The sequence below is a fragment of the Ruegeria meonggei genome (assembly GCF_900172215.1).
GTDB classification, from domain to species: Bacteria; Pseudomonadota; Alphaproteobacteria; order Rhodobacterales; family Rhodobacteraceae; genus Ruegeria; species Ruegeria meonggei.
Genome location: NZ_FWFP01000004.1, coordinates 287,503 through 345,173 on the forward strand (window position 1 = coordinate 287,503; position 57,671 = coordinate 345,173).

44 protein-coding genes and 3 pseudogenes (2 of these 47 only partly in view) are annotated in these 57,671 nt (G+C 56.3%); 29 read left to right on the forward strand and 18 right to left on the reverse strand.

Annotated features, from left to right (window positions below; all coding sequences use genetic code 11):
* Window positions 1-1,798, reverse strand: the 5' portion of a protein-coding gene (locus RUM8411_RS08545; protein WP_085822271.1) for a cbb3-type cytochrome c oxidase subunit I. The gene continues 293 nt to the left of window position 1, outside the view; the window shows 1,798 of its 2,091 coding nt (coding positions 1-1,798); the start codon lies at window positions 1,796-1,798; its stop codon lies beyond the left edge, outside the window.
* Complete coding sequence (locus RUM8411_RS08550; protein WP_085822272.1) at window positions 1,795-2,757, reverse strand: ubiquinol oxidase subunit II; 963 nt, start codon at window positions 2,755-2,757, stop codon at window positions 1,795-1,797. Before RUM8411_RS08550 ends, RUM8411_RS08545 begins: the two co-directional genes overlap by 4 nt.
* A gap of 186 nt (window positions 2,758-2,943) precedes the next feature.
* Here RUM8411_RS08550 and RUM8411_RS08555 point away from each other — a divergent pair, with 186 nt between their 5' ends.
* From RUM8411_RS08555 to RUM8411_RS22995, 8 genes are all read left to right on the forward strand, one after another.
* A complete protein-coding gene (locus RUM8411_RS08555) occupies window positions 2,944-4,179 on the forward strand; it encodes a lytic murein transglycosylase (protein WP_085822273.1) in 1,236 nt (411 codons plus the stop codon).
* 400 nt (window positions 4,180-4,579) lie between these two features.
* Window positions 4,580-6,208, forward strand: coding sequence for a peptide ABC transporter substrate-binding protein (locus RUM8411_RS08560; protein ID WP_085822370.1), 1,629 nt, complete (start codon window positions 4,580-4,582; stop codon window positions 6,206-6,208).
* Between the two features lie 66 nt (window positions 6,209-6,274).
* On the forward strand, window positions 6,275-7,198 hold the full coding sequence (oppB, locus tag RUM8411_RS08565) for an oligopeptide ABC transporter permease OppB (RefSeq protein WP_085822274.1): 924 nt from the start codon (window positions 6,275-6,277) through the stop codon (window positions 7,196-7,198).
* Between the two features lie 10 nt (window positions 7,199-7,208).
* Window positions 7,209-8,138, forward strand: coding sequence for an ABC transporter permease subunit (locus RUM8411_RS08570; RefSeq protein WP_085822275.1), 930 nt, complete (start codon window positions 7,209-7,211; stop codon window positions 8,136-8,138).
* A gap of 1 nt (window position 8,139) precedes the next feature.
* Window positions 8,140-9,945, forward strand: a complete 1,806-nt coding sequence (locus tag RUM8411_RS08575) for an ABC transporter ATP-binding protein (RefSeq protein WP_085822276.1) — start codon at window positions 8,140-8,142, stop codon at window positions 9,943-9,945.
* Between the two features lie 311 nt (window positions 9,946-10,256).
* On the forward strand, window positions 10,257-11,150 hold the full coding sequence (galU, locus tag RUM8411_RS08580; protein ID WP_085822277.1) for a UTP--glucose-1-phosphate uridylyltransferase GalU: 894 nt from the start codon (window positions 10,257-10,259) through the stop codon (window positions 11,148-11,150).
* Window positions 11,151-11,362: 212 nt separating this feature from the next.
* A complete protein-coding gene (locus tag RUM8411_RS22990; RefSeq protein ID WP_234995175.1) occupies window positions 11,363-12,019 on the forward strand; it encodes a DUF2793 domain-containing protein in 657 nt (218 codons plus the stop codon).
* Between the two features lie 20 nt (window positions 12,020-12,039).
* Complete coding sequence (locus RUM8411_RS22995) at window positions 12,040-12,438, forward strand: hypothetical protein (RefSeq protein WP_234995176.1); 399 nt, start codon at window positions 12,040-12,042, stop codon at window positions 12,436-12,438.
* 32 nt (window positions 12,439-12,470) lie between these two features.
* Here RUM8411_RS22995 and fcl read toward each other — a convergent pair whose 3' ends face one another.
* Together fcl and gmd are read right to left on the reverse strand one after the other, a co-directional pair.
* Window positions 12,471-13,448, reverse strand: a complete 978-nt coding sequence (gene fcl, locus RUM8411_RS08590) for a GDP-L-fucose synthase (protein ID WP_085822278.1) — start codon at window positions 13,446-13,448, stop codon at window positions 12,471-12,473.
* A gap of 10 nt (window positions 13,449-13,458) precedes the next feature.
* Window positions 13,459-14,583, reverse strand: a complete 1,125-nt coding sequence (gene gmd, locus RUM8411_RS08595) for a GDP-mannose 4,6-dehydratase (RefSeq protein ID WP_085822279.1) — start codon at window positions 14,581-14,583, stop codon at window positions 13,459-13,461.
* A 158-nt stretch (window positions 14,584-14,741) separates the two neighbouring features.
* Between gmd and RUM8411_RS08600 the strand changes: the two genes are divergently transcribed.
* A complete protein-coding gene (locus RUM8411_RS08600) occupies window positions 14,742-16,046 on the forward strand; it encodes a UDP-glucose dehydrogenase family protein (protein WP_085822371.1) in 1,305 nt (434 codons plus the stop codon).
* A gap of 13 nt (window positions 16,047-16,059) precedes the next feature.
* Here the strand turns inward: RUM8411_RS08600 and RUM8411_RS08605 are convergent, their stop codons facing one another.
* Complete coding sequence (locus RUM8411_RS08605) at window positions 16,060-16,944, reverse strand: phytanoyl-CoA dioxygenase family protein (protein WP_085822280.1); 885 nt, start codon at window positions 16,942-16,944, stop codon at window positions 16,060-16,062.
* 103 nt (window positions 16,945-17,047) lie between these two features.
* Here RUM8411_RS08605 and RUM8411_RS08610 point away from each other — a divergent pair, with 103 nt between their 5' ends.
* Window positions 17,048-17,938: a LysR family transcriptional regulator gene (locus RUM8411_RS08610; protein WP_085822281.1), complete on the forward strand. Its 891-nt coding sequence runs from the start codon at window positions 17,048-17,050 to the stop codon at window positions 17,936-17,938.
* Here RUM8411_RS08610 and RUM8411_RS08615 read toward each other — a convergent pair.
* The 3 genes from RUM8411_RS08615 to RUM8411_RS08625 are packed head-to-tail and all read right to left on the reverse strand — an operon-like array spanning window position 17,911 to window position 20,365.
* Entirely contained in the window at window positions 17,911-18,990 is a 1,080-nt protein-coding gene (locus RUM8411_RS08615) for a helix-turn-helix domain-containing protein (RefSeq protein WP_085822372.1), read from the reverse strand. The two genes, RUM8411_RS08610 and RUM8411_RS08615, sit on opposite strands and share 28 nt — an antisense overlap.
* 59 nt (window positions 18,991-19,049) lie before the next feature.
* A complete protein-coding gene (locus tag RUM8411_RS08620) occupies window positions 19,050-19,796 on the reverse strand; it encodes a hypothetical protein (RefSeq protein WP_085822282.1) in 747 nt (248 codons plus the stop codon).
* Window positions 19,793-20,365, reverse strand: a complete 573-nt coding sequence (locus tag RUM8411_RS08625; RefSeq protein ID WP_234995177.1) for an RNA polymerase sigma factor — start codon at window positions 20,363-20,365, stop codon at window positions 19,793-19,795. The genes RUM8411_RS08620 and RUM8411_RS08625 overlap by 4 nt, the downstream gene beginning before the upstream one ends.
* 48 nt (window positions 20,366-20,413) lie before the next feature.
* On the opposite strand from RUM8411_RS08625, the gene RUM8411_RS08630 reads away from it, so the two are divergent.
* From RUM8411_RS08630 to RUM8411_RS08640, 3 genes are all read left to right on the forward strand, one after another.
* Window positions 20,414-21,352 carry a c-type cytochrome gene (locus RUM8411_RS08630; RefSeq protein WP_143534858.1) on the forward strand — a complete coding sequence of 313 codons (939 nt, stop codon included), beginning with the start codon at window positions 20,414-20,416 and terminating at the stop codon, window positions 21,350-21,352.
* Window positions 21,353-21,433: 81 nt separating this feature from the next.
* Window positions 21,434-22,456: an Ldh family oxidoreductase gene (locus tag RUM8411_RS08635; RefSeq protein ID WP_085822283.1), complete on the forward strand. Its 1,023-nt coding sequence runs from the start codon at window positions 21,434-21,436 to the stop codon at window positions 22,454-22,456.
* Window positions 22,457-22,518: 62 nt separating this feature from the next.
* On the forward strand, window positions 22,519-24,825 hold the full coding sequence (locus RUM8411_RS08640) for a Tex family protein (RefSeq protein WP_085822284.1): 2,307 nt from the start codon (window positions 22,519-22,521) through the stop codon (window positions 24,823-24,825).
* 47 nt (window positions 24,826-24,872) lie between these two features.
* Here RUM8411_RS08640 and RUM8411_RS08645 read toward each other — a convergent pair whose 3' ends face one another.
* Window positions 24,873-26,132 (reverse strand): replication initiation protein, encoded by a 1,260-nt coding sequence (locus tag RUM8411_RS08645; protein ID WP_085822285.1) that lies wholly within the window; start codon window positions 26,130-26,132, stop codon window positions 24,873-24,875.
* 579 nt (window positions 26,133-26,711) lie between these two features.
* Between RUM8411_RS08645 and RUM8411_RS08650 the strand changes: the two genes are divergently transcribed.
* The 3 genes from RUM8411_RS08650 (at window position 26,712) to RUM8411_RS08660 (ending at window position 30,053) form a co-directional block, all read left to right on the forward strand.
* Window positions 26,712-28,097 (forward strand): AAA family ATPase, encoded by a 1,386-nt coding sequence (locus RUM8411_RS08650; protein WP_085822286.1) that lies wholly within the window; start codon window positions 26,712-26,714, stop codon window positions 28,095-28,097.
* On the forward strand, window positions 28,090-29,157 hold the full coding sequence (locus RUM8411_RS08655; protein ID WP_085822287.1) for a ParB/RepB/Spo0J family partition protein: 1,068 nt from the start codon (window positions 28,090-28,092) through the stop codon (window positions 29,155-29,157). Before RUM8411_RS08650 ends, RUM8411_RS08655 begins: the two co-directional genes overlap by 8 nt.
* Before the next feature lie 308 nt (window positions 29,158-29,465).
* A complete protein-coding gene (locus tag RUM8411_RS08660) occupies window positions 29,466-30,053 on the forward strand; it encodes an IS6 family transposase (RefSeq protein ID WP_085822288.1) in 588 nt (195 codons plus the stop codon).
* A 422-nt stretch (window positions 30,054-30,475) separates the two neighbouring features.
* Here the strand turns inward: RUM8411_RS08660 and RUM8411_RS08670 are convergent, their stop codons facing one another.
* From RUM8411_RS08670 to RUM8411_RS08695, 7 genes and pseudogenes are all read right to left on the reverse strand, one after another.
* Window positions 30,476-31,147: a response regulator transcription factor gene (locus RUM8411_RS08670; protein WP_085822290.1), complete on the reverse strand. Its 672-nt coding sequence runs from the start codon at window positions 31,145-31,147 to the stop codon at window positions 30,476-30,478.
* Between the two features lie 100 nt (window positions 31,148-31,247).
* Complete coding sequence (locus RUM8411_RS08675; protein ID WP_085822291.1) at window positions 31,248-32,831, reverse strand: sensor histidine kinase; 1,584 nt, start codon at window positions 32,829-32,831, stop codon at window positions 31,248-31,250.
* Window positions 32,832-33,642: 811 nt separating this feature from the next.
* Window positions 33,643-34,362, reverse strand: a pseudogene (locus RUM8411_RS23220) (ABC transporter transmembrane domain-containing protein); the annotation flags it as partial.
* Entirely contained in the window at window positions 34,359-35,423 is a 1,065-nt protein-coding gene (locus tag RUM8411_RS08685; RefSeq protein WP_085822293.1) for a hypothetical protein, read from the reverse strand. The gene RUM8411_RS08685 and the pseudogene RUM8411_RS23220, both read right to left, overlap by 4 nt.
* Before the next feature lie 213 nt (window positions 35,424-35,636).
* On the reverse strand, window positions 35,637-35,801 hold the full coding sequence (locus RUM8411_RS22690; protein ID WP_159453873.1) for a hypothetical protein: 165 nt from the start codon (window positions 35,799-35,801) through the stop codon (window positions 35,637-35,639).
* An 877-nt stretch (window positions 35,802-36,678) separates the two neighbouring features.
* Entirely contained in the window at window positions 36,679-37,377 is a 699-nt protein-coding gene (locus tag RUM8411_RS08690; RefSeq protein WP_085822294.1) for a hypothetical protein, read from the reverse strand.
* 437 nt (window positions 37,378-37,814) lie between these two features.
* On the reverse strand, window positions 37,815-38,660 hold the full coding sequence (locus RUM8411_RS08695; protein ID WP_085822295.1) for a LysR family transcriptional regulator: 846 nt from the start codon (window positions 38,658-38,660) through the stop codon (window positions 37,815-37,817).
* A gap of 85 nt (window positions 38,661-38,745) precedes the next feature.
* Here RUM8411_RS08695 and RUM8411_RS08700 point away from each other — a divergent pair, with 85 nt between their 5' ends.
* The 4 genes from RUM8411_RS08700 (at window position 38,746) to RUM8411_RS22695 (ending at window position 41,782) form a co-directional block, all read left to right on the forward strand.
* Complete coding sequence (locus tag RUM8411_RS08700) at window positions 38,746-39,213, forward strand: c-type cytochrome (protein WP_085822296.1); 468 nt, start codon at window positions 38,746-38,748, stop codon at window positions 39,211-39,213.
* Window positions 39,214-39,307: 94 nt separating this feature from the next.
* Window positions 39,308-40,135, forward strand: coding sequence for a cytochrome c (locus tag RUM8411_RS08705; protein WP_085822375.1), 828 nt, complete (start codon window positions 39,308-39,310; stop codon window positions 40,133-40,135).
* Between the two features lie 165 nt (window positions 40,136-40,300).
* Window positions 40,301-41,182, forward strand: coding sequence for a cation diffusion facilitator family transporter (locus tag RUM8411_RS08710; RefSeq protein ID WP_085822297.1), 882 nt, complete (start codon window positions 40,301-40,303; stop codon window positions 41,180-41,182).
* A gap of 159 nt (window positions 41,183-41,341) precedes the next feature.
* On the forward strand, window positions 41,342-41,782 hold the full coding sequence (locus RUM8411_RS22695; RefSeq protein WP_085822298.1) for a hypothetical protein: 441 nt from the start codon (window positions 41,342-41,344) through the stop codon (window positions 41,780-41,782).
* A 330-nt stretch (window positions 41,783-42,112) separates the two neighbouring features.
* Here RUM8411_RS22695 and RUM8411_RS08720 read toward each other — a convergent pair whose 3' ends face one another.
* Entirely contained in the window at window positions 42,113-43,090 is a 978-nt protein-coding gene (locus RUM8411_RS08720) for a LysR family transcriptional regulator (protein WP_085822299.1), read from the reverse strand.
* 129 nt (window positions 43,091-43,219) lie between these two features.
* Here RUM8411_RS08720 and RUM8411_RS08725 point away from each other — a divergent pair, with 129 nt between their 5' ends.
* The 6 genes from RUM8411_RS08725 to RUM8411_RS08750 all read left to right on the forward strand — a co-directional run bounded on the left by RUM8411_RS08725 (window position 43,220) and on the right by RUM8411_RS08750 (window position 50,398).
* Entirely contained in the window at window positions 43,220-44,227 is a 1,008-nt protein-coding gene (locus RUM8411_RS08725; RefSeq protein ID WP_085822376.1) for a TAXI family TRAP transporter solute-binding subunit, read from the forward strand.
* Window positions 44,228-44,307: 80 nt separating this feature from the next.
* A complete protein-coding gene (locus tag RUM8411_RS08730) occupies window positions 44,308-46,521 on the forward strand; it encodes a TRAP transporter permease (protein WP_085822300.1) in 2,214 nt (737 codons plus the stop codon).
* A gap of 4 nt (window positions 46,522-46,525) precedes the next feature.
* Window positions 46,526-47,764 (forward strand): NAD(P)/FAD-dependent oxidoreductase, encoded by a 1,239-nt coding sequence (locus RUM8411_RS08735; RefSeq protein ID WP_085822301.1) that lies wholly within the window; start codon window positions 46,526-46,528, stop codon window positions 47,762-47,764.
* Window positions 47,765-47,792: 28 nt separating this feature from the next.
* Window positions 47,793-48,536, forward strand: coding sequence for an aspartate/glutamate racemase family protein (locus RUM8411_RS08740; RefSeq protein WP_085822302.1), 744 nt, complete (start codon window positions 47,793-47,795; stop codon window positions 48,534-48,536).
* A 100-nt stretch (window positions 48,537-48,636) separates the two neighbouring features.
* Complete coding sequence (locus RUM8411_RS08745; protein WP_085822303.1) at window positions 48,637-49,365, forward strand: TSUP family transporter; 729 nt, start codon at window positions 48,637-48,639, stop codon at window positions 49,363-49,365.
* A gap of 61 nt (window positions 49,366-49,426) precedes the next feature.
* On the forward strand, window positions 49,427-50,398 hold the full coding sequence (locus tag RUM8411_RS08750; protein WP_234995178.1) for a D-cysteine desulfhydrase family protein: 972 nt from the start codon (window positions 49,427-49,429) through the stop codon (window positions 50,396-50,398).
* 292 nt (window positions 50,399-50,690) lie between these two features.
* On the opposite strand, the pseudogene RUM8411_RS08755 reads toward RUM8411_RS08750, so the two are convergent.
* Window positions 50,691-51,020: pseudogene (locus RUM8411_RS08755) on the reverse strand (tyrosine-type recombinase/integrase); the annotation flags it as partial.
* Between RUM8411_RS08755 and RUM8411_RS08760 the strand changes: the two are divergent.
* From RUM8411_RS08760 to RUM8411_RS08770, 3 genes and pseudogenes are all read left to right on the forward strand, one after another.
* Window positions 51,011-51,223: pseudogene (locus RUM8411_RS08760) on the forward strand (DDE-type integrase/transposase/recombinase); the annotation flags it as partial. The pseudogenes RUM8411_RS08755 and RUM8411_RS08760 overlap by 10 nt on opposite strands.
* Window positions 51,224-52,028: 805 nt before the next feature.
* A complete protein-coding gene (locus tag RUM8411_RS08765) occupies window positions 52,029-53,084 on the forward strand; it encodes a hypothetical protein (RefSeq protein WP_085822305.1) in 1,056 nt (351 codons plus the stop codon).
* Window positions 53,081-57,671 carry the 5' portion of a DUF6603 domain-containing protein gene (locus RUM8411_RS08770; RefSeq protein ID WP_085822306.1) on the forward strand. The gene runs 5,177 nt beyond the window's last position, so 4,591 of the gene's 9,768 nt are visible here — the first part of the coding sequence; the start codon lies at window positions 53,081-53,083; its stop codon lies off the right edge, out of view. The genes RUM8411_RS08765 and RUM8411_RS08770 overlap by 4 nt, the downstream gene beginning before the upstream one ends.

Sequence of the window (57,671 nt, forward strand, 5' to 3'; positions counted from 1 at the left end):
GCATCGCAATATCCTCATAGGCATCAGGCGTTGGATAGGCCTCGCCTCGCTCTTTCGCAGCGGCGAAATTGTCCCGGTCCGTAATCTGCGGAATGATGGCAAAGTTGTAGGGCGGCGGCGGTGCCGGGGTTGACCATTCCAAGGTTCGTGCATCCCAGGGATCGCCAACGGGTACGCGGGTGTTGGCGCGGTTGCGGATACTGACCCACAATTGAACGATCACCGACAACAAAGCGGCCAGTATCACAAGCGCACCCAAAACCGCAACGATCATGTAGGGGTGAAAGCTTGGGTCCTCCCAGCTAAACGACCGGCGCGGCATCCCCATAAGCCCAACGAAGTAAAGCGGCAGGAAAGTCAGCATGAACCCAACCGTCCACAGGACAACCGTCACCCGGCCCCAAAACTCGTTCAGGCGAAAGCCAAAGGCCTTGGGAAACCAATAATTGTAGCCCGCCAGCAGGCCAAACAACACACCGGGTAACAGAACGTTGTGGAAATGCGCCACCAGGAACAGCGTGTTATGAACCTGATAGTCGACCGTAGGATTGGCCAGGATCACCCCGGACAACCCGCCGATGACAAACAACATCAAAAAAGACAGCCCGTAAAGCATGGGCACAGAAAACCGGATACGCCCCCGGAACATCGTTGCCATCCAGTCATAGACTTTCACGCCAGTCGGGATCGCGATCAGCATCGTAGCTATGCCAAACACAGCGTTGATCAACGCACTTTGCCCCATAGTAAAGAAATGGTGCAGCCAGACGGTGAACGACATCACCGCAATCGACATTGTGGCGATCACCAGAGAATTATATCCATACAGCCGCTTGGCCGAGAATGTCGCGAAAACCTCTGAGTAAATACCATAGGCGGGCAGCACCAGCAGGTAGACCTCGGGGTGACCGAACAGCCAAAACAGGTTGGCATAGTTCATCATGTTTCCACCCAGGTCATTCGTAAAGAAGTGGAAGTCCAAATATCTGTCCGCGGCCAGCATCAAAGCGGCGACACCCAGAGGCGGCATCGCAAAGACAATCAGGATCGAGCTGCAGATGATCGTCCAGCAATACATCGGCAGCCGCATGAATGTCATCCCCGGTGCCCGCAGCTTATAAATCGTCACGGCAAAATTGATGCCGGTCAGCGTGGTGCCTATCCCTGAGACGACGATGGCCCAGATCCAGTAGTCCGGCCCTACTCCGGGGTTGAAGGCCGCGCCGGTATAAGGTGGGTACGCCGTCCAGCCACCGGTCGAGAACTTACCCACCACCAGTGACACCATCAGCATCATGCCCGCAGACACTGTCAGGCCCAAGCTGATTTGGTTCATCACTGGAAACGCCACATCGCGCGCACCGATCATCAGAGGGACCAGAAAATTCGCCACGCCAAACACAAACGGCACGGCCACAAAGAAGATCATGATCGTCCCGTGCGTGCTGAACAGTTCGGCAAAATGTTCGGCTTCAAGAAAGCCGTCACCCGGCCCGGCCGCCTGTTGGGCGCGCATCACCACACCTTCCAACACGCCACGTGCGAGCATCACGATGGCAAAGACCACGTACATGATGCCGATCTTTTTGTGGTCCGCGCTGGTCAGCCAGTCGCGCCACAATGGCCCCCAAAGCCGGAACCATGTCAGAAGGCCCACAACGGCAACAACTCCGACGATCACGATTCCAGCGGCAGTATTCGCCACGATTTCATTCGCGTTGGGTGTTTGGATCAGCCCGGCAAGGGGGAAGGCATCCCAGCTCAGACGGCCAAAGAAGCCGGATTCGGCAGATGTCATTGGGTGGCCTCCTGCCCAAATTCGGCTGTTCCCGGCTGTTGATCTGCCGGCAGCGGCTGCTCGCCGTGATACCGGTGCAGGATTAAGTGGAACAGATCACCATCCTCCAGCGTGAAATACAGCGCTTTTTCCGGCATTTTTTCTGTTCCCAAGGCAGTCTGAACTTCATCCCGGTCCGTGCGCATGGCCAGTGTTTCATAGGTTGCAGCATCCAGCGGGATTCCGTTCGCGCGCACGGCCTCTACCCAGGCATTGAAATCCGTGGGTTGCATCGCCAGCGTTTCAAACTTTTGTTTGGTAAACCCACGGCCATTGTACTGTGTGTTTTCGCCCTGCATCGTCTCGGGCGTGTCTGCAACAATGTGCAGTTGAGTCGTCATTCCCGGCATGGCGTAAATCTGACCGGCCAGTGCCGGGATCATGAAAGATTGCATTACCGTGTCGGTGGTCAGCGTCATCGCCACTTGTTGTTTCACTGGAATACCCAGCTCTCCCACACTGGCGATGCCCAGATCGGGATAGATGAACAGCCATTTCCAATCCAACCCGACAACCTGCACGTTCAGCGCAGGCGTTTCACCAAATGCGGCGGTGTAGGGATCAAGTCGGTAAGTCGCCTTCCACAGGTAAAACGAAAGGATCGCGACGATAATCACCGGCACGCCCCACATCACGAACTCTAACCGGGCTGAAAAATCCCATTTTGGCTTGTAAGCGGCGGCGCCTCTCTTGCGCCGACGATAGCGCAATGCGATCAGCGGAACCAGAACAAGCACCGGAATCACGGCAAGCAGGATCAAAACGGTTGCCCGCAACAGATGCGTTTTCTGGATGGCCGCGATGGGTCCTTGAGGATCCATGAAACTGTTGCTGGCCCAGGCCATCTGCGCCGAAGTGGCGATGATCGCACAGGCCGCTGGAACTGCCAGTAACTTTGCTGAGGTTTTGAGTGGGGCCACGCCGGATTGTCCTCTTATCCCTTCGCCTCCGGCCAACTATCGGCAGAGTCACAGGATTTCACAAGGCTTTTTCCGAAACCCCCGATTGTCCGGCAAACAGTTCAAACAACCGATCACTTACGAACGCTCAAAAGGCAGAGGCCTTCCGGTTGACTTGAGCGTGAGGGCGGGTGAGACAGGTGACCAATGCGCTGGATCATTCTTGCCCTTTGTACGTGGTGCCTGGCCACTGCTGCCTCTGCGCAGGATCGCGCAGCGGTTGAGCGGCAGTTTCAGACGTGGTTGCAAAACACGATCTGGCCCGCGGCCAAAGCCAAAGGTGTTTCACGCCGTACCATGCAGCAAGCCTTTGACGGTGTGACCTTGAATTGGAAACTGCCTGATCTGGTACCGCCAGGCACCGCGGCTCAGACTCCGAAGCGACAGAAACAGGCCGAATTTGGCTCACCTGGCAAATACTTCAATGCCAACTCAGTACAGGGCGCAACTTCAGTGGGCCGCCAGATGGCACGGCGCCATGCGGCTACCCTGGCCCGCGTCGAAGCCGAAACCGGGGTGCCAGGGCGCATCATCCTGGCCATCTGGGGACGCGAAAGCGGATATGGCCAAGTTCCCATACGCCACGACGCGTTTCAGGTACTGGGAACCAAAGGCTTCATGAGCACCCGCGCGAACTATTTCACCGAAGAGCTGATCGCGGCGCTGCAAATTGCCGAGGCGGGGCACGCCCCATCCGACAGTTTGAAAAGCAGTTGGGCCGGGGCGCTTGGGCAACCACAATTCATGCCGTCGAACTTTTTGGCCTATGCGGCAGATGGAAATGGGGATGGGAAGGCCGATATCTGGACCTCGCCCGAGGATACGATCGCCTCTATCGGCACTTTTCTGGCCCAACATGGCTGGGTCGTCGGGCGCGATTGGGGGTTCGAAGTATCGGTGCCCAAATCCGTCTCCTGCGCGTTGGAGGGGCCGGACCAGGGCAGACCTATCCACGACTGGTCCGCAATGGGGATCACCCGCGTGTCGGGCAAGGCTTTTCCGAAACATGAGATGTCAGGCGAGGGGTATTTGATGATGCCCGCAGGCCGAAACGGGCCTGCCTTTGTGGTCACGCCAAATTTCTACGTTCTCAAGGACTACAACAAAAGTGACCTCTATGCCCTGTTTGTGGGCCATGTCGGCGACCGCATCCAATACGGTGTTGGCGATTTCAACGGCCGGTGGGGTAATGTCGGCAACCTATACCGATCCGACGTTGCGACCATGCAGCGCGCGCTGGAACAGCTGGGCCATGATGTCGGCGGCGCCGACGGGTTGCCCGGATACAAAACGCGTCGTTCAATCGGACGCTGGCAACAGGCGTCCGGTCGCGCGCCTACCTGCTTTCCCGAGGTCGGCATGAAAAGCGCTCTGAAACCCTAGCGATTCGCGCTGAACTTTGCGGAAAACGCCAGATCAAACCCTCCATTCAAAAAAACCAATGCGGCACCCTTCACAAAAGTGTCAAGAAGACCCCAAGTTTCATTATTAAATTTCCGATACTCCCCCGGTTTCGTTCACAATCCACCTCTAGTTGCTCAATTTGCAGGCAAAGGCTTTAACCCGTTTTCAAATAATGCCACCTTCACCGGCAGTGAAAGGCGACTTTTGCAAACACGTTCCCGACTGCAAACCGAAAGACTGCGACGCGGTGTTCATTGCGATCTGAAAAAGCAAAATCTGAACCAGTCCCGGTCTCTTTCAGGGTCGGACAAACATGGTGGCCAGCAGCCATCCTGACAGGATGCGCGTGCCGTGCCCCCAAAAATGGGAGTATAAAAACATGAACAAGTATATTCGGACATCTTTGGCGGGGCTAATGACCTCGACCATGATCACCAGTGCTGCATTTGCGGCCGGAACCCATCCGGACACCGGCGAGGCGCTGGCGGATGACCAGACCTTTATCTACCGTCTGTTGGATGAGCACAGTTCAGTCGATCCACAGGTTGTCGAAGACACGTATGGTGCCGAAATTGCGCGGGACCTGTTTGAAGGCCTGATGAATCAGGACGAAGAGGGCAATCTGATCCCTGGCGTGGCCACTGGGTTCACCACCAACGACACCAAAGACGTTTATACCTTTACACTGCGCGACGAAGCCAAATGGTCTAACGGAGAACCGGTTACAGCAGGTGATTTTGTTTACGCCTGGAAACGTGCTGTCGATCCCGCCCTGTCGTCACCTTATGCGTGGTTTATGGAACTGATGTCGATCGAGAACGCGTCTGAAATCATAGCTGGCGACAAGCCGATTGATGATCTGGGCGTTAAAGCCATTGACGACAAGACACTGGAAGTCACGCTGACCGCGCCCCTGCCCTATTTCGCGCAGATGACAACACATTCCACCACTTTCCCTGCTCCGCAAAAGGTGATTGAGGAATTCGGCGACGCATGGACCAAACCAGAAAACATCGTCTCGAACGGCGCCTATATCTGGACTGAACATTTGCCGCAGGAACGGTCTGTTCGTGAACGCAACGAGATGTACTGGGACAATGAAAATACAATTCTCGACAAGGTTGTCGCCCTGGTCATCAACGACGAAAACGTCGCCCTGACCCGTTATCTTGCCGGCGAACTGGACCGCACCGAAGTGCCCGCGGGTCAGTTCCCACGTCTAAAGCAAGAGCACCCGGATGAGGCCATCAGCTTCCCGCGTCTGTGCAACTATTATTACACCTTTAACGTATCCGACAGCGGTCCCGAAGAATTCAAGGACCCCAAGGTGCGTCAAGCCCTGTCCCTGGCTGTTGACCGGGACATCATTACCCAAAAAGTAAAAGCAGGTGGCGAACCCCCAGCCTATACATTTGTTCCAGAAGCAACCGCTGGGTTCACCGTTCCCGCCGTTGAAATGGCGTCTATGGATCAGGCCGAGCGCGATGAGCTGGCCAAAGAACTGCTGGCCGAGGCCGGGTATGGCCCGGACAATCCGCTGAGCTTTGAGATGGTCTACAACACTGATGAGGCACATAAAAAGGTCGCAGTGGCGCTAAGCCAGATGTGGAAACAGAAGCTGGGCGTACAAGTCGAACTGGCCAACATGGAATGGAAAGTTTTCCTGGAAGAGCGGGGCAACCAGAACTTTGATCTGGCGCGCGGCGCATGGTGTGGCGACTATAACGAAGCATCCACCTTCCTGGATCTGCTGCAGTCGGACTCCGGCTATAACGACGGCAAGTACAACAACGCCCGCGTTGATGAACTGCTGGCAGAAGCCAAAACTTCTGACGATCCAGCCCCCCTTTACACCGAGGTCGAGCGCATCATCGCACAGGAAACCCCAGTTATTCCGATCTACCACTATGCTGGCGTCTACATGATGGACAGCGATGTCGGGAACTGGCCGGTGAATAACGTCGAGCAGAACTGGTATTCGAGAAACCTCTACAAGCTCGCCGAATAATCATCCTTTGATCACGCACTGCCCCGGAAGGTCTTCCGGGGCAGCGCCAATAAATGGGGGCATGGAATGCTTGCCTATTGTATCCGGCGATTGCTGATCGCCATTCCGACGATCCTGTTGCTGATCGTTGCCTGTTTCTTTCTGATGCACTTCGCGCCCGGCGGGCCATTCACCTCGGAACGGCCATTGCCACCGGCGGTACTGGCCAATATCGAGGCGCGGTACGGGCTAGACCAACCGCTGTGGAAGCAGCTGTGGGATTACCTGTACAACATCGTCGTGCATTTCGATTTCGGCCCGTCCTTCAAGTTCAAGGACCGCGATGTGAATGACATCATCGCACAGGGTTTCCCAATCTCTCTGACCTATGGCTCGCTGTCGTTTCTGGTTGCGACCGCTGTGGGCGTCAGCCTGGGTATCGCGGCGGCGATCCGGCACAACAGCTGGATCGACTATTTCGCGGTCGGTCTGGGCATCGCGGCACAAGCCCTGCCGAACTTTATCATGGGCCCGATCCTGATCCTGACCTTTACCCTATGGCTGGGCTGGTTGCCCGGCGGTGGCTGGAACGGCGGGCAGTGGCAATACCTCATCATGCCGGTCATTGCGCTGGCGACGTCTTACATGGGGTCCATCGCGCGGATCACGCGATCGTCCATGCTTGAGGTTCTGAACTCGAACTTCATCCGCACCGCGCGGGCCAAGGGTCTGCCGACCCGCACCGTGATCTGGAGACATGCGTTGAAACCCACGCTGCTGCCGGTTGTGTCCTATCTGGGACCGGTCTTTGTCTATGTGCTGACCGGTTCGGTTTTCGTCGACATCTACTTTTCGACCGGCGGTTTGGGGCAGGCTTATGTTGGCTCGGCCCTATCGCGAGACTATGCGGTGTTGCTGGGGGTCACGATCCTGTACGGCGCGCTAACGGTAATCGTGAACCTACTGACCGACCTGGCCTATGCCTGGTTCGATCCGAAAATCCGGTACTGAGGGGCTGGCAATGCTTGGAAAATCACAAAAAGCCGCCCATCTGGCCGAAGACATCACCGATTTCACGGTCGTTCAGGGGCGCTCGCTTTGGCAAGATGCGCGGATGCGTTTTGTTCGCAACAAAGCCGCTATGGCAAGTGTCTTCATTCTGGCGCTAATCATACTGTTCACCATTATTGGCCCGTACTTTGCCGTCTGGAGCAATGAAGAGATCGACTGGAATGTCATGGGCGACGTCCGCGGAATGGGGATGCCGTCGATCGAGACCGGCCACTATTTCGGCGTCGACGATCTGGGGCGTGACCTTTACAGCCGGGTCATTCAGGCAACGACCACGTCGCTGCTGGTGGGTCTGATCGGGGCTGCAACGGCCCTCATCGTGGGCACATGCTACGGTATAGCCGCCGGCTATATCGGTGGCAGGACCGACGGCATCATGATGCGTTTTGTCGACATCCTGCTGGCGATCCCGGCGACGCTGGTGATTATCCTGCTGCTGGTCGTCGCAGGCCGGTCGTTCTTTATGCTGTTCATCGCCCTTGGCGCAGTTGGGTGGCTGACTATGGCGCGCATCGTTCGGGGGCAGACCCTGACCCTGAAAAACCGAGAGTTCATCGAGGCAGCGCGCGCCGCTGGTGTCAGCGAATTTACCATAATGTACCGCCACATTCTGCCAAATCTGTTGGGGGTGGTTATCGTATATGCCTCACTTCTGGTGCCTGAAATGATCCTGATGGAAAGCTTTATCTCTTTCCTCGGGCTTGGGATTTCGGAACCCTATACCTCGCTGGGCCGTCTGATCGCCGAAGGTGCCGGTACGATGGGTTATGGCACCCTGTGGCAACTGATGTTTCCCCTGACACTCTACGTCGCGATCATCATCACCATGTTCTTCATCGGTGATGGCCTGCGCGATGCTCTGGACCCGAAGGATCGCTGATATGAGCCTGTTTTCCATTAAGGACCTGAGCGTCCGGTTCAACACTCCCGATGGTGTGGTCGAGGCCGTCAAGGGCATCAGCTTTGACATCAACCCGGGCGAATGCCTTGGCATCGTGGGTGAAAGCGGGTCGGGCAAAAGCCAGACCTTCATGGCCGCGATGGGGCTTTTGCCGCCAGCGGGCCACGCCAGCGGGTCGGCCATGCTGAACGGCAAGGAAATCCTGAACCTGCCGGTCAACAAGCTGAACAAAATCCGTGGCGACGATGTCGGCATGATTTTTCAGGATCCGCTAACCGCACTGACACCACATCTGCGGATTGGTCAGCAAATGCGCGAGGTTCTGCAAGTTCATGAAGGACTGCAGGGATCTGCGGCACGGGGGCGCTGTCTGGACTGGCTGAACCGGGTGCGCATCCCAGAGGCGGCGCGCCGTCTGGACCAATACCCGCACGAGCTGTCCGGCGGAATGCGCCAGCGTGTCATGATCGCGATGTCGATGCTGTGTAATCCCAAGCTATTGATCGCGGATGAACCAACGACGGCGCTGGATGTCACCGTACAAGCCGACATCCTGGATCTGATGGTGCGCTTGCAAAAAGACGAAGGCACCGCGATTGCCCTGATCACCCATGACATGGGTGTCGTTGCGCGGATGTGCGATCGCATTCAGGTCATGCGCATGGGCCAGTTTGTCGAGGCGGGCGAAACGCGCGACATCTTCCGCGCGCCGCAGCACGAATATACACGCACGCTGCTAGACGCGATGCCCCGTATCGATGCAGGTGACGCCCCAAAGGCCCTTGAAAAAGACGACGAACCGCTGCTGAAGGTCGACAATGTCCAGGTGCACTTCCCGATCCACGTCTCGGGCGGGTTGTTTGGGCGAAAGGTTCCTTTGAAGGCGGTGGATGGGGTCAGTTTTGACATCCGGAAAGGTGAAACGCTGGGGGTCGTGGGCGAGTCTGGCTGTGGCAAGTCCACATTGGCGCGGGCCGTCTTGCAACTGATCGAGCCCAGCGGTGGCAATGTCAGCTGGCTGGGCCATCCGATTGTCGGGCTGAAGCGGGCCGAACTGAACAAGTACCGCAAAGACCTGCAGATCGTGTTCCAGGATCCGCTGGCAAGCCTTGATCCGCGGATGACGATCTCGGCCTCGATTGCTGAGCCGCTGAAAACCTATCGCCCTGACCTGACCGAACGGGAACGCAAGGATATGGTCGCCGCGATGATGGAACGCGTGGGTCTGAACGCCAACATGATCAACCGCTACCCGCATGAGCTGTCAGGCGGCCAGAACCAGAGGGTTGGCATTGCGCGCGCGATGATCAACAAGCCCAAGCTGATCATTTGTGACGAGGCGGTCTCGGCGCTGGACGTCTCGATTCAGGCGCAGATCGTTGAATTGCTACGTGAGTTACAGCAAGAATTCGGCCTGTCGATGATTTTCATCAGCCATGACCTGTCCGTGGTGCGCGCCGTCTCGAACCGCATCATGGTTCTGTATCTGGGTCGGATTGTTGAATTGGGTGATGGCGAGGTGATCTGCTCGGACCCGATCCATCCCTATACCAAGTCCCTGATCTCGGCGGTTCCGATCCCCGACCCCGATGTGGAGCGCAGCCGGCAGCGGCTCAAACTGCCGGGCGAGCTTCCATCACCCATGGACCCCAAAGCCGCGTTGCGGTTTTTGCCCAGCCGGTTGTCTACCGGTGAGCACGATTACGTTCCACAGCTGAGCGAAGTGAAGCCGGACCATTTTGTCGCCGAACATGATCCGTTGGAAACGCTCATGGCCGGAACCTGATACCCGCGCCCCAAAGCCACCTTATGGTTTTGGGGCTATTTCCACCAAACTCCCACATCGGTCAAACTCCGCTCATAACGCAGGACCAATAAGGGTGGTTTCGGCATCATTGCGCCTTAACCGAGGACAATGATACAGGGCTAAGCGGTGTATATCCCTTGTTCGTTTTGACTTCCCCACCCCCTGGTGGCACCATCCTTGCGGATTGAATCCGCACATCCCTTGGCGTTGATTGTTTGCGGCACAGGGCCTAATAGAAAGCCCATCAAACACGATAAACGACCAGGTATTGTTTTAACTTGAGAGGTAACATGGCACGCAAGGTCACAAAGGCGATCTTCCCCGTTGCAGGGTTGGGTACCCGATTTCTGCCCGCCACCAAGTCGGTCCCCAAGGAAATCATGACCCTGGTTGATCGCCCGTTGGTGCAATATGCCATCGACGAAGCCCGCGCAGCCGGCATCACCGAGTTCATTTTTGTAACATCCCGTGGCAAGTCCGCGCTTGAAGATTATTTCGATCATAACCTCGTGCTGGAACAAGAGTTGAAATCCAAAGGCAAGGACGATCTTTTGGAAACTCTGAATGCAACCAATATGGAAAGCGGGGCGATTGCCTATATTCGCCAGCACAAAGCGCTGGGTTTGGGACACGCGGTTTGGTGCGCCCGCCGTTTGATCGGAGATGAACCTTTTGCCGTGATGCTGCCCGATGACGTGATTGCCGCCGACAAACCATGCCTGCAGCAGATGATCGAAGCCTATGAAGAAACCGGCGGCAATATGGTTGCGACCATGGAAGTTCCCTCAAACAAAACCAGTTCCTACGGCGTTTTGGACGTGGGTGAAAACGTCGGCACGGTGGTTCGTGCCAAGGGTATGGTCGAAAAGCCGAAACCCGATGAAGCGCCATCCAACCTTGCCGTCATTGGACGATACGTGCTTGGACCCTCTGTTCTGTACAATCTCAACCAAGCGAAGACGGGCAGTGGCGGTGAAATTCAACTGACCGACGCAATCGCCGAGGATATTTGCAACGGTGTGCCTGTTTTTGGTTACAAATTCGATGGTCAACGTTTCGACTGCGGCTCTAAATCCGGCTTCCTTCAAGCCACGGTTGCTTTTGCACTGGCACGGGATGACCTGCGCGACGATCTGAATCAGTATCTGCAGGATTTGTACGCCACCGGTCAGGCAGCCCAATAACCGCTCGGTCTTTCTATTGAAAACTACCCGCTCCGACCCTGGCATACAGGGTCGGTTTTTTTGCTCTAAGCTTTTGCCCAATGCTGAGGGTTAGGTCAAAGGGTTAGCAAATCATTGTGTGGGCGTTCGGCCCGGTCAGACAGGATTCATGCACGTCACGGCACTGTGGCGCGCAATGAAATTGTCGGATCGACAGCCACAGGAGGACGCCCGTGTCACAAATCTCACCCCGATTGAACCTGCCGTTTCTGCAACCCTCACAGGCGCAGAAGCACGTCACCCATAACGAAGCTCTGCGCCAGCTGGACATGATTGTCCAACTAAGTGTCGCATCTGTGAATGCATCGAACCCACCCGTCGCGCCTGATCAGGGAGAGACCCACGCGCTTGGCGCGGCCCCTATTGGGGATTGGGTGGGTCAGGCAGGTATGTTGGCAGCGTGGCTGGACAATGCCTGGCATTTCGCCTCTCCCGACACAGGTTGGCGTGCCTGGGATGAAAGCGCGGGACAGATGAAGATCTGGGATGGCAGTGGCTGGATCGAACTCCCGATGGCCACGCAGAATCTGAACGGCGTCGGCGTAGCGACAGGGTATGATGCCACAAACCGTCTATCTGTTCGGTCCCCGGCAACTTTGCTCAGTCATGACGGCACCGGGCATCAGGTTAAGATCAACAAGGCCGGCGCGAGCGACACGGCCTCTTTGCTGTTTCAGTCCAACTGGACTGGTCATGCCGAGATGGGGCTGTCCGGCAGTACGGCATTCTCAATCAAGGTCTCGCCGGATGGCGGGTCCTGGACCGAGGCGTTGGCCTTTGATCCTACGGACGGGACTGCAAGTGGCGCAGCTGTTCAAGCCAGCGCGTAGACACGACTGCCGGTCGGTTGATGCGAGCTGATTTTGGCTATGGTCCGGGCAATCTGGTGGGGCCCGTATCCGAAAATTCAGGCGTTCCGACCGGCGCGGTGATTGAATCTGGAACCACGCCGAATGGTGATTACGTACGGTTCGCGGACGGGACCCAAATCTGTACCACGACCCTTGCGGCCACCGACTGCACCAATACCGAAGGCGCGCTGTTTGCAAGCAGCAGCTCGTCCTGGGACTATCCGATCGCATTTGCGTCGGGCACCTCGGTTACGGTCAGCGGTAGTGGCGGTGTGACTGGTCGGTTCGCCAGTTTCGACGCTCCGACCAATAGCCAGGTGACCTACAAAGTTCTGTCCACAGTCAATGACGCTGCGTTGCAGTCACCAACGGCCGCTGCGATCGGCCGCTGGTTCTGAACCTGATACCGCCCGGGCCATTGCACGGGCGGTTACTTTGCGCGAATGTCCGTGTCGGCCTGGTCCAGAAACCAAGCATAAGTCTCGCGAACACCGTCTTCTAGGCTGACCCCCGCGCGCCATCCCATATCGGCTAAACGAGACACATCCATCAACTTGCGCAGAGTGCCGTCCGGCTTGCTGGCATCTTGGGTAATGCGGCCTGTGAAACCAATTGTCTTGGCGACCAAAGCGGCAAGTTCCGCGATTGAGACATCCTCTCCACATCCTACATTGATATGGCTTAGCATCGGTTGGGTGTTCGCCTCATAAACGTCGCGCGGCAGGTCCAGTAGGAACAAGGACGCTTCGGCCATGTCTTCGACATGCAGGAATTCACGGCGCGGTTTGCCTGTGCCCCAGATCACCACCTCGTCCACACCATCGCGCTGAGCTTCGTGGAACCTACGGATCAATGCGGGCAGGACGTGGCTGTTTTCGGGGTGGAAATTGTCGCCCGGCCCATACAGGTTGGTTGGCATCACCGAGCGGTAATCAACCCCGTGCTGACGATTGTAGCTTTCACAAAGTTTGATACCTGCAATCTTGGCTACGGCATAGGGTTCGTTGGTGGGCTCCAATATACCGGTTAGCAAGGCATCCTCGCGCATGGGTTGCGGAACCGCGCGCGGATAAATGCACGAACTGCCCAATTGCAGCAGGTGTTTGACGCCCGCGTCAAATGCCTGATGGATAACATTGCATTCGATCATCAGGTTTTTGTAAATGAAATCTGCTGGGTAGGTGTTATTCGCGTGAATACCACCCACTTTAGCAGCGGCCAGAATGACCACATCGGGACGCTCGACCTGCATGAATGCGCGGACAGCTGCCTGATCGGTAAGGTCCAACTCAGAGTGCGTGCGAGTTAACAGTTCAAGCGCTTCGCCCGCAGCTTGTCGATCTTTCAGGCGGCGCAGGATAGCACCGCCAACCATGCCACGATGCCCGGCAACGTAGATCTTACGCATGTCGCTCTCCTCAGCCGTTTTCAAGGCTCACCGGCAAATCAAAACCATGCTCTTTAAGCAGCGCATGACGTTTTGCCGTTTTCAGGTCATCCTGCACCATCTCGGCGCACATTTCCTGTACGGTCAACTCCGGCTCCCAGCCCAGTTTGTTTTTGGCATTCGAAGGATCACCAAGCAGTGTTTCTACCTCGGCCGGGCGGAAGTATTGCGGGTCGATGCGCATAACGACATCGCCGGGCTTCAACGCTGGCGCATTGTCACCTTCGATGGATTTAACTGTTGCGACCTCGTCTACACCTTCACCGGAAAACTCTACGGTTACACCCAGCTCAGCTGCCGACCATTCGATGAACTGGCGCACCGAATACTGTACCCCTGTTGCAATCACAAAGTCTTCGGGAGTGTCCTGCTGCAACATAAGCCACTGCATGCGTACGTAGTCTTTCGCATGACCCCAGTCCCGCAGGCTGTCGATATTGCCCATATACAGACAATCTTCGAGGCCCTGCGCAATGTTGGCTAGTCCGCGGGTGATCTTGCGAGTCACAAAGGTTTCGCCGCGGCGCGGGCTTTCGTGATTAAACAGGATGCCGTTGCAGGCATACATGCCATAAGCCTCACGGTAGTTTACTGTGATCCAGTACGAATACAGCTTGGCAACCGCATAAGGTGAACGCGGGTAAAACGGTGTGGTTTCGCGCTGAGGGATCTCCTGGACCAACCCATACAGCTCGGACGTGGAGGCCTGATAGAAGCGTGTCTTTTTCTCCAACCCTAGGAAACGGATAGCTTCCAACAGCCGCAAAGAACCAAGCGCATCCACATCGGCCGTATACTCGGGGGATTCGAAGCTGACGGCCACATGTGACTGCGCCCCGAGGTTATAGACTTCGTCCGGCTGCACTTCCTGAATGATTCGAGTCAGGTTCGATGTATCGCTAAGGTCGCCGTAATGCAGATGCAGTTTCGGATTGGGCTCATGCGGATCTTGGTAAATATGGTCAATCCGCTGCGTGTTGAAAGAGGACGCACGTCGCTTAATGCCGTGCACTTCGTAGCCTTTTTCAAGTAAAAACTCGGCCAGGTAAGATCCGTCCTGTCCGGTAATCCCAGTAATAATTGCCTTTTTTGTCATCGCTTTTGTCCCACGCAACCCAATTTGCTCTATCGTCGCCCAAAAACAGCAAGAAGTTCCGAATTGCAACCCAAGGCACGGCACAACCATTGAAACCGGCGGAAGTTTCCTGAATGTATGCCTGTTAAGAACGGTAATTGGTCGAAAAGGATTTGAGTATGCGTATTGCGATGATTGGCACCGGCTATGTGGGTCTGGTGTCAGGCGTGTGTTTTTCCGATTTTGGCCATGACGTAATCTGCGTCGACAAAGCCGAAGAGAAAATCCGGACTTTGCAGGCTGGCCAGATCCCGATCTACGAACCCGGGCTTGATGTTCTAATGGCCAAGAACGTGGCTGCGGGCCGCCTGAGCTTTACCACCGATCTCGCAACGGCTGTCGACGGCGCGGATGCTGTATTTATTGCAGTCGGCACGCCCACCCGGCGCGGTGACGGGCACGCGGACCTGACCTATGTGATGGCCGCCGCGGAAGAAATCGCACAGGCGGTCACCGCCTATACGGTGATCGTAACAAAATCGACCGTGCCGGTTGGAACCAATCGCAAAGTGCACGCGGTCGTTTCAGCCACCAACCCAAGCGCTGCGTTCGACGTAGCCTCAAACCCCGAGTTTCTGCGCGAAGGCGCGGCGATAGATGATTTCATGCGCCCTGATCGGGTTGTGGTCGGAGTGGAAAACGACCGCGCAGCTGATGTCATGGCCGAGATTTATCGCCCTCTCTATTTGCGGGACTTTCCAATCCTGACTACCGATCTGGAAAGTGCCGAGATGATCAAATACGCGGCGAATGCGTTTCTGGCGACCAAGATCACCTTTATCAACGAGATTGCAGGGCTGTGCGAACGTGCAGGCGGCGACGTTAAAGAAGTGGCACGCGGGATTGGTCTGGATGGTCGGATCGGCAACAAGTTCCTGCATGCCGGCCCCGGCTATGGTGGGTCATGCTTTCCCAAGGACACCGCAGCGCTGGCGCGGATCGGGCAGGAACATGCGCATCCGATGCAAATCACTGAAACCGTCATTCGCGTCAATGACGGAGTCAAAAAGCGCATGATCGAGAAGATCCGCGAGGCCTGTGATGACAGTTTCAACGGCAAGACCATCGCGATCCTCGGCGTGACGTTCAAACCCAATACCGACGACATACGTGACGCGCCCTCTCTGACCATCGTCCCAGCGTTGATCGGCAGCGGTGCCAAGGTGCGCGTCGTGGATCCGCAGGGCAGGACCGAGGGCGAAGCGCTTTTGCCCGGCGTCGACTGGGTGTCTGATCCGTATGAGGCCGTAAAAGACGCGGACGCGGTTGTCCTGCTGACCGAATGGAATGAGTTCCGCGCGTTAAACCTGGCTGATCTGGCCAATGCGATGGCCCATCCACGCATGGTAGATCTGCGCAACATCTATTCTGCGAGGGCCGTGTTGAAATCAGGGTTTGACTCTTATGTCGGGGTGGGACGCTGACTTCGACGACCGCTCAGGTCGCCGCGTACAAGGGTACTGAATCCTGTGCGCCGTCGGCCAGCGCCTTGCTTTGATCTCGACGGACCTGTTCGTAAAGGGCCAGAGCCTGCTCTGAGAATAGCGCACGCGGCGGTTCGACATGCACAAAGTTTGATTGCCCATCCTGCCCCCGGGCCAACAGCGCATAGTCGCGATCTGCAACCAGCTGTTTGGCATTGGGGTTCAGATATCGGATCGCCAGTCCGATCCTGCGGGCATCCGACCGGTTCGGACCCGAGCCGTGAATCGTCAGCCCGTGATGCAGCGACATTTGCCCCGGCGCCAGTTCGATGTGGGTCTTGTCCTGTTCCGCCACTTCTACGGCGATCTCTTGCCCGCGCGACAGCAGATTGGTCTCGGAATATGTATCGGTATGCGGCAGGATCGGGTTTTTGTGGCTGGCCTGTACAAAATCCATGCACCCGCTTTCGACCGTGGCCGGGGATAGGGCGATCCAGGCTGTGACTTGATCCGGCGTCTCTCCCATTCCCCAATAGGTTAGGTCCTGATGCATCCCGACGGTGTGGGTCGTGCGGGCCTCTTTGATGAAAAACTCGGCCGACCAGACCATGATATCTGGCCCCAGGATGCCTTGGACCACGTCCAGCACCCGCGGATCCAAGGAAATCCGCGCCGCCAGAGGAATCACCAGATGCGCATTTACACGTTTGTATGTGTTCAGTGGCAGGGGCAGGTCGGCAGCCAGCCAATCCCGTTCAATCTGTTCCAACTCAGACCGGAACCCTGCGGCTTCGTCTTGAGAAAACACGGACAACGGCGTGAGAAACCCGTCCACCCAATATCGGTCTCTCTGGTCGGTTGTCAGAACCGAGCCGGGCATAGTATCTGCTTGCGACATTGGACACTCCGGTGATGCTTGCCCTGTCAGGGTAATGCAGGCTGTCTATTCGTCAGAACACAACCTCTTGCCCGTTAGACTAAGTTAAGCTTAGCCTGTTCTCATGTCGTCCCGTATCCCATCACTCAACTGGCTACGCGTGTTCGAGGCTGCCGCTCGAACCGAAAGCTTCGCCCGGGCTGCCACGCAACTGAACATGTCCGCCGCCGCTGTCAGCCAGCAGGTCAGGGCGCTGGAAACTCGGTTGGGTACACCGTTGTTTCACCGTCACGCCCATGCGGTAACCCTGACCGAAACCGGCCGCGCCTATCTTCCTTCAGTCCAACAATCGCTTTTGATGCTGGAAACCGCCACCACCGGGCTGTTTGGTGAGACGCGGGAACAGCGGCTTTACGTGCAATCGGTGTTGTTGTTTGCACATGGGGTACTTGCGGGTGGGCTGCCGGCGTTTCAGCAGGCCCATCCGCAGGTCAACCTGTCTATGTCCACCGGCAATCTGGTTTCAGATTTCGCCAACCGGTTTACGGATCTGCAAATTGTGTTTGGCAACCCTACGCTTTACGGCACCGAAGGGGATGAGTTGCTGACAGAGCGATTGTACCCCGTGGCCCCATCGGAAATCGCCGCACAAATACGCCAGCCACAGGATCTGTTCAACTTTCCACTGATCGAGGTTTCAACCCATCGCGCAAGCTGGCCGCATCTGTTCGAAACCCTGCGCCTTCCACCAGGACGGGCGCGCTATTTCTTCGCCGACAATTCCCTGATGGCGGCTGAACTGTCCGCCAGTGGAGGCGGCGTCGTGCTGGCCCGGGCTCCGGCGTCAGACCGTATCATGACCCTGTCTGGCCTTGTCCCCTGTTTGCCGGGGATAGAGGTCGCGGGGCAAGAAGCCTATCACCTGATCTACCCGTCCCGCGCGGCACTGCGTCCGCCTGCCCGGGCCTTTCGCGACTGGCTGTTGGATTACAGTGCCGCGGTCCAGACCCGGTAACGCCCCTGCCCTGTCACTTCGCGGATCAGTCCGCGCCTGGTGAATCGGTCGATGTTGCGTTGCACCGCCGCACGCGATGCCTGAGTCAATTCTTCCGCCAATGGAGCTGACACCATCGGCCATGCGGTCAGAGCATCGATCAGCTGGGGTGGTGTCCTGCCACTTAGCCCGCTGGTCGCCTCGCGGGCACGTTTGTCCCAGGTTTTGACTCGATCCAGGTGCAGCAATGCTGCCAGCGCTGCCTGCCCTGCCCCTTTGATCCAGGCCGAGAGTTTTTCGTCAACATCTCCCATCCCGCGCAGCGCACCCGGACCGGACAGGGCCAGCGGCATAAACAATGCCCCGCCCCGTCCCATCGTTGCCGCATGCCGGGCCGCGATGATCGCAGCCTCAGTATCCTGACCGATGCCCTGTGACAGCGCACGCCAGGCGTGAAACCCAATCGCGGCCTGAGTGACCGGATGCAACCCGTCGGCGTTGCCCATCACTTCGGCCAGATCAGCCACCGCTTCGGGCACGGTCTCAATCCCTTGCGCCATCCGGTCCAGGAAAGCAGTTAGACCGACGGCCCAGCCTCCTTCCGACGGGCCCGGCCCCGAAGTCAGGCGCCGCACAGCCCAACCTGCGCGAAACAAGGCCTGGACATCGTCGCTGGTGGCGCCAATCCGCAGGCCAGTCCACAAAGCCAGACGATCCACACTGATCCGGTCGCCGGTCCACCAGCCCAGATCCGATACATCCATCAGGGCCAGTCGGTGAGTCCACCCCTGTGGCCCGGCCCGCAAACGTTCATCCAGCGCGCCAAAGGTGGCGGCCAGATCTGCCAACTCATAAGACAGCTCTGATTGCGCAGCCCGCCAATCCCGCGGATCAAACAGCTGCCGTTGGTTCGCTTTGGGACCGGACAAGAAGAAATCATCACCCGCGTCTTCGTCCTCGGGCGGCAGAAACCAAAGATCGTCCTCGTCAGGCGGGTCCGTGTCATAGATACTGGGAGGACCAACCGCATCGGCGTCCTCATCCGGATCAGGTTTGACAGGCTTCGTCGTCATGCACGGCATATTTCGGGCATTTGCTCTGGTTCACAAGGCGATTCTGCTCCCCTGCGCTGTCAGCCTGCGAAAGTTGTGGTCAGGATGTCCAGCTGCCCATCCAGATCAGTCTGGTCACTGCTGCCGATCAACATGTACCCAAAGCCGTCTTGCGCCCAAGTCGCGGTGGCGAGGCCGCTCAGCACAGCCTCGTTCACGTCCTTGTTCGGCGCGCCTTCACCCTGTCGGATTACACAGAAGGCAAAAGGCTGTCCCTGCGCGTCTGCAAAAACGACCTGAACCAGCGGCTTACCTTTGAATGACAAGGTTTGCGCGCGTTTCAGCTCCATTCCCGGCAGCGCCTCCAGTGCTTCGCGGTTCAGAGACCGCCCAAGACGCTCTTCGGCATGCGCGAACTGAACGTCCAAAGCCTCGGGCGAGGTGTCCAGCACTGCGATCGTGTCAGGCGCATAAAGCGACTGGTAAATCGCGGCCTGCTGCGCCCACCCCATCGGGGCCGGGCGCGTGGCCCAGAATGTCGCCGATACCGCCACAACCGCGACCGAGGCCGCGACAGCCAGCAACCGCAACGCGCTACCTGCGGGTGGAACCGGGGCAGCGGTTAGCGGATCAGGCAAATCTATCTGTGGCGCTGCAGCAGGCAATTGATCGAACACGCCGTGCACCACTGGTGCAAACGGGTCCAGCGCCATCAGGCGCTGTTCCAGTTCGGGGTCAGCCTCAACCGCGCTTTCGATTGCGCCAGCCTCGACCTCCTCCAGATTTCCTACCAGATACGCCATCAGCGTCTCATCGGAAAACGTCATTTGCCACTCCGTCGACCGGCGTCTGCCGCGTCATGCTGCATCACGGTTTTTAGTTTCTGCCGGGCGTTGGATAGCCGGCTCATGATAGTTCCTATCGGCACTTCCAGCAACGCGGCGGCTTCGCGGTAACTATAGCCCTCGACGAACACAAGCATAACCGTTTCTCGTTGCGCTTCTGGCAGTTGCATTACTTCTGTAAACACCTCAGCGGCGTAAATATTCGTTTCTGAATCAGGCCCGGACGCAATTAATTCCGCCTCGGGCGTTACAGACAGCGCCTGCGCCCTGCGGACCGAGCGTGAGCGCACTTCATTCAGCCAGATCGACCGGCAGATCGTCATCAGCCAGCTGTCCAGCCGATCATAAGAAGTAACTTGATGGTGACGCTCCAGCGCGCGCACGCAGGTGGATTGCAACAGATCGTCTGCCACGTCCGAAGCCCCGGACAGCGCAAGCCCAAACCGCCAGACGCGTCTTGAATGCGTCTGAATCGCGCCGCGCACGGCCTGTTCTGAACTAATTTCGCCGCCCATCGAATAATTCACGACCTGTGTGTGTTTGTTTTTCACGGACCGGGCCCGCGGGGTCAGGACTGACATAACCCGCGGAGGAAAGAAATGAAACTTCTGTTGAAAGCGCTCACGATTGCGTCGGCGATTGTTGCAACTCCGGTACTTGCCACGGGCTGGACGCTGTCCCCCGAAGGATCGCATCTGGCCTACGGCACGATCAAAAAAAACACTGTGGGTGAAGTCAATTCTTTCACCGGACTCAGCGGGCATGTCACCCCGGACGGCAAGGTCGAGATTGAGATCGACCTCTCTTCGATTGAAACAAATATCGACATCCGCAACGATCGGATGATCGAATATGTGTTCCGCAAGGCTGGTTCGGCGTCATTGACCGCCGAGTTTGACATGGCCGAGGTTTCGGGTCTTGGGGTTGGCGAAACCACCAATGTTGACGCCGAGACCACGCTAAGGCTGGCCGGCACAGCCGTCGCCTTCGACGCCGAGATGTTCGTGGCCCGCCTGTCCGAGACCACGGTTATGGTGACCACCAACGATATGGTTTTTCTCAGCACCGAAGATGCCGGGGTAAATGCCGGCGTTGATAAGTTGATGGAGCTGGCCAACCTGCCCGGTATCACCCGGACCGTGCCCGTGACCGCGCGACTGATCTTTAACATCGGTGAGAAAAAAGCTGAGGCCGCAACAGCCGACCCCGTTGCCGTGGCCGCGGTCGAAGGAGACATCAAGGCAGGTAAAAAGGTCTTTCGCAAATGCAAGGCCTGCCATCAGGTGAAGGAGGGTCGAAATGGTGTGGGACCTTCGTTGCATGGCATCATCGGTGCGTCAGTTGGTCAGGCCGAAGGTTTCAAATACTCTGCCCCCATGGCAGGCTCAGGCATTGTCTGGACACCCGAAAGCCTGACCGCGTTTCTGGTTGACCCCAAAGGCACCATCCCTGGCAACAAGATGCAATTCCCCGGCCTGAAGAAAGACGACGACATTACCAACGTCATCGCCTATCTGCAGGATGTAGGGCAGGAATGACCCCTGCCCGTTGAAATGCGGTTTCCCTGCCCTCTCTGCCGCGCTATCCCTTGTCTCACCTCAGAAAAGGGAGAGCGGGGCATGAGCGAGACGGTCAAACTGACATTGGATGAGATTCAGGAGCTGAGCCTGACCATCCTGACCAAATCCGGCTTTGGTCCCGATCACGCCCAGGCCATTGCCGATTTGCTGACCACCTGTCAGATCGACGACTGCCAGTCCCACGGCCTGTTTCGCCTGTTCATGTGTGCCCAGACCATGCGCACTGGCAAGGTGGACGGGAATGCCAAACCGATCGTTGCGCCGTCCGACGACGCCGTTGTGCGGGTGGACGCACAGGGCGGCATGTCATTGTTGGCGTTTGATCTGGCTCTGCCCATTCTGATCGAAAAGACCCGAACACATGGAATCGCCGCGATGGCCATCAACCGGTGTTTTCATTTCTCGGCGCTCTGGCCCGAAGTAGAAAGCCTGTCTGCGGCCGGTCTGGCCGCGATGGCGATGGTGCCTAGCCACGCCTGGGTTGCACCCGCCGGGGGCACACGGGGCAGCCTTGGCACCAACCCGCTGGCCTTCAGTTGGCCGCGCCAAGGCAAGGATCCGTTCACCTTCGACTTTGCTACCAGCGCAGTTGCTCGGGGCGAGATCGAGCTTTACCGCCGCGCAGGCAAGCCTTTGCCCGACGGTATCGCCCTCGACAAAGATGGCAACCCGACAACCGACCCGACCGCGGCCATGGACGGCGCAATGCTGACCTTTGGCAGCTACAAAGGGTCCGCGCTGTCGATCATGATCGAACTTTTGGCTGGGCCGTTGATTGACGATCTGACCAGTTTGGAAAGCCTGGAGTTCGATGGCGGCACAGCCGGTGCACCCTATCACGGCGAAATCATCCTCGCCTTTGACCCTTCCCGGTTCAGCGGCGGACGGGTGGCGGAAAACGACGCCCGTGCCGAGCGTTTATTTGCCGACATCACCGAACAGGGGGCCCGCCTACCTTCGCAACGCCGTTTTGCGGCGCGTGCGCAAAACACCGCCCGCGGATATGTCGAGATCGCCAAAACTCTGCACGACGACTTGATGGCCCTGAAGGATCAGGCCTAACCCCTTCCCCTTGGCGAATTGGCTGGTTATGAAGTCCCTCCGGACATTTTCAGGAGGCCCCATTGGACCGCATCGCCCGCACCATCGCCACCGAGATTAAAGCCCGCCCTGAACAGGTCGGCGCCGCGGTCAAACTGCTGGACGAAGGGGCCACCGTACCCTTTGTCGCGCGCTACCGCAAAGAGGCGACCGGCGGATTGGACGACACGCAACTACGCACCCTGTCCGACCGGCTGACCTATATGCGGGAACTGGACGCGCGGCGCAGCACTATTTTGGGGTCAATCAAAGACCAGGGCAAGCTGACCGACGATCTGGCGAAGTCCATCGCACAGGCGGATACCAAGGCGCAGCTGGAAGACATCTACCTGCCCTACAAACCCAAGCGCCGCACCAAGGCGATGATCGCACGGGAAAACGGGTTGGAGCCTTTGGCCGATGCAATCCTTGCAGACCGGTCCGCCGAGCCGGAAACTCTGGCGCAGGGCTATGTGACCGAATTGGTCCCTACAACCAAGGACGCCCTAAACGGCGCGCGCGATATCATCACCGAACAGCTGACTGAGAACGCCGGCCTCTTGGGTGAGCTGCGCCGCTTCATGCAGCGCGAGGCGATGCTGACATCGAAAGTGATCGACGGCAAAGAACAGGAAGGCGCGAAATTCAGCGACTATTTCAGCCATTCCGAGCTGTGGTCCAAGACCCCATCGCATCGTGCTTTGGCCATGCTGCGGGCATCGAAAGAGGGGATCGTAACGCTGGACATCGCGCCCGAGCCCGATTCTGGTGCAGCCCGCGCCGAATCCATCGTGGCCGCCCATCTCCACACACGCAGCGAGGCCCCCGGCGACAAGTGGCTGCGCAAGGTGGCGGGATGGACTTGGCGGGTGAAACTGTCTCTGTCGATGATGGTCGAGCTGATGGCCGACCTGCGTAGTCGGGCGCAGGATGAGGCAATTCAAGTATTTTCTCGCAATCTCAAGGACTTATTGTTTTCTGCCCCGGCCGGAGCCCGGGCGACACTGGGCTTAGATCCAGGAATTCGGACCGGTGTCAAAGCTGCTGTGGTCGATGCTACGGGCAAAGTACTCGCGACCGAGACGGTGTACCCATTTCAGCCCAAGAACGATTTGCGTGGCGCCCAGGCAAGCCTTCTGAACCTGATCGCCCGCCACAGCATCGAACTCATCGCTATTGGCAACGGTACTGCCAGCCGTGAGACTGAAAAGCTGGTCGGTGACACTCTGAAACTGCTGCCCAAATCCGTCACCAGCCCCACCAAGGTTATCGTATCTGAGGCTGGTGCTTCGGTCTATTCCGCCTCGGAACTGGCTGCGCGTGAATTTCCTGATTTGGACGTTTCACTGCGCGGAGCGGTCTCGATCGCCCGGCGGTTGCAGGACCCGTTGGCCGAGTTGGTCAAGATCGAACCTAAGTCCATCGGCGTCGGCCAATATCAGCACGATGTCGACCAACATCGGTTGTCTCAATCTTTGGCATCCGTGATTGAGGATGTGGTGAATGCCGTCGGCGTCGATCTGAATACGGCCTCGGCCCCCCTCCTCTCTCATGTGTCGGGTCTGGGGCCTGGATTGGCCGATTCCATTGTTGCCCATCGCGACCTGAACGGCGCGTTTCATTCCCGCAAGGATTTGCTGAAAGTCGCCCGCCTAGGGCCCCGGGCTTATGAGCAATCTGCCGGGTTTTTGCGCATTCGCAACGGGTCAGAGCCACTCGACGCATCTTCGGTGCACCCCGAAGCGTACGGCGTCGCAAGTCGTATTGTGGCTGCCTGCGGCCGCGACATTCGGCAGATCATGGGACATGACGGAGTTCTGAAAGGTCTGCGGGCCGAGCAGTTTGTCAACGAAACCTTTGGCCTACCTACGGTGCGTGATATCTTTGCTGAGTTGGAAAAACCTGGCCGTGATCCGCGCCCAAGTTTTGTGACCGCGAGCTTCACAGACGGCATTGAAACCATCACCGACTTGAAACCCGGTATGGTGCTGGAAGGCACCGTTACCAACGTTGCAGCGTTTGGCGCATTTGTAGATGTCGGCGTCCATCAGGACGGATTGGTACATGTCAGTCAATTGGCCGACCGCTTTGTCAAAGACCCACATGAGGTGGTCAAGACGGGACAAGTGGTCAAAGTCACTGTGGTCGAGGTGGACGTGCCGCGCAAGCGGATCGGTCTAACCATGCGCAAGGACGGAGGTACATCCGCTCGCGACGACCGTACCAGTCAAGGACCCGGGAAGACGTCAGGACATACAAAACCCAAAGAATCGCAACGCGCAAAAAATAGCAATAATGCGCAGCACAGCGCGCTTGGTGATGCCCTCAGATCTGCGATGAAAAACCGCTAGCCTGATCGACTGGTAACGGGCTTCCTGCCAAGTACGATCAACTCCAATCAGGTGAAGGCATCCGGCTCCAACTCTTGCCAGAATTTGAAGATGGCGGTTGCGTTCAAACCAGATCGCCATCCATGCTTTCGGAAGTGTTCGCGATCCAGGTCGTTGTCCAGCCCTGCCAAAAACAGCTGTTTGTCGGCATCGCGCTGCGTAGGGTTTCGTCGCGAAACCAGCTCCTCTACAACCGAGAGCTTACGAGACCTCTCTGTCCGTTCCGCCGCGCGGTCCGCAAAAGCGCGGTCTTCCTGCGCCTTTTCAACCTCCCTCTGCCGGGCGGCTTCAACCGCCTCAGGGCTGGGTTCAGGCGGAGTTTCCACCTCTGGCACCTGGTAGTCATTGCGCAAGGCTGCTGACAGATACCCAAGAGTGGATTTGACATCCCCCTGCCCGCTCACGTAATCGAGTTTTTGCTGTACATACTCCTGACCATGCTCGGCAATCCATTGACGCGCCAACCGGTCTGAGACACCACGATCGCGCAGTGTCTTGTAAACCCGCAGGTTCCGCACACCATCATTGTCGTCGATTTCGAACATCGCCTTTTGCGGATTGCCTTTGATGAGGAACCGAATGTCGGTCACCGTGCGCCCTTTTTTTTGAAACTCCGGCTCTATCAGAATGTCCGAGCTTTTGTTGACCTCAGCCACGGCAGGTTTGATGATCTTTGCGTTGAGGTGCTTGAAGCTGCTGTAGTAGTCGCTGCCATCAACGCCCATGAGCTTGCGGAAAACGTCCAGAGGCCACCACCCAGTCGACCCGGTCCGGACGAACCGATAGCAATTTTCATACAGTGCCAGCCCGTGCCCGGAACTGAAATTCCTTTGAATCTGCACATTGATCAGGGCATAAATTTTGGGATCATAGAGCTTTTGCGCCAAAGCCGGGGAATAAGCGTATTCACAAACGCCGCTTTTCAGCTTGGCAAAACTGAGCAATGACGACACCCCCCATTCCTGGCGGCCCTGCTCGTCCAGCATGTCCCACTCTGCCACGGTTTCAGCTAAGGCCCGAAGACTGGCGCGCAATGTGTCAAAGTCGTTGGAGTTATACCCCACCATCATCGCCAAAGTGCGCGCGTCGATCGTGTGCGTCGATGCTGAGGTCAAGGCATCGTAAGCATTCAGCAACAGGACGTTCGACAGCTTCCGCTGCAACAGCGAAAGCTTGCCGCTGATATGAATAGCGGCGACGTTTTTCTTAACCGTCTCCCGGCGCAACGCTCCGGAAAGGTGATCCATGTCCAATTGTGTATCCGGCATGATTCTGCCTGGCTGCTCGTTTTCATGTTTGTGGCATGAAAAGCACCTTTGGATCAATTTGTTTTGGGTACCCAAATACAGGAGGCGTTGAATCCCGTGGACGGGTACCTTAGCGAAAAGGGGCCCGACTTATCCCCAGAACCATAAGCATATGTCACAATCCGGAGGCGTCGGAGCCGGACAAAGCCGAGAAAAACAAGCTGAGTAGGGTCTAATAAGTGCGAGTATCCAAGCCCCTGCGAATCGGGCCCCTTCTTCCCGGAGTCTGGCACTTAACCACCCGTATATGGGTACCATCCATCCTGTATTTGGGTGCCCGTTCCCCTGTATTCAGGCACCGAATCCCTTTTTACCGTTTGTTTTTAAACGTTTTTTACCGCGCAAAGATTCTAAAGTAACTAAAAGTAATAAACTCTTTGTTGCCCTGTGTTCTTCATTTTTTGGCGGTTTCGTGACGAAACCAGCAGCTTCCCCCAAATCCTGTGGAAAACGCCCCTTAGAAGGATAGCTTCGGAAACCAATGTTCGCTATGTTGGGGAATATACGCCGACAAGGCGAACATTATCTGAGGCATCGACAGTGAATAAATCTAACCAACCTCCTCTGCCGCCCTATTTCAATCTGGATCCACAACAGGCCGCAGGAAAGTTACCTGATCCTATAGGAACCTCTCGATTCGCCAAGGCTGCCGCGTTTTGTGCCAAAGGACGAGAGGATCTTGCCCGACGTGGATACGCGCCTGACGGAGAAAAGCGTCTTCGCCGGTTCTCAGTATGGGAAATTACCAAGTATCTAATTCCGGTGGCCCCGGCACATTTGCGGCGTGTGCTCAAGGCCAATCCCGAGCTCCCCCAGGGTGAAGGAGAGGCCCGATCCAAGTGGTTTACATTGGACGAAGTGTTGCTGCTGAGAAAGCACTTCGCCGCGGAAGGCGTAAGCACTAAGGAATATCTTCCTTACCGTCCTGAAGGTTTGCCAGCCAAGGTCGTGGCGGTCGCCAATTTCAAAGGGGGGGTCGGGAAAACCTCGACAGCGGCACATCTGGCAATGTCGGCCGCGTTGGATGGGTACAAGGTTCTTGTTATCGATCTGGACAGTCAGGGATCAATGACATCTATCCTGGGTGGTAAGGTTGCGGATGAATGGCAGACAGTGTTTCCCTTGATAGCCAAGGATTACGCCCGCGCCGTGCAGGAGGAAAACCATGTGCGGACAGCCGCGGGACAGCCTGAAATTCCTTTGGATGAAACGCTGAGCGAAGCCCTGAACACCCTTCCCCGCGACGTTATTCAAAAAACCCACTGGCCCAATATCGACCTGATCGGCGCTCAGTTGAACTTGTACTGGGCCGAATTTCAGATTCCAGTCTGGCGTATGGGGCTTCGCAGTTGGCCGTTATGGGATGGGCTTACCAACTTCCTGCAAGACGAAGGCGTGTTGAATGATTACGATATCGTTTTCCTCGATACGCCTCCTGCACTTGGGTACCTAACGATCAACGCACTGGCTGCGGCGGACATTCTTCTGGTGCCGTTGGGGGCGTCGTTTCTGGAGTTTGATTCCACTGGCCGATTTTTTGACATGCTCTACACCACCTTTGCCAGTATCGAGGACGGTGAAAACACAGCCCAACGCGCGGCGGGCTTGCCCGAGCTAAAGTTCGAATGGGACGTTGTGCGCGCCATCATCACCCGATTTGACACCAATCAGCAAACCGATATGGCAAACGTGATTCAGGCCTATTTCGGCGATTTCATGAATGCATATCGACAGGACTACACCGCGCTGGTCGGGCAGGCCGGCGAGCAGGTCAACGGCATCTACGAGGCCGATTACCGTGACTTTAACCGAGACACTTATGTCCGTGGACGAGAGACCTTTGACCGCACTTACGCTGAATTCAAAGAGGTTTTGATCGGTTGCTGGTGGCGCGACGCCGAAATGGGAGGAGAAGCAGATGGCTAAACGCAGAAGACTGACAGCCCCGGATACTTCGGAACTTGAGCAATTGGAGGCGGGTTTCGCGGCGAAACCCTCGATCAGCCCGTTTGAAACAAAATCATCACCGCCGCCGATCGCTCAGGTTGCCGGAGAAGCGGCCGCTTTAAACGGAATGGCGGGGGTCACGGATCGGCTGGCTTTAGCCCAGGATCAGGGCGACGCCGCACGATGGCGCGATGCACAGGACGCTGGTCTGGTTGCGGAAATGCTGTCGCTGGATCAGATTGATGCTGATTTCATTCGCCGGGACCGCATGGTCGAAGATGTCGAGGCAATGGATGAACTGCTGGAGTCTTTGCGCGTTCACGGGTTGCGAACACCCATTGAGGTCACGCGCGAGGGCGAAGGATTTGGGTTGATCTCCGGATTCCGTAGGCTAGAGGCGTTCCGCAAGCTTGCTGAAACTGATCCGCGCTTTGCAGAGATTCCTGCGTTCATTCGTGAGGCGGGGTCTGGGCAGGACGCTTATGTCTCAATGGTTGAAGAAAACGAGCTGCGCGCCAATCTGAGCCCCTATGAGCGTGGACGGATTGCAGTGCTGGCAGCAGGGCAGGGTGTGTTCGCATCGACCGAAGCTGCAGTTGACGTTCTGTTTGCTGCCGCGTCCAAAGCAAAGCGATCAAAGGTGCGCAGTTTTGCCGTGGTTCATGAAGCCCTGGGGGATTTACTGCAGCATCCGGTCGCGTTGTCGGAAAAGGCGGGTTTGAAAATAGCGTCGGCCTTGCGCGAGGGCGCTCAGGCAGAGTTGCGCCAGGCTTTGGCTGGGGCAGGGGCGTTGGACGCTAAAACCGAGTGGGGCTTGCTTGAGGCCGCTCTCAAAACAAACTCCGCGCCAGGAAAAGACAAAGCACGGGGCGGACGCCCCCAGCAAGTTCAGCGTTTGACGCCTGTCCCTTTGCCTGGCGGCGGGGATGTTTTGGGTGAAGTTTCTGCCAGCGAATTACGCCTGCGTATCCGCAGGAAAGACTTGTCTAAGGATGAGGCAAAAATCATCGTTGAACAGATTGCTCGGTACTTCACTTAAATTCGCGGCAAACCCGGAGATGGATTTCTCTCCATCTCCGGTCCTAAGTTACATGGGCAGGTACAAGGACAGTGTCCAGGCGCAGAAATACGCAGAAGACAGCACGCCGCGGGATCTGACGAGTAGTGCGCATAAGGCAAAATTTATGAGTATTATTATATGAAGCCAAAGAAAAACATACTGTTCACCGGGTTCTGTTGGAAACTTTTGGGGTTCTCTGTTTGGGCTCTGTTGCAAACTTTTGACATTGACGATTGTTGGGTTAGCGCGCGAGTGATCAGCAGCAATAATCAGTCGAAAGCCAGCTCATGATCTCCTTCAAAGGCACGCAATATCCGAAGGATGTGATCCTGTTCGCGGTCTTCTTCTACGTTCGATACGGCGTCTCCTATCGCGACTTAGAAGAAATCATGGGAGAGCGAGGTGTTTTCGTGGATCACACCACGCTGAACCGATGGGTAACGCGATATTCTGGCGCCATTGCCGAAGCAGCGCGTAGACGCAAAGTACCATGCGACTGCTCCTGGAGAATGGACGAGACATACATCAAGGTTAAGGGCGCGTGGGTCTATCTATACCGCGCCGTCGACAAACACGGAAAGACACTTGATTTCATGTTATCTGAGCGGCGCAACAAGCCAGCTGCCACTAAATTCTTTGCCCGGATGCTGGAAGTTAATGGGTTACCACGGAAGATTGTCATCGACAAAAGCGGCGCCAATACTGCGGGCCTGAAGGCCATCAACAAAAGGCGAACCCGTCCGATGCTAGGTTTCAAATCCTTCAATTCAGCATCAGCAACTCTAGCTGGAATCGAAACTGCGCACATGATCAGGAAAGGTCAACTCACGCCAGGAGTCTGTCCATTCAAACAATTCGCCGAACTAGCCGGTTAACACCGATGCGATCGCTCAATCAGCTCACCATGCTCAAAAGTTTGCAACAGAGCCCACACGCCGAGACATACGGGAGCTTTCAGTGCCGCGAACCCCATTCACGCTGATCTATCGTGTAATGCCCACCCAGATAGAAATTCTGCGTCTCTGGGATACCCGCCAGGGCGCGGATTACTGAAACCAGGGTTTGAATACTGGTGGTATATAGCGAGCGGGGTAGGGGGCAAGCAACCGAACCTGTTTTGTATTCGACCTCTAGCTTCTGCACAGAGGGCGGAAAGCGGTCTTTCGCTGCTCCTGCAAAAAACCATTCACAGTCTCGGTAAGCGGCCATTCAACAGCGCTTGCCATAAATTGACTTTTGGTGTGAAGGAAGCTTTTGCTTGGATCTATGTTTGCGACACATCCCCCAATAGTAATGTTCAGGTCATACGGTAACCGACGTTCCTGAGTGTCACGATCCGCTGACCTTCCGCACCGATTTTGCGCCTGAGACGCCCGACATAGACATCAACAACATTGGTCAATGGATCTTCATTCATGCCCCAAACCGAGTTTAAAATCCGCTCTCTGGATAACACGCGCCCAACATTGGTCAGAAACAGAAGAAGCAGGTCGCGCTCCTTCTTGGATAACTGGATTTCTTGACCTTCAACGGCAACCTGAAGCGAACGCCGGTCAAAGGTAAGCGCCCCACAGGTAATCACAGTTTCGCTAAGATCGTTCGCATAGCTGTTGGCACGGCGATGCAGCGCTTCAACCCGCGCTATCAGTTCGTCAAAGTCGAACGGCTTGGGAAGATAATCGTCTGCGCCAATTTTTAGCCCTTCCACTCTTTCCTCTGGGCTGTCCAATGCGGTCAGCATCAAAATCGGGATCTTTGATTTCCTGGCGCGCAGTTTGCGACAGACATCTTGCCCCTGAATCCCTGGTAACATCAGATCTAACAAGATGATGTCATAGTTGCTGGCAGCTACGTGCTCCAAAGCATCTTCGCCACTTGGTACGTGATCTACAGACCAGCCTTCAGCGGACAATCCGCGACGTATAAAATCAGCTACACGGGCTTCGTCCTCGACAAGCAAAATATTCATAGTACGCCTCAATTATCTCTATGCTCACAACCGCGACGATGCGCAGTGGTGTGCGACCTAACCGATTGCCCAACTTGCTTTTGAAGCAGACTGGCACGCATTAGCCGGTTTCTGGTAGGGCATCGGTCTGAACAACTTTCATCCGAGGTGACTTGGGCAGAGTTATGGTGATCATTAACCCGCCTTCCTGGCGATCTTGAAGGTCAACTGTCCCACCATGAGCCTCGACAATCGACTTCACGACCGGTAGCCCGAGGCCGCTGCCTTCGATCCCCTGCCCCGATGCGTTCGATCCCCGAAAGAACCGGTCGAATGCTTGGGATTTTTCCACCGCGCTCAGGCCGGGACCGTCATCTTCGATTGTGATCTTGCAAGACGCGAGCCCTTCTTCCAACATCGCGCTTATTGTTGGGCCTCCATATCGTCGTGCATTTTGCAGCAATGCCAGTACGGACTGTCGAAGTCGAACTTCGTCAACCGAAGCGATCACCTTGCTTTCTGGGCATTCGACCTGAACCGGATCGGGGAACATCGCCACTGCATCGTGCAGTATTTTTCGTAGATCCGTTTCCTTACGATCCAGTCTGAGCTGGCCAGCCTCAAACCGGGCGACGGTCAACATGTCATCCACGATTTGGTTTGTGTGCTTTGCGGAATCTCGAATACGGGCAAGTGAATCTGAAGCGTCTTCTGACAGCGTTTCTGATGTCCGTAGAGTGACATCAGCCTCGCCGAGGATGATTGCCAAAGGCGTTCGTAACTCATGGCTGATATCGGCCATCAAACGTTTGCGGTTCTCTTCGCCTGTCTCAAGCTTATCGATGAGTTGCTGAAGCTCGAACGTTCTGGCGGCAACGGTGTCTTCTAGTTGCCTCTTTTGCTCGGCGCGGCTGACTTCGCGAGCAGCCAATCCTTCGGCCATACTATTCAGAACGGTTTCCAACTCTCTGAACTCTTGGCTGCCACCGAGACTTACCGGCTTGGAATAATCGGCCCCACGCAGGTGCCCAATGCCGTCTGCAAGTCGCGTAAGTGGCTTTCTGATCTGGCGGTTGAACGACACGAGCGCCACAAGCAAAACGCCAATTGCGGCAAGAACGATCAAGTAAACCAATCGTTCATTCCATTTTCTGAAGGCCGCTGCCTCGCTCAATACCTCGTCGACCTCCTCGGCCTCTTCATCAAGGGCAGCCTGAATTTTTTGATCGAGTTCATCATCAATGTCGCCATCCAGCAGCGCGGCCAAGCGTTCAATCCGAACAAATGTCTCGATACGGCTTCCATTGGTTGAAAGGTTCGCGATTGCTGCATTGACGGATTCGATATCGTCCTCGATCTCATCGAGAAGTTCGAGCTCTTCGATTTCCTCATCACCCACCATCTGGATTTCACGCGCGATAGTCATTCGGATCGAATCTAATGTCTGGTCGATTTTCGCCTGCAGCTCTTCTTCGCTTACGCCATCGTCTCGGTCTCCGATAAGCAACGCGTCGCCGTGTTGCTTGAACAGACGGTATAGATCCGCCTCAAGCCGCAGATGCAGCCCATAGGATTCTTGGGCCAGTGATATCCGTGCGCCCCACCATCGCGTTTTTTCGAGGCTGTACAGGGTGAGTCCCGCAAGACCGCCCAAGAAAGCTACCAGAACAGCAGCGTAAATCCCAAATAGAGTAGATGAACGCATTTCAGACGACCTTTGAATTCTGTTTCACCTTAGGCGAGGCGGCATCTTCAGCCAATATGATGGTGGCCGACGACAACTTCTGCAGATTTTCAAGCAATTTGGCCTGGCGATCCCTGCATGAACCCCACCTGACGGAAGCGATTACGACGACGTCAGCTTTGCCAAGAACTGCGCGCACGAGATCAATACTCAATGTTTGGAAGGGTGACAGCCCGTTACCATTTTCCGCCACCCGCTGATCCAGGCCACCAGGTGCCCGAAGCAGGTCGGATAATCCAAAGGTCTGCATGACCTTTGTTATATTCTGATCATTTGGTCTTTTCGAACACATCAGTGTTGCCGAACGACGCAAACTGCCTTGGAGCCCGACATGATCGTCCCCGACAAAGGCGACTTTTGAGGCTCTATCTTGCCCATCATAGCGAACCGCGATGCCCTCATTCTTATCAAGGCCCGCGATACACCTCGCGATACAGTTTGTGTGCTTCCCCGCTAATGTCGAAGTTGAACCGGAAGGGGCTGCGAAAAAGATAGAGTTTCCCTCCAATTCCCCGGTGACTTCGATTTCAGGGCGCGCGCCATGATTTGCACCAGTTCGCATCAACACCGGTTCCGAAAGCAGCCTCGCTGCCTTTTCGCGTGCAACGCTCCAGGCGCAATAATAGTCCCACGCCCCGGCTAGGTTCTGCAACGGCAGGGCAAGTAGCGCCAACACAGAAAGGCTCGCAGCGACTGTCGCCGGAGCTGTTTCGTTTTGGCTTGCCAACAAAAGCATCAAAAGACCGGTAAGCGCCACACCCAGTTGCAATACTGCCTGAAGGCTGGCGGTTCTGCCTCGACGTGCCAATGCGTCGCGTCGCAACGATGCGCCTTGTTTGTCAAGTTTGCGCAATTCGCGATTGGTTCGACCCATCATGTCCAGTTCAGGCGCAATCGCTATGCGCTCAATCATGGAAATCGCGATATTGGCACGTTTGCGACGCAGCTTTTTATGCCGACGAGCCAGATGCCAGGCCAGCATTCCCATGATAAGCAGCGCGAAACTGAGTGAGGCAATGCCATAGACCGCAAGGGCAGGATCAAGAAAGTAGAGAACGGATACGGCACCCGGAATAACAAAGGTTGCTGACAAAACGTCTGGTAAACCACGGCCAAACCATAGGCGCGCCGCAGATAGGTCCCCGACAAAACGCAAGGACAGTGCACCAACCCGGCGTTTTTCGTGCCGAGATTTGGGAAGTCGGGCTATCTGCTTATACAACGCTCGGCGCAAAGAAATCGCGTAACTTTGGCCGAGAGCTTCTGCGCGGTATCTTGAAAAAAACAAGCACGCAGCTGCGATAATTCCGGAGATCGCCAGTTGCAGGACCGTACTCATTGCAAGAGCGTGGCCTGCATGAAGCGCGGTAAAGGCATCACGCGTCGCAAACGCTGCGAACGCCAGTGCAACAGCCTGCACAATACCGCAGATTGTAAGGAGGACCGCATCAACGATGCGGTCCTTTGTGGCCAGTTCCGTGAGGGGGGTCATGCGGCCACGTTGACAGTTTCACGTCGCATCAGCGGTGCAACATGTTGGGTTATGGTCGCGGGCGACCAAAGATCTTCGCGTGATAAAATCGGGCGACCGGTTACCTCAGCAGCTTCGGCTGCGGCCAATGGCGAACAACTGACCATCCCGGATATCGCAAATGGGCTGAGACCCACCTTGTTCAGAACGGTCACACCGCCCAGAGCACTTAGTGCGTCAGGTGCAGCAAACAGGATGCCGTCCAACCGATCCCGAATCCGCGAAGACTGCAAGATAGCCCGTGTTTCCTGCTGGAACACACCGTCAGCGATCTCAACCACCACAACCTCGGCGCCACGCTCAGCTGCGGTTGCAACCAGCGTATCAAAACCGGCTTCAATCGTTTCTAGCGGCATCCGATATGTCGTGGCCATACCGACGTCCGTGAAGTCGAGCGCCGGAGCGCCTCCGTCTTCGAAACTGTTGAAGTCACCAAAGGCTCCGGTCCCAGTCGCTTTCACACCGGCAACGGAGTAACCCGAACGCGTTAGACCATGACCAAGGCTTGACGCAGCCGTTGTCTTTCCGGAATTCATCGAGGCCCCGAAGACACCAATGACCGTAACGTGTTCGTTGTTCGGCAGCGAGGGCAACGCGTAGTCTGATACGTTAATCACATGACCTGAGGCATTGGTCAGAAGGCCGATGGGCTTTAGTCGCGTCGGATCATCCATACGTATGTGCGCGGCGTCCACTCGGCCAGCGACACCACCGCCTGCGACCAGATCGATAAGATCGTCATCAATCACCGCGCTGGCAAGAAACTGATCTGGTGCGTATCGGTCGCCCAAACAAAGGACAACATAGTCACCAGGGTAGCTGACCGAGGCGCGGCGCTCCGCCAACTGAATTTTCTTGTGATGTCCAATTTCGGCAATCTCACAAAGAATAAGATCTCCTGCCTTTGCGCGGCCCATCTGCGTGGTAAGCCCGTGTACATCGGACCGATCAACTCTGCGGGTTGTAAATGCCCATTTTGCAATTTCGCAAGCGGCAGGGGAGGTTTGAAGAAACTGTGTCATGCTTTGCTCCGTGACTGGCTGTTCAATGAAATCATTTTGCCAGTGCGACGTGAGAAGAATTGCAAAGTGGGATGAAAGGTCAGCATGCGGTCAAATGAACGGCAAATGAACACGTGCTGTTGGAGCTACGTTTTTAAGCTGCTTATTTTCATGCAGTATGAATTCCGGTTTGCTCTCACAAACGGTCAGAGGAACATACATAGCAGTGGGCCTTCATTTAGTCGTCATCGTCTCTATCGTCGTCTCCGCCATCACCACGATCGTCTCCATCATCATCGCGATCATCACTACGATCATCTCCATCCTGTTCGCCTGACCTGCCACTCTTGTTTTCTCGACCTTCACGTTCGCCGCGCTCATTTTTTTCGCCTTGTCCATTATCTACACCACGGCGCAACTCAATGATCGTGATACGATCGTCTCCATTACGATCAATGTCCTCAAGAAGCCTCCGCGCGCCGGATTCTCCAAATGCTGTGGTAAGCTCATTCAAGCTCAAAACTCCGTCCGAATTCGTATCAACAGACCGGAAACTAGCTGTTTGTGCTATGGCTCCATTGAGCAGGCTGAGGTCAACTAAAAATGTGAAGGCCAAGAAAAGGGCGCACTTGACGCAGGCGGTTGCCCTTGACCCACGTTGCGCTGCTCCACTGCCAGTCTTTGACACATTTGATCCTTTGCCCGTCGAATGCTTCGGTGAAAAAGCGCTCCTTACTTCCAGTAGGACAATATGGCCGGCTGAGATGAACCTGACTTAATTTGAAAGTGAACGTCAGATGAATGTTGCCAGCTACCCGGAAACACGGTTTGGCTAAAGACATCGAAACCGCCCAAGACCAAACTCTGGTTTCCAAGGCAAAGGCCAGAAGTTACAGTGATCACAGCTTTCTGCCGGCGACAACGTACAACTGACATTGCGGCCCTAACCGGCCATTCACCGTACCATGCCTTTGCTACGGCGCGGCCCGTCATTCCGGACTTTCGCTGCGCCCGCGATATCGTGCGACATGTGAACTCACACAGCGCGGGACAGAGCCGCCTTATGAAACCGCTGCTACTGCTGATGCAGCATCGGTTCGCAGCTGCTGCACGCACATCGCTGCGGTGCAACTTATTTCGTCAAACCGGCCATTCAAGGCAAGGACATAGTCCGAATTTCGAACGGAGCTTTCGGTGCATCCAGTTTGCGCCCCGAAAAATTGACCTGGTGAATACTAGCGGCAATGCGGGTGGCACACGCACCAGCGCTGTCTGATCAGTCCGTTGAAAAGCAATAAAACAGACCCGCCCCGCCAGAACGTGGCAGATGTTCTTCTCCACAACCACGCGAGCCGTGCGACGAGTTCCAGGACACCATGTTTCGCGCATCATTGAGACCCACACGGTCATGGTGTCCGACAATCGCGGACCCGTCTTCACTATTCGAAGTCCAGTTGCTGCATGTCGTATCGCCACCTGCCGTCGAGAAATGTCCGGCAGAATCGGAGCCGGTCAAAATGTCATGTTTGTTCGGCTGACTACCACGCCCATTTACAGGGTTACCGTTTTCATCAAGTGCGGTCTGTAGACTAATGTTCACGTTGTCGCTGTGCAGATCGGCAACATTGTTGGCGATGAGCTCCCCCTTGGCATTATACCATGGACCCGATCCAATCCGGTCGCGTGCAGAAATACCATTGGTGATTGTCATCGGGTCGGTGCTGCGATCAATGGACATTGAGGTGCTCAGATAGGCTGCGAAAGTTTTGGAAGTACCGGCCGCTGAAGCAAGTTCATTGCAATGAGCATCGGCGCCTTCAAGGCCGCCTAGATTGGCACCGTCCCCCTTGCCCACACTAGTGATGAAAAACGACATCTCCTCACCCGCCGATTGCGCCTGTGCGGCCGTTGCGAAACAGCAGATTACGAGTGCAGCAACCCCATGGGCAGCTGTTCTTTTGGTCAACTTCGACATGTGTTTCTCCCTTCTTGTTGTGTGATCTCCGATGCTAGTCGTATGCAATGCTCGGGTCCACGATTAGCGGACACGGATTAGAGAACATGACAGTTCAGCCTACGAAACATATCCTGACGGCATATAGGTCGGCACAGACGTTGTGGCCGACTTTTGTCACCATTGCGGCAATCCCAAAATGGGGTTCGTACGAAACTTTCACCGCGAAAATTACGAGCGCCCGGTCTGACATACGGACCTCCACCGCCGCGCTCTGATCAATTACGTCAGATGCTGGACAAAGAAGCTTTCCGACTTGACCGCGGCAGTATCCGTAGTCAGCCTAAAGCCGCTATTTCACTGAATGCCCTGCATCGGAATGTCGGCCTTTGAAACACTGAACTCGTAATGCTGCTCTGCAAATAATGCGACTGCTTACAACTGTTCTTTGGGTGATTTCAGTTGGCTAGAGCTTTGGCTATGCGTTCAACCAAGGCCCGTTGCACGACAGCAAATCTTGGTGTCTGCGCGATTTCCTCTAATGTCGCGACCCAGAGCGGAACTTCGATTTGGGGATTCATGCCGGGCGATCTATGAAGGCGGGGGTCAGCGTCGCCGATGAATTCAGGTAAAAATGTCTTGCCCGCTCCGGAAGCGGCCATCTGCTGAAGCACCAAAAAACTGTCTGCTCCGTTGGTAGTTTGTTCGGTATTCACGTTTTCTGCTAGCCACTTGGCAGGCAGAGAGCGGCTCAACGCGCCGTCAAGCCTCATCCATTTACGATTTGGGGAACCATCATCATAGACCCCAAACGACAATGTACCTGATCGTTCTCCGACCAGGCCGTCCTCAAGTTTAATCGATGGGCGCACAGCGATATCCGCAGTCAGCCGGGATAGATCACGGTGGCTGTTGCTACTCAACAAAGTCAGTTCCAACCCTGGGTACTCTTTGGAAATTTCATTCAAAATCTGAGGCAATACCATCTGGCAAAGACTGTCAGTGGATGTGATGCGAACGTGACCAACAGGAGAGCGGTTCGCGCCTACGATTGCCCTCTCTACTGAAAGCACCGCATCTTCAACGTTTTCCATAGCCGAGAGAATTGTTCTGGCCTCAGGCAGCGCGGAATATCCAGAAGGGCTCTTCCGAAAAATCGCACAGCCACTTCTCTGTTCAAAGGCAACCACTCTGCGCAGGACTGTCGCATGTGTTACCCCCAAAGCTTCCGCTGCCGCGTTCAGCGAACCGTATCTATCAACGGCAAGCATATATCGAAAGTCATCCCAATTATCGTTGTTCATAAATTAACAAGAGGCGGCGAATAACAAACAATTACAAGTAAATTCGTTCAAGTTAACATTCGAAGTATTGAACAGGGAGAGACTCATGATGAAGAAGTTCTCAATTTTGGCGGCAGGCATTTTGTCTGTAGCGGCCATTGGCGCAGCCATCGCCCACGAAAGCGAAAACCCGGCTGTGAAAGCTCGGACCTCAGTCATGCAGCTCTATTCCTTCAATCTTGGAACTCTGGGCGGTATGGCCAAGGGCGAGGTGGAATATGACGCCGAAGCAGCAACACGGGCCGCGAACAACCTGGTGGTTCTGACGCAGATCGATCAATCCGCGATGTGGCCCGCAGGATCAGACAACGTATCCGATCCATCCACCCGAGCCCTGCCCGCGATCTGGGAAAACTTCCCGGACGTTGGCACCAAAGGGCAGGCAATGGCCGACGCCGCTGTTGCGATGCAGGCTGCGGCTGGCCAAGATGTTGAAGCCCTGAAAGCGGCTATGGGCGATCTGGGTGGAAGCTGTTCGGCATGTCACAAAGCGTACAGAGCACCGAAAGACTAATTGGTAGATAGCTGTGAAGCGGTTTTTCCTTTTCACCGCTTTCGTTGCACTTTTGGTTGGGTTGGCCGGTTTGGTGCTGACCCGACCACAAAGAATGGATCAATCACACCTCGACGGTTTGAACCCAGATCTCGCCAGAGGTGAATACGTGTTCCACGCCGCCGGATGCGCATCCTGTCATTCAGCGCCGGATGCGGTTGGCGGGGACAAGCTCATGCTCTCCGGTGGTCGCCGGTTTGAGACGGAATTCGGCACATTCATTGCTCCCAACATTTCCAGTCACCCAGAAGTTGGCATTGGGTCCTGGTCTGCCATTGATCTGGCCAATGCTCTGATCCATGGGACCGGACCCGAAGGACAGCACTATTTTCCAGCGTTTCCCTATACATCTTACGCCAACATTACGGCCGAAGACGTTGTTTCGCTCCATGCATTCCTCAGCACCCTGCCAGTGTCCGAAGCCGAAAGCGTCTCGCATGAGGTAGGTTTTCCCTTCAACGTTCGGCGCGGATTGGGTGGATGGAAGCTCTTGTTCATGTCGTCAGGTTGGGTGGTCGAAGGTGATCTGACCGACCAACAACGACATGGCCGGTACTTGGTGGAGGCACTTGGCCACTGCGCCGAATGCCATACGCCACGCAACGGCTTAGGGGGTATGCAACGCGATCTCTGGTTGACGGGAGCGCCAAACCCCAGCGGAAAGGGACGTATCCCCGGCCTAACCCCAGACCAGCTTGATTGGTCCGAGGCCGACATTGCCGAGTATCTGAAATCCGGTTTCACGCCGGATTATGACAGCGCAGGTGGTGAGATGGTGGACGTCATCGAGAACACATCACGCCTCACGGATGACGACCGTTTGGCGATTGCCGCCTATCTCAAAGCTGTTCCTGTTTCGTCGACGGGGCTTCCATCCAAGTAACAGTCGTTTGGCGCCATGTTGCGAGGACCAGATGATGTTGCCGGTCGCCAGTAGGAAGCTGTGAGGCCTATTCCCTTTTCACCGAACACCTGTTTTACGTTTTGAACATCGGAGCTCACCAATCACCCGAGTTTCTGTTCATGATTGACCGAGGGTCGAGGCCAAATGACACAAAAAATCGCTCTTTGGTCCATTCCGATATCCATTGCGGTACTCGCCCTAAAACTGTTGGCTTGGTGGCTGACAGGCTCGGTGGCGTTGTTGTCGGACGCAATGGAATCTACCGTGAATGTCGTTGCGGCGTTGCTGGCATACTTCGCAGTTCGGGTTGCCAATAAGCCCCCTGATGAAAACCACCCCTTTGGTCACAAAAAAGCCGAGTACCTTTCCGCTGTCGTCGAGGGCGTACTGATTGTGCTGGCGGCGTTCTTGATCATCAGAGAAGCTGTACTGGCACTCCCAAACCCGCATCTTGAGGATGCGCCGCTTCTTGGAATCGTCGTCAATGTCATTGCAACGGGTGTGAATGGCGCATGGGCCTACCTATTGCTCAAAATTGGCAGGCGCGAGGGTTCGCCTGCATTGGAGGCAAGCTCCCGGCACATTTTCACAGATGTCATGACCTCAGTTGGTGTCATCGCAGGTCTGATACTTGCACTTGTCACCGGCTGGCTGATCCTCGATCCGATCCTGGCAATTCTCGTTGCACTGAACATCTTGTGGGAGGGCTGGAAAATTATTCGGTCGTCCGTCGATGGCCTGATGGATGTGACACTTTCGGACCATGAGTTGCAGACTGTTTCCAACGCAATCGAAGCAAATCTCGGCGCAGCCTTAGAGTATCACGACCTCAAAGGGCGTAGATCCGCAAATGTCATCTTCGTGGAGTTTCACCTTGTTGTGGACGGCACAATGCCAGTCAGCGCAGCGCATGATATATGCAATGACATCGAGGAAGAATTGGATCGTTTGTATCCGGGTTCAGTCTTTGTCATTCACCTCGAACCTGATGAGGAGTTGAAGGGAGACGGGGTCAGTTCCCACTAAACTTGTCATTTAACTCTGCAAAAACACTATCGGTTTGGCTGATCTGACTAAGACGTTCGGCTTGAAATTCGTCAGACCTAAGCCCGATGTGGAAAAGCCGAACCAGAAGTAACCTGTCTCCAACGTCACGAAGCGTGATGCTCAAAATTGGAGGCGAAAATGAAAATTCAAAGAAAGCTGGGTCAACTTCTTAGTACAGCGGCGTTGGCTTCGTTGATTGCGGCTACGCCTTATGTGCCAGCGTTTGATGCCGACGGTCGCCTGCATTTTGAACCGTCCTATGCCTTTGCCAAGAGCGGCAAGGGGAAAGACGGCGATGGTCGCGACGATGATCGGGATGATGATCGTGACGACGACAGAGATGATGACCGCGACGACGACCGAGATGATGATCGTGACGACAATTCGGGATCAGGAAAAAGTGGTCGCGACGACGATGACGATGACGATGACGATGATGATGATGACTCCAAACGCTCCAACAAAGACAGCGGAAAGAAGGATCGGTCTCAAACAGGGGCAAGCCGTCGGGTTCAGATTGGGTGGACTCGGCGCCCGTTAACGACCGGTTTGACGAAATTGACTGCGCCGAAGCGATGATCGTACTGCATGCGCGAACAAATGCTGCATCAGCAATAGCCGCGCGAACAAAAGGCGGGTTTGTCCTGCAGGCAGTGAATTCAGGAGTCCGCCGAATTTGCGCTCGCAGCGAAGGTCCGCATAGCGGGCTGCAAACGCAGCATCGGGCTGGTGTGCCGAATGTCTCTTATGGGCCGACTGCGATCGGGAACTGAAGCGATCCTGAGCAGATGCTGCACTGCCTCCGATGTCCACAACGAGCCCAGAGTAACGGATGCCGCAACATGCATGAATGCCGGCTTTTGGTCACTCAATAGCCAAACACAAAAACTGGTTTTCAGATCGTAAGGTCTATAGTGATCTATTATGTTCTGTCCCTTCTTCATCTATCCAAAAGGAAAGGGGGTTTGCCTTCACGCCATCCAACATCCTCAACACTTCTGCCTTCCATCCCGCTTTGGTCTGTAATGCCAATTGGGACGGTGATCGGTGGTTTGGTTCGAGGATGGCATACTCATATCTGAGCGGTTTCGTGAAGGGTAAGAAAACCACTTTGCCATTCGAGAAGTTAAGCTCACGCTCAGTCGCAACTGTCAGCGGATCAACGATGCTGCAACACTGTCCTGAACTCACAAATGGGATTAATGGCAGAAAGTACTGGCAAGTTACCGTTGGGTTGTATTCAGCGGCAACGTTTTCAAACTCCTGCCGGATTTTTCGTTGAAACGGGTGTGAAGGATGCAGGCCGCCCATTGGCGTTCCATCCAGATCCGATAAGGTCAAGCTCTGGCGCGATGAAAGCGGATGATCGCGATCAAGGGCACAGAAACAATCTGCCCGAATTAGCTCGGCGGAATACTGGGGTTTTTTACCGGTTGAATGCTCGAAGTCAGCAAAGCCGAAGTCGATGTTTTGTGATCCCGCAAGCTCCATAATCTGAGGTGAGCTGCGAGCGGAAAGTGTTATGCGAATTTCGGGGTTTTCGCCAACTGACTGGCTTATGAAACGCGGGAACAAAAAGGCAGATGGACCAGGCATCGTTGCAATATTCAAGCTTCCGGCATGCCCTTTGATGAGACCTTCCATGGTGTTGGAGATCGACGCGAGGCGGTCAAGAATGCCTGTCGTTTCTGCCAATAGATAATGCGCTTCGGGAACCGGCACCAAACGCCGTCCTTTACGTTCGAACAGCATCAGGCCCAGAGATTTTTCAAGGTTTTTCAACGCAAGACTGATTGCAGGCTGCGTTCGATTCAGTTTCTTGGCTGTTTGAGAGATGGAGCCGGTCTCCATCACTTCACGAAATACAGTTAGCTGGGTCAGGTTCATATGTTTAAGTATAAGTAAAAGTTTAGTTTAGTGAAATATAACAAATTTGTATTTATGCAATTTGTCTCTACGCTTGCAGGATCGAAGTTTGGGAAAACCGAAACCGAAATTCCAACAAGGGAGATGACAATGAAAATTGTAAAATGCTTGACTGGTCTAGCATTGGCGGGCGCGCTGGCCGCACCTGCGCTGGCGCAGGATCCGACCTTTTTCCGTATCGGCACCGGTGGTGCTGGCGGCACCTACTTCCCCATCGGTGGCACCATCGCCAATGGTATCTCAGCGCCTCCGGGCTCACGCCCGTGTGAAGAAGGTGGCCAGTGCGGTGTTCCGGGGCTGATCGCAATTGCGCAATCCACCACCGCATCGGTCTTTAACAACGCGGCCGTTGAAAACGGTGAGCTTGAGGCGGGTCTTGCTGCAGCGGACGTCACGCGTTCGATGTATCTGGGAGAAGGAAAATTCGAAGGCAAACCGCATCCCAAGCTGCGCATCGTGGCCAACCTGTTCCCCGAAGACCTGCACCTTGTTCTGCCGGCCGGGTCGACGATCAACGATCTGAGCGATCTGGAAGGTAAACGCGTTGGTATCGCGCAAGCTGGTTCTGGCACTCAGGTAGCCGTTTTGCAGATGCTCGATGCCTGGGGTGTCAATCGTGACAACATGGACGAAGCCGAGCTTAACAACAGCCAGAGCGCCGAGCGGCTGGCCGATGGTCAGCTAGACGCCTATTTCTACGCTGCGGGCTGGCCGGTTGCTGCGATGGTGCAACTATCGTCGACCAAAGGCATGAACCTGCACTCGTTCAGCGATGAGGATCTGGCCAAAATCAATGAGATCATTCCGGCCTATATCCCTTCGGCCATCCCTGGCGGTGTCTATGAAGGTATTGATGCGGATACGAAGACCCCCGCGGTAAGCGCGATGCTGGTTGTATCTTCGGACCTATCCGATGATCTGGTCTATCAGATGACCAAAGCTCTTTGGAATGACAACACTCGCAAGCTGCTGGATAACGGTCATGCCAAGGGCAAGCAGATCACACCAGATACGGCGTTGGACGGTGTGGTGGCGCTGGGTGTTCCGCTGCATCCGGGCGCCGAGAAGTTCTACAAAGAAGCCGGGCTTCTTCAGTAATTCTGTCTCACGAAACTAAAATGTCCGGTGCTCAGATCTGAGCACCGGGTACTCAAAATACGCGCAATCAGGGGGCCATCATGTCCGAGACACAAAAGCTTGATGACCACGAGCTGACAGCCGAGGAACTGGCTGCAATCGAAGAACAATTCGACGAAGGCGCCGCCGTCCGGCAGGTAACTCCGACAACTGGAAATGTTCTGCGCGTCGTGGCCCTGATCTTTGCATTCTACGAATTTTTCACAGCCGGGTTTGGCCTGCCTGCCGATCACTGGCACATGGGCATTTATCTGGCTCTGCTGTTCATTCTGGTCTACGCGACAATCCCGATTATCGGGGCCAAAAGCCTTTATGCGCTTAAAATAAGTCGGTTTCGCATAGGCAACATCCCACTATACGACTTGGTCTTCATGGTGCTGGGGATCATCGCAGCGCTGTATGTTGGCGTCGCCTGGCGCGGCATTCCGTTTCTGGGTATCGAGGAACAGACGTTCCGCATGGGTAACCCCAACACATTTGATGTGGTATTGGGCGTGATCATCATCCTGCTGGTTCTGGACATCGCGCGCCGCACTTTGGGTTGGGTGTTGCCGCTGATCATCTGCGTCTTTATTTCATACGCACTGCTTGGGCCGTACTTCCCCGGATTGCTGCAACATCCCGGCGTGAATTTTAAAACCTTCGTGTCGTCGATGTATTTCCCGCAGGAAGGCATCTACGGCGTCACCCTTTGGGTTGTTTCGACCATCGTGTTCCACTTCGTACTGTTTGGCGTGATCGCGCAACGCACGGGGTTGGGGCAGCTATTCATCGATAACGCAACTATTTTGGCGGGCCGTTATACCGGCGGTCCGGCAAAAGTGTCGGTGGTATCCTCGGCCTTCTTCGGCACGATCTCAGGTTCTTCGGTGGCCAACACCGTATCAACCGGCGCGCTGACAATTCCCAACATGAAGCGCCTTGGATACCCCGGCCATTTTGCCGGTGGGGTCGAAGCCGCTTCCTCGGCCGGTGGTCAAATCACTCCGCCGATCATGGGGGCCGCTGCCTTTATTATGGCCGAGTTCCTCGAGGTTCCCTACACCACCATTGTGATTGCTGCGATCTTCCCGGCCCTTCTGCACTATGTTGGCGTCTTTGCCGTGGTGCACCTGATGGCGCGCAAGCTGAACCTGAAAGGTCTGACCAAAGAGCAGCTGCCTCAGTTCAAGGCGGTTTGGGCCGAAGGCTGGGCCAACATAGTGCCCCTGATCGGCCTTCTAGTGGTTCTGTTCACGGGTTACACGCCCTTCATGTCGGCCTTCTGCGGCATATCACTTGCGGTAATCGCGGGCATGTCGCGCTTGAGGCAACCGCCGACATTGATCTACGCGGCAGCGTTCCTCAGCTTTGTACTGTGGAAGTTCTCAGACGGCGGTTTTGACCTGACCATGACAACAATCCTGTGCGGATTGACGGTGGTCGCAACTATGAACCCTCAGAAACGCATCGAAGTGCCCGAGATGCTACAGGCGGTAGAATTGGGTGTGAAATACTCGCTGGCCGTGGGCGCCGCCGCTGCTGCGGTCGGTATTGTCGTGGGCGTGATCAACACTACTGGCATCGGGTTCCGCATCGGTTTCATGGTTACGCAAGGCGCAGGCAACCTGGCATCTGATCTGTACAACATGATCTCGTTTGGCAGCTTCCAGTTCTTTGCGATGGAAGACTTACAATTGTTCATCTCATTGGTGTTCATCGCTGTCGTCTGTATCCTGATGGGCGCGGGCATTCCGACCACCGCGCTGTATATCATGTTGGTGTCAGTGGCGCAGCCTGCGCTGGCGCAACTGGGTGTTCCACCCATCGCCAGTCACCTGTTCGTGCTTTACTATGGTGTTGTGTCAGAGATTACGCCACCGGTCTGTACCTCGGCCTACGCCGCTGCGGCGATTGCCAATTCAAACCCTTTCCGAACAGGATTGTCTGCCTTTACCCTTGGCTTAGGGAAGGTTATCGCGCCCATGGCCTTTGTCTATGCGCCGGTGCTGCTGTTCGTGTCCTCAACCGGGTTTAACCTGTGGGAATTCACATATACCGCGACCAGTTGCATCGCCGGGGTCATTGCCCTGTCGGCGGCTGTGGTAGGGTATTGGTTGAGCCCGCTGAATATCGCATCACGCATTCTAATGGCCATCGCGGGCATCATCTTTGTAGCCCCATCGTTGACCGCCGACCTGATCGCGCTGGCCGTGGCGTCACCGGTGATCATCACCCAACTGATCGCGCGCAACCGCAGTCATACTACGGCCTGAAAAGATGACCGAACAAGTCACCATCATCGGCGCAGGGATCGTCGGCATTTGTTGCGCGTTGTCGTTACAGGAACGCGGCATTCCGGTTCGACTGATCGATCGAGGTAAGCCAGGGCAAGAAACCTCATTCGGGAATGCGGGCGTAGTTTCACCGTGGTCGATCATTCCGCAGGCGATGCCAGGCATTTGGAAATCACTGCCACAGATGCTGCTGAACCCCAAAGGCGCGCTTTCGGTCAGAGCCAGTTTCTGGCCGAAAATGATACCCTGGGGGCTGCGGTTTTTGGGCAACTCCAGCGAGAAGTCGGTGCGCGAAATCTCGGACGCGATGGAGCTTTTGTGCCGCCCGTCTATCGACCTGTATCGTCGTCACCTTCAAGGCACCGGGCACGAAGACCTTATTACAGACAGCTACTATATTCACGCCTTTCGCAACCGGGAGCAGGCTGATCTGAATGGGCTTGGGTATCTGATCCGCCAGGAAAAAGGAGGTGACCTGGTGCTTGTCGATGGTGCCGAGTTGCGCCGCCTGGAACCTGCACTGTCAGAAAAATTCAAAGCCGCGATTGTGATCAAAGGTCAGGCACGCGTAACCTCTCCAGGACGTTTGGGGGCAATCCTGGCGGAAAAAGCGCGCCTGCAAGGGGCCGAGATCGTACAAACCGAAGTCTCCAAGTTGATCCAGACCCAAGATGGAAGTTGGCAGATTACAACGTCACAGGACACGCTGCACGCCCCCAGGCTTATACTTGCGGCTGGGGTGTGGTCCGCCGACCTGCTGAAACCGTTTGGGCTGCCAGTGCCCCTTGTTGCCGAGCGCGGCTACCACGTTGAATTCCCGAACCCTTTAGTCCAATTGAGCAACTCGGTCATGGATGTGGATGCAAAGGTCGTCGCAAGCTCGATGCTGGGGGGCCTGAGAGTCGCCGGCACGGCCGAATTTGGCAGCGTCGATGCGCCCGCTGATCCGCGCAAGAAAGAAATCCTGACCGAACAGGCAAAGGCGATGTTGCCAGACCTCGAAACAAGCGAGGCACGATTTTGGATGGGTCGGCGGCCATCATTTCCGGACAGTTTGCCCGCAATCGGGCCGATCAACGGCTCAGAAGGGCTGTATGCCGCGTTCGGACATTCACATTACGGGCTGATGATGGCCCCGAAAACCGGTGAGCTTGTGGCGGATCTTGTGTCCGGTCGCAGCCCGAACGTCGATATGGCGCCGTTTTCGTTGGCCAGGTTTTGAACACTCAAGTTAGAAGGGTCTGATAACAATGCCAATTTACCAAGGCGGTCAGAATATATGCGGCGCGTCGATCGGTGTTCTGTGCCTTGAAAGCTATTTTCCGAAGCCGCCGGGCCATATCAAAAACCCATCCAGCCTGCCATTTCCAGTCCTGTATGAGATGATCGACGGCGTGACCGTCCCGACCTTGCTGAACAACCCTACGCCCGAATTACTGACCCCCTTCATTGAAGGCGCCAAACGGCTTGAGGCTGAAGGCGTCCGTGCAATCACCGGCAGCTGTGGCTTCCTCGCCCTGTTTCAAAGGGAACTGGCAGCAGCGGTTTCCGTTCCTGTTTTTGCGTCCAGCCTGATCCAGGTGCCGCTGGCCTATCACATGACCGGGGCCAGTGCGCCAGTGGGTGTGCTGACTGCGGATGCATCGGCACTGACGCCCCAGCATTTTGAAGGTGTCGGTGCAGCCGGTGTTCCTGTGGCAGTGAAGGGCTTGGAAGGTACATCAGAATTCGCCGAGGTGATCTTGCGGAACGCACGAACGAGGATGGATACTGATCTGATCGAGGCCGAGGTCTTGGATGCCGCTCGCAGCCTGATGCTTGAAGCTCCGGATATTCGGTCATTGGTATTGGAGTGTACAGATCTGCCGCCATATGCCGCGTGCCTTCAGGAAGAACTGCAGCTTCCCGTTTTTGACCTTACAACACTGGCGCATATGGCGCATTCTGTGGCGGCCCGAGTACAATACTCTGGAATGATGCCGTGGCAGCGCTGACCGCGCCGTGCCTTAGGTGGGTTGGAATTGAAGTAGACCTCAGCTGGCCAATCAAGGTACCTGTGGCCCTGCAACAATCCCCCGATCCATAGGAGTTTGAGTGCCCGTTGAACTGTACATCCTGATGACCGCTATTTGCCTTGGCGCTATACTGCAAGTCGGGGTTGGCATCGGATTTAGCATCATTGCGGGGCCACCCATGATGATTATGCTTGGCACGCCGACGGCGGTTCCCATTTTGCTTCTGCTAAACACCGTTGTGTCAGCGGTGGCAACGGACCGGCATGTTCTGAAAAACAATCGGCGGATAATCGTCACTGCGGTCATTGGATGCTGCGTTGGAGTGGCTGCTGGCCGCATTGTTTATCCCCTTTTGAGCGAGGCGTTTGTTCTCGCGCTGACGGCCTGCCTGTTGTTAATCGGCTTGATTACAACCTTGCTCCCCTTGCGTGGCTCAATTGGAAACGTCGGGTTTTCAGCTGTTACCGGATTGTCCGGACTTGCAACTGTATGGGCGGCAACCCCGGGTCCACTTATGGTGTTCGGTTTGATTGCAAAGGGTCGGTCCGCCAAAGAGGTGGCAAAGCTGGTTCAACCAATAGCGCTGGTGGCATATGGCATCGCATTTTTGTTGCACAATCTGTCCGGGGCACAATCAATCTCGTATGGGTCGTCAGTATGGGGGTTCCTCGCCATAACCTTGATCGGCAGCTTACTTGGCCGTGCGACAGGTCCCTACTTGCCACAGGCGGTCGTCATAGCAGCGATCCGCGTGGTTTCACTGATCGCTTGCTGTGTTCTGTTCTATCGCGCCTATATGACGGCTTAATCTCAAAGGTCACACGATGATACGAAACGAAAATCTGAACAGATTTCCACGTGCCCAACTCATGTCTGGCCCAACACCTTTGGAGCACCTGGACAACCTATCGGCCGAGCTGGATATCGATCTCTGGCTGAAACGTGATGATCTGACCGGGCTTAGTTTTGGTGGCAACAAAACACGGCAGCTTGAATTTTATCTTGGAGATGCGCAGCAAAAAGGCGCTGATACCATTCTGATCACGGGCGCCGTTCAATCCAATTTTGTGCGATCTGCAGCCGCCGCAGCGGCCAAACTGGGTATGCAATCGGTGCTTCAGTTGGAAGAGCGTGTGCCGGACATGGGATCAGAGTATTATGCGTCCGGAAACGTACTCTTGGCACAAATCCTGGGTGCCGAGCAAATGAGTTACCCCGAGGGCGAAGACGAACCCGGAGCGGACGCGGCGTTGCATGCACGCGCCGACGAATTGAAAGCCCAAGGTTGCACACCTTACGTTATTCACCTTGGCCTGCATCATCCACCCCTAGGAGCCCTGGGTTATGTCGTCGCTGGGCAGGAATTGTACCAGCAGATGCCAGATTTCGATGCGGTCATTGTCCCGTCAGGCAGCGGCGCGACACATGGCGGTTTGCTAACCGGATTGGCGCTGGAAGAAAGCATTGCCTCGGTGTTTGGGATTTGCGTGCGCCGGGATCGTGAAAAGCAAAAGGCTCGAATGAAAACCGTTCTGCAGAATCTCGCGGACTTGCTGAATATCGACGCAGGTTTTCTACAAGACAGGATTGATGTTTGGGATGAAGCCTTGCCGCCAGGCTATGGCAAAGTGAATGCCAAAACACGCGCCGCTTTGGAGAAAATGGCCCGAACCGAAGGGGTTTTTCTAGACCCAGTCTATTCTGCCAAAACATTCGCCGGTTTGCTGGACCTGATCGAACGTGGAAAGATAAAACCAGGTGAGAAAGTCGTTTTACTGCACACGGGCGGGTTGCCCGCACTATTTGGTTATCAAAAAGAGCTAGTAGGTAACCCGGCTTGAAGTGTTCAAAGCGCAGTTCCGGATCAGGACCCTACTTGGCTGTACTTTAGGTACCCAAACGATTTTTTTAGCCTGTTCCGGCTTGATTTGCGAATACGCAAGGTCAGCTTTGGTTCGCGAGCGACAACTGAGTTCTACGCTGGTAACGGCAGGATTGTTGCGCAATCTGTGAGTTTGCAATCTCAAAACTTTGCACATGCGGCGAATGTCGGCAACGCGGACTGCGATCGCAGCATCTCAATACCCAGTCGAGTGACCGGTTTGGGCCGCCCGCGAAGACGGCCCCTCCATTCTATATCTCAGTGGCTTCTGCAATGGCCAAAGCGTCTTCCAGCTCAACGCCCAAATATCGAACAGTACCGTCCATCTTGGTATGTCCCAACAGGAGCTGAACGGCCCGCAGATTGCCAGTCTTTTTGTAGATCTGTGTGACCTTGGTGCGCCGCATTGAATGCGTACCATAGGCTGTTGCCTCAAGACCTATAGATGTAACCCAATCGCGAACGATCCGTGCATATTGGCGCGTTGAAATGTGTAACCGCTCGTGGAAGCGGCCTGGCCACAGAAATTCAGAGCCAACCATAAGAGGGTCCTCCATCCATTTCGCAACTGATGCTCGAGTGGGGGTGGTTCTACTTGTCCACGATCCTCGACGATTACAGTCGTTACATCATCGCCTGGAAGCTTTACACGAGAATGAAGACCGAGGATGTGACCGACACGCTGGACCTTGCCTTGCAAGCCTCAGGTTGTGATCAGGCAACGGTGCTGCACAAAGCACGCCTGCTCAGCGACAACGGGTCCAGCTGCATCTCTGGTGAGCTTCACATCGCCACAGAAGAATTGGACGTCGCAGAACGCATACTTGTCGATGCAGGCGACAAGGAAGTTCCGGGGCAGGAAGAGATACGGTCAATGCCTCTTACACTCGCCATGGAACGGCTGGCGTCAGCAAAGGCGTGAGAAAGATCGGGCCCATGATATCGGGTTCGAAAGTGGAGGTCGCAGCTCAGCCTAAGGCGGACCCTTGTTGCAATTGAAAGTAACGTCACAAAGGACCGGCGGTTGACTTTTCCAGCAGACGTAGGCAACGCTTTGCGCCAGCATGAAGGACACCGCAGAAATGGTAGTCTGAACGCTACAACGCAACGCTTTGCATGCATCCTCAAACAACTTGGCAATACCAATCCTATTATTATCTACCCCAATCCGGCCGCTATGAGCCTTGGGTAGAGGCGCGCGCGGCCGGGTCAGGGCGCCCGCATTCGTCAATAAAATTGACCTCAGGTAAACTAAGCGATACAACCGTGATAATTTCGTCGCTACTGAGTCTGGATTCATGTTCTCTCTTTTGACATCCCCTGGCTTAAGATCGGTAGCTGAAAGGGAGCTTGTTCCTTTCGCTGTGTCGCTCGTGGTTGCCCAGACCTATTTCAAATGGGGCAGCTTTAGCCTTGAACTTGTTGGCTTTCTTGCGCTTTGGTTTGTGCTTGGCATTACCGCAGACCGAATTCTTAAAATGTTGAATCGGTAAAAAACCCTACGCCCGGTCGCCGGACGTTTCAAAAACCAAACCAACGAAAAAGCGCTCCGCCAGCGCTCTGTTTTGTTGTGACAGGAGGGTTACGTCATGCGGCCACCCGGCCGGCCGAAAAAGACCTCTTTGTCGCTGCGCGATTTGATCGGGCAGGCTTTGAACGAGCCCACCATCAGCGATAAAGGCAAGTCCTTGCTCAAAGACGCCTCAAAATTGCTTGAGGGCCTTCAGCACGGCAAAACCACCGCCTTGGATTTGCGATTGGCCCGTGACGGTTCCGGACAGTTTGAAGCCGTGATCGAACAGGCTTCCGAACTTGGATTTTCAGATCGACAGGTTATTCGACTGAAAGACGCCATCGGGATACTGGCGCAAATCAAACTGAAAGATGGGCGTGGACTAGAAGACCTTCTCTGGACTGACAGCGACGACATAGGCAATCCCGACCGGCCAGGCGATGTAACTGTTCCTGACTTCCCTCGAATTGATGTGAGTGTGTTTGGCGGGTTTCTTGAGGCTGAGTTGAAAACCCCTTCTGTAGGTCTTGAGCTTGATGCGATAGCCAACGGCGCGTTGGCGGGTCTGCGAAAACAGCTGCCAGAGCTATTACCACGCGAACCAATCGCGGTTGGGGCGTTGGGCGCCGCGTTGCCTTTGGCGCCAAAAATCCTTGAACCGCTGATGCAACTGGCCGCTGTCGGTAAGAGTGGCGGCAAACCCAATCAAGATGACCCAAAACCCAAGCCGATCATTTGGGATGACGGCACCAGCGAGCTTGTCGTTTTTGTCGGCGAGGTGACGACCAAGACAGGCAAAGACGTGCTGAGCGTTACAATACCTGTGGCCACTGATGCGGGCCGGACCGAGATGATTGTCCCCTTTGCCATGGGAAACCCTGAACGGGTCGCGGGGCTTGTGGCGGCGGCCCCCGACAGGCCCGTTGGCGATGCGTTGATTGCCGATATCTGGGGTGAGACCCTGATCGCCTTTGCCTATCAGATGGTCTTGGAGGTCGCTGACAGTATCGCCGGGGCCTCTGGTCGCGACGTTTCAAATAAACGCCTCGTGGCACAAGGCCTCAGCCTGCAAGACGGCGCCTTGGTCGTGCAGTCGCAGGCGCGGTTCCGCATTCGAGGGGGGTCCAAATGAACGCCTTCTCGCCCGATGATTTTGGGGATCTGAATCCGCTGTTGCGCGCCCTTGGCCTGGTGACGGCGGAGGGTGATTTCAACGGCGACTGGTTGACAGATCCCCAGGACTACTTGTCGACAATTTTGGCCGATGACGCGCAGCGCCAGGCCTTGCTTGAGTTTGTCGCCGCCGTTCGCGAGGGCGGGATCGAGAGAGACCCGGATGGGCGACAGTGGATTGAGTTGTTTTCCGACCAGGTCGAGCCAGGGATCGACGCGGGCTTTTATCTGGTGATCGATGACCGCCCGGCGGGGCAGGTCAATATCTTCCTGGGTGTGGTCGTGAATACGGGTGGCGGCTTTGCAGACAGCAGGTCATCGCTGCTGTTCCCACTGTTTCGTGCTGCCAAAAGCTCTGGTCCCGCACCAGCTAATCCGTTCCTGGCCGGGGAACCCGGCGGCGTCATCGCACTGTCTTCAGAGATTACCGTAGCTGCCCCACCCGCTCCGGGCGAGGCTGGTCTTGCGCGGATCGGGTTGCGGGTTGCGATCCCAACCGACCCTGCGGACGGTGCGCCGGATGTGAGTCTATCCTTGGGTGGGTTGCAATTGCCCGGCGAAACCACGCCGCGTGACATGATGCTGTCGCTGGGCAATCCCGATGCCCTCCGCGAGTCGGCCATTGAACTTATCCTGGCGCTGATCGAGGCGCAGTTGCGCGGGGCAGGCGGCGCACAGGTGCGTGCGCTGGCAGACGCGCTTGGTCTGGGCACCGCGCCCGAGATTCCGGCCTTTCCCGTTGCCGACCTTCTGAGCCGCGGAGCGGATGCGCTGTCTGATTGGGTTGCGCAACTGTTGGGCGCTCCGGCGGCGCGGACACGCTGGCTTCAGGCTTTGGCTGATATTCTGGGTGCAGGTGCGACCGCAGATGCCACCGGCATTGACCTGCCTGTTGGCGGTGCAACCATTCGCATCGGTCTGCGTGCAGAAGACGGGCCCGAGGCGCGACCGGACATCAGGATATCGCTGGGGTTCTCCACCACCACCGGGATCACACAGGCGGGCGTTTCGGCTGACATATTGCACCTGAGCCTGGCCACCGGCGCCGCGACTGCGGTTCCAAAGCTTGAAACCAGCCTGCGCTTTGATCTGAGCGGAGAGGCCATGCCCAACGTGTCGGTCGCAGAGCTGATACTTGGGCTGGCACTGGACGAAGAACGCAGACCAGCGGTGGTTATTGCTGCGCGCGACGTGACAGTGGCGCAAAGCAATCACCCCTGGTTGGATCTGACCAACCCAGACGCGGTGGCGGCGGCTGCGGCGCAAACGGTGACCGACCTCTTGGACGAGCTGTTGTCCAACCTTGGCCCCGGTGCTGCGCTTATCGGGGTGGTCTTGGGCTGGCGCGCGCCTGCGGGGGCAGGGGCCGGGTACCCTACGCTTGATCCTGTCACCTTCCTGGGCGATCCGCTTGGGCAGCTGCGGGCCCATTGGCTTGACGTGCTCGAAAACCACAGCGGTGATGTCACCGCTGTGTTGGGCAGTTTGCGCACGCTGTTGGCCGGTGCCGCAGATGTGAGCGGCGCGGGAACCGAGGTCGATCCTTGGCGACTGTCGATCACGCCCGGGGCGCATGTGGCGATCTGGCGCGATGCGAATGGGGCCCTGGCGATTGGGGTCGGGTGGCTCAGCCGGGTTGACGATCTGGGGCAGCGTTGCACCGTGATCGAATTTCGGGGGCGCGTTGCGCTTGTGAAGGTCGACCTGTCGACAGGTGCCACCGCGTTTATCCCCGAGGTCGAGGCCGGCTTTAACGGACGGGCCCGCGGCGGGCTGCGGTTGCGGACCTCCGGCACTGGCCTGACGCTTGAGACCGACAGGTTGGGCCTGGTGGCCCGCTGGCGGCCAGCGGATCGGGTATCGGTTGAATTTGATACACCTAACCCGACGGTGTCGCTGGATGGCATCGGCCTTCCGCTGGAATTGCCGGACTTTTCAAGCGGCATGGATGTGGACCAGCTTTCGGGTGCGCAATGGGATGGGATTGAGCGGTTACTGGGTCTTTTGGCCGAGCGCAGCGGCAACGACTTTCTTGTTGATTTGGTGGATATGCTGGGGTGGCGACGGGCGGCACCTGTTCTCGGTGGGCCTGACCCGCACCGGCTTTCACTGTCGGCCTTGATCGATGCACCAGAAGCCGCCCTGCGTGACTGGCTGGGGCGGTTGCTGGCAGACCCCTTTGCAGAGGTAACGAAACGGCTGCAGGTTTTCACCGCCCGTCTTGGGGCCGGAACAAGTGGCGTGGAGGGTACCGGTACCTTGTCGGATCCATGGTGTCTGCTGCTGCCTGGCGCTGACAGTGGTCCGGGTATTGCCGCATGGCGATTGCCCGACCGATCCGAGGCCGAGCCTGACCGTTTCTCGTCACTGCCGCTGCGGACATGGCGCCCTGGTGATCCGGGTTTGCAACCGGATGAACTGGCGCGTGGGATGGCCTCTGAACTGCCGACGCTGCTTTCGGGGCTGGGCGCGGCGGAACTGGCCGTTGGCCTCTTGGCACTGGAAACAGGCTGGACGGGCACCGATGGGCTGGTCAGCCCCGCTGTCAATCAACCGGGTACGGTGCTGCATGTTGTAGGCGATACCGACGCCACAAGCCTGATCGAGAGTTCGGATGTGACGCCGTTTCTGGGGGCGGCCCCAGACGTCCTCTTTGTGATCTGTACATTGTCTGAAACTGCACCGGTTCCCGAGGGCGTTGACCCGGCCCGCCTGCTTGATTTGCGGATCCGAGACCGGGAGGCCACCGCGTTTTCGCAAGTGCCCGGAGATGCCAGCGGCACCTGGACGATCCTGCTGGCGCCCCGTCCGGATACGGAAGAGGACGACGCCTCAGGACAGGCGGCGCGGTTGTCCCATGCATTGGCACAGGCGGGTGGCATCGCGGGCGCGGCCGTCTTGGCAGACCGGGCTGCGGGCCATGGCGCCTGGCTGGCGCTGAATACATTGCCTTCCGGGCCCAACCAGTTGTTGATCGCGGGTCTGGCGACGGCCGCGCTTGACCCGTTGGACCTTGAAACCACCGAGACGCTGCACCGTCTCAATGAACTATTGCCCCCCGTTGACCCGGGCGAGCCGGACGACGCAGATTTGGCGCGGGGGCGGCGGTTGATCCGCGACCGCCTGTCGGGGCGTCCGCTGGACGAGCTGGCGCCGCCTGCAGGTTGGACTGGGGCGCGACGCGGCGATCTGCAGATCCACCTGCTGTACGGCGTTCTTGAACAGGACAGCGTGCGTCAGGCGATGACCGCAGTTGCGGCTGCAGGGCTCAGCACCTTTGCTGTGGCCCGGGCCAATGTGTTGCGACAGACGCAGGTTGAGGGCATGGGCATCGGGCTGCATGTTCCTCTGGGTGACGCCCCTGCGGCAGGGGCAATCGGGTTCCAGGGACGCGCCCTGGTCGAATTGCTCTCGGCGCGACTGAATCGCGATGGCGCGTCTGGCCCCCAGCCGGAGTTCCGCCCGGCTGGCAAGGTTGTGCTGTCAGGCCATCTCTCTCGTGGTTCGGGATGGCTGGTGGGCGGGCCGATGGATCACGGCGATGCACCCTTGGGTTTGCGGTCCATTTCATTCTCGGGCTGCGTCGGGGTTGATGGCACCTCGGAAAGCGGCACCGACGGGTTAGAGGTTATTCTCCATGGCGCGCGCTTGTTCGGGGAAAGCCACGCGCGGCTCGTGGTTACGGCGGACACGCTGTCCAAGCCGGGGATTCCGCGCATTGCCCCCACCGCCCCAGCCGTTCGTGCGCTGTTCGGTGAGATCGTAGCCGAAGCCGTGGCCCTGCCCACGCCCGGTCTGACCGAGCTTATCGCGCTGTTGCGTGCGACCGGCATTCTGGGGGCTGATGACGGGTTCGACGCGCTGTCGCTGTCCCATTGGGTCGATGAACCGACCGCGCAGCTGCAGGTGGCGCTGGCCGACCCCGCGCTCGGTGGCGCGCTTATGGACGTTGTGCAAACGTTGTTTGACGGGGCAGGGGCCGGGCTGAGCTTTGACGCCGACCAAGGCCAGTTGAGTGTGACGCTGGAGGGGTCCGCACCAGATTTCGCCTTTGGGGCTTGGTCGCTGAACGCGGTGTTGGGCCAACATGGACTTGTTTCTGGCGCTGTGAATTTCGGGGCAGAGGGGACACCAGGCCTACAACTGGGACTGGCACCCTTTACGGCAGAGATAACTTTGCCCGGCGATCTGCCGGATATCCCGAGCGCAATCCCCCTTTGGCCTGCGCCAAACCCAACCGCGTTGGTCCGGGCGTTGCCGCCCACCCTTGCTGCGCTGGCCCTGAGCCAGGTTCTTGACGGGCTGCGCCAGATCGACCCGATCGTGACCGGGATCGTTGATGCGGGGCTTGCTGGATTTGGGCTGACGCCAGATCCGGTTCGGGTGCCGCCGCTTCTCTTTGTTGATCCGGGCGCGTGGTTCGCCAGCGCTTCGGTTTTGGGCGGGCCTGGCGGTGGTCTGCATGCGCCCCGAGTTATCGCCATTATGGACGCGCTGCGCCCGCTGGTGGGAACGGGCGGCGGTTCCGGTATTTGGGAGTTCGCAC

Excerpts from the sequence above, each read along its gene's own strand:
- RUM8411_RS08555 (WP_085822273.1), top strand. The coding sequence starts at position 2,944 with ATGCGCTGGATCATTCTTGCCCTTTGTACGTGGTGCCTGGCCACTGCT.
- RUM8411_RS08560 (WP_085822370.1), top strand. The coding sequence starts at position 4,580 with ATGAACAAGTATATTCGGACATCTTTGGCGGGGCTAATGACCTCGACC.
- oppB (WP_085822274.1), top strand. The coding sequence starts at position 6,275 with ATGCTTGCCTATTGTATCCGGCGATTGCTGATCGCCATTCCGACGATC.
- RUM8411_RS08570 (WP_085822275.1), top strand. The coding sequence starts at position 7,209 with ATGCTTGGAAAATCACAAAAAGCCGCCCATCTGGCCGAAGACATCACC.
- RUM8411_RS08575 (WP_085822276.1), top strand. The coding sequence starts at position 8,140 with ATGAGCCTGTTTTCCATTAAGGACCTGAGCGTCCGGTTCAACACTCCC.
- galU (WP_085822277.1), top strand. The coding sequence starts at position 10,257 with ATGGCACGCAAGGTCACAAAGGCGATCTTCCCCGTTGCAGGGTTGGGT.
- RUM8411_RS22995 (WP_234995176.1), top strand. The coding sequence starts at position 12,040 with ATGCGAGCTGATTTTGGCTATGGTCCGGGCAATCTGGTGGGGCCCGTA.
- fcl (WP_085822278.1), bottom strand. The coding sequence starts at position 13,448 with ATGCGTAAGATCTACGTTGCCGGGCATCGTGGCATGGTTGGCGGTGCT.
- gmd (WP_085822279.1), bottom strand. The coding sequence starts at position 14,583 with ATGACAAAAAAGGCAATTATTACTGGGATTACCGGACAGGACGGATCT.
- RUM8411_RS08600 (WP_085822371.1), top strand. The coding sequence starts at position 14,742 with ATGCGTATTGCGATGATTGGCACCGGCTATGTGGGTCTGGTGTCAGGC.
- RUM8411_RS08605 (WP_085822280.1), bottom strand. The coding sequence starts at position 16,944 with ATGTCGCAAGCAGATACTATGCCCGGCTCGGTTCTGACAACCGACCAG.
- RUM8411_RS08610 (WP_085822281.1), top strand. The coding sequence starts at position 17,048 with ATGTCGTCCCGTATCCCATCACTCAACTGGCTACGCGTGTTCGAGGCT.
- RUM8411_RS08615 (WP_085822372.1), bottom strand. The coding sequence starts at position 18,990 with ATGACGACGAAGCCTGTCAAACCTGATCCGGATGAGGACGCCGATGCG.
- RUM8411_RS08620 (WP_085822282.1), bottom strand. The coding sequence starts at position 19,796 with ATGACGTTTTCCGATGAGACGCTGATGGCGTATCTGGTAGGAAATCTG.
- RUM8411_RS08630 (WP_143534858.1), top strand. The coding sequence starts at position 20,414 with ATGAAACTTCTGTTGAAAGCGCTCACGATTGCGTCGGCGATTGTTGCA.
- RUM8411_RS08635 (WP_085822283.1), top strand. The coding sequence starts at position 21,434 with ATGAGCGAGACGGTCAAACTGACATTGGATGAGATTCAGGAGCTGAGC.
- RUM8411_RS08645 (WP_085822285.1), bottom strand. The coding sequence starts at position 26,132 with ATGCCGGATACACAATTGGACATGGATCACCTTTCCGGAGCGTTGCGC.
- RUM8411_RS08655 (WP_085822287.1), top strand. The coding sequence starts at position 28,090 with ATGGCTAAACGCAGAAGACTGACAGCCCCGGATACTTCGGAACTTGAG.
- RUM8411_RS08660 (WP_085822288.1), top strand. The coding sequence starts at position 29,466 with ATGATCTCCTTCAAAGGCACGCAATATCCGAAGGATGTGATCCTGTTC.
- RUM8411_RS08670 (WP_085822290.1), bottom strand. The coding sequence starts at position 31,147 with ATGAATATTTTGCTTGTCGAGGACGAAGCCCGTGTAGCTGATTTTATA.
- RUM8411_RS08675 (WP_085822291.1), bottom strand. The coding sequence starts at position 32,831 with ATGCGTTCATCTACTCTATTTGGGATTTACGCTGCTGTTCTGGTAGCT.
- RUM8411_RS08685 (WP_085822293.1), bottom strand. The coding sequence starts at position 35,423 with ATGACACAGTTTCTTCAAACCTCCCCTGCCGCTTGCGAAATTGCAAAA.
- RUM8411_RS22690 (WP_159453873.1), bottom strand. The coding sequence starts at position 35,801 with ATGGACAAGGCGAAAAAAATGAGCGCGGCGAACGTGAAGGTCGAGAAA.
- RUM8411_RS08690 (WP_085822294.1), bottom strand. The coding sequence starts at position 37,377 with ATGTCGAAGTTGACCAAAAGAACAGCTGCCCATGGGGTTGCTGCACTC.
- RUM8411_RS08695 (WP_085822295.1), bottom strand. The coding sequence starts at position 38,660 with ATGAACAACGATAATTGGGATGACTTTCGATATATGCTTGCCGTTGAT.
- RUM8411_RS08700 (WP_085822296.1), top strand. The coding sequence starts at position 38,746 with ATGATGAAGAAGTTCTCAATTTTGGCGGCAGGCATTTTGTCTGTAGCG.
- RUM8411_RS08705 (WP_085822375.1), top strand. The coding sequence starts at position 39,308 with ATGGATCAATCACACCTCGACGGTTTGAACCCAGATCTCGCCAGAGGT.
- RUM8411_RS08710 (WP_085822297.1), top strand. The coding sequence starts at position 40,301 with ATGACACAAAAAATCGCTCTTTGGTCCATTCCGATATCCATTGCGGTA.
- RUM8411_RS22695 (WP_085822298.1), top strand. The coding sequence starts at position 41,342 with ATGAAAATTCAAAGAAAGCTGGGTCAACTTCTTAGTACAGCGGCGTTG.
- RUM8411_RS08720 (WP_085822299.1), bottom strand. The coding sequence starts at position 43,090 with ATGAACCTGACCCAGCTAACTGTATTTCGTGAAGTGATGGAGACCGGC.
- RUM8411_RS08725 (WP_085822376.1), top strand. The coding sequence starts at position 43,220 with ATGAAAATTGTAAAATGCTTGACTGGTCTAGCATTGGCGGGCGCGCTG.
- RUM8411_RS08730 (WP_085822300.1), top strand. The coding sequence starts at position 44,308 with ATGTCCGAGACACAAAAGCTTGATGACCACGAGCTGACAGCCGAGGAA.
- RUM8411_RS08735 (WP_085822301.1), top strand. The coding sequence starts at position 46,526 with ATGACCGAACAAGTCACCATCATCGGCGCAGGGATCGTCGGCATTTGT.
- RUM8411_RS08740 (WP_085822302.1), top strand. The coding sequence starts at position 47,793 with ATGCCAATTTACCAAGGCGGTCAGAATATATGCGGCGCGTCGATCGGT.
- RUM8411_RS08750 (WP_234995178.1), top strand. The coding sequence starts at position 49,427 with ATGTCTGGCCCAACACCTTTGGAGCACCTGGACAACCTATCGGCCGAG.
- RUM8411_RS08765 (WP_085822305.1), top strand. The coding sequence starts at position 52,029 with ATGCGGCCACCCGGCCGGCCGAAAAAGACCTCTTTGTCGCTGCGCGAT.